46 protein-coding genes and 1 riboswitch (1 of these 47 running past the window's edge) are annotated in these 57,671 nt (G+C 70.6%); of the genes, 9 read left to right on the top strand and 37 right to left on the bottom strand.

The genetic code is table 11. The annotated features are described in order from the left end of the window. A protein-coding gene (locus ACIQNU_RS25580) for a putative bifunctional diguanylate cyclase/phosphodiesterase (RefSeq protein ID WP_401370653.1) crosses the window boundary here: on the bottom strand, positions 1-2,146 show its 5' portion. 1,019 nt of this gene lie to the left of the window's left edge; 2,146 of the gene's 3,165 nt are visible here — the first part of the coding sequence; it begins with the start codon at positions 2,144-2,146; its stop codon lies off the left edge, out of view. A 305-nt stretch (positions 2,147-2,451) separates the two neighbouring features. Beyond that, positions 2,452-3,405 carry a 2-hydroxyacid dehydrogenase gene (locus ACIQNU_RS25575; RefSeq protein ID WP_401370651.1) on the bottom strand — a complete coding sequence of 318 codons (954 nt, stop codon included), beginning with the start codon at positions 3,403-3,405 and terminating at the stop codon, positions 2,452-2,454. A gap of 183 nt (positions 3,406-3,588) precedes the next feature. On the opposite strand from ACIQNU_RS25575, the gene ACIQNU_RS25570 reads away from it, so the two are divergent. Further along, positions 3,589-4,764 carry a PQQ-dependent sugar dehydrogenase gene (locus tag ACIQNU_RS25570; protein WP_401371125.1) on the top strand — a complete coding sequence of 392 codons (1,176 nt, stop codon included), beginning with the start codon at positions 3,589-3,591 and terminating at the stop codon, positions 4,762-4,764. Positions 4,765-5,009: 245 nt separating this feature from the next. On the opposite strand, the gene ACIQNU_RS25565 is transcribed toward ACIQNU_RS25570, so the two are convergent. The 16 genes from ACIQNU_RS25565 to ACIQNU_RS25490 all read right to left on the bottom strand — a co-directional run bounded on the left by ACIQNU_RS25565 (position 5,010) and on the right by ACIQNU_RS25490 (position 25,462). Continuing rightward, complete coding sequence (locus tag ACIQNU_RS25565; RefSeq protein WP_401371122.1) at positions 5,010-5,219, bottom strand: DUF6191 domain-containing protein; 210 nt, start codon at positions 5,217-5,219, stop codon at positions 5,010-5,012. Positions 5,220-5,304: 85 nt separating this feature from the next. After that, on the bottom strand, positions 5,305-8,394 hold the full coding sequence (locus ACIQNU_RS25560) for an AAA family ATPase (protein WP_401370648.1): 3,090 nt from the start codon (positions 8,392-8,394) through the stop codon (positions 5,305-5,307). A gap of 148 nt (positions 8,395-8,542) precedes the next feature. Then, positions 8,543-8,794 (bottom strand): hypothetical protein, encoded by a 252-nt coding sequence (locus ACIQNU_RS25555; protein WP_401370645.1) that lies wholly within the window; start codon positions 8,792-8,794, stop codon positions 8,543-8,545. Positions 8,795-8,943: 149 nt separating this feature from the next. Then, on the bottom strand, positions 8,944-9,621 hold the full coding sequence (locus ACIQNU_RS25550) for a hypothetical protein (RefSeq protein WP_401370642.1): 678 nt from the start codon (positions 9,619-9,621) through the stop codon (positions 8,944-8,946). A 73-nt stretch (positions 9,622-9,694) separates the two neighbouring features. Continuing rightward, entirely contained in the window at positions 9,695-10,249 is a 555-nt protein-coding gene (locus ACIQNU_RS25545) for a GNAT family N-acetyltransferase (RefSeq protein WP_401370640.1), read from the bottom strand. Positions 10,250-10,342: 93 nt separating this feature from the next. Further along, positions 10,343-12,454 (bottom strand): phosphocholine-specific phospholipase C, encoded by a 2,112-nt coding sequence (locus ACIQNU_RS25540; RefSeq protein WP_401371119.1) that lies wholly within the window; start codon positions 12,452-12,454, stop codon positions 10,343-10,345. 277 nt (positions 12,455-12,731) lie between these two features. After that, the gene (locus ACIQNU_RS25535; protein ID WP_401371116.1) at positions 12,732-13,982 is read right to left on the bottom strand and encodes an SLC13 family permease; all 1,251 of its coding nucleotides are present in this window, start codon (positions 13,980-13,982) and stop codon (positions 12,732-12,734) included. A gap of 147 nt (positions 13,983-14,129) precedes the next feature. Then, the gene (gatB, locus tag ACIQNU_RS25530) at positions 14,130-15,641 is read right to left on the bottom strand and encodes an Asp-tRNA(Asn)/Glu-tRNA(Gln) amidotransferase subunit GatB (protein ID WP_401370638.1); all 1,512 of its coding nucleotides are present in this window, start codon (positions 15,639-15,641) and stop codon (positions 14,130-14,132) included. A 16-nt stretch (positions 15,642-15,657) separates the two neighbouring features. Further along, positions 15,658-15,897, bottom strand: coding sequence for a hypothetical protein (locus ACIQNU_RS25525; RefSeq protein ID WP_389894070.1), 240 nt, complete (start codon positions 15,895-15,897; stop codon positions 15,658-15,660). Then, positions 15,894-17,399 carry an Asp-tRNA(Asn)/Glu-tRNA(Gln) amidotransferase subunit GatA gene (gene gatA, locus ACIQNU_RS25520; protein ID WP_401370634.1) on the bottom strand — a complete coding sequence of 502 codons (1,506 nt, stop codon included), beginning with the start codon at positions 17,397-17,399 and terminating at the stop codon, positions 15,894-15,896. Before gatA ends, ACIQNU_RS25525 begins: the two co-directional genes overlap by 4 nt. 7 nt (positions 17,400-17,406) lie before the next feature. Then, a complete protein-coding gene (gene gatC / locus ACIQNU_RS25515) occupies positions 17,407-17,703 on the bottom strand; it encodes an Asp-tRNA(Asn)/Glu-tRNA(Gln) amidotransferase subunit GatC (RefSeq protein WP_401370631.1) in 297 nt (98 codons plus the stop codon). 569 nt (positions 17,704-18,272) lie between these two features. Beyond that, positions 18,273-20,654: a putative bifunctional diguanylate cyclase/phosphodiesterase gene (locus ACIQNU_RS25510; protein WP_401370628.1), complete on the bottom strand. Its 2,382-nt coding sequence runs from the start codon at positions 20,652-20,654 to the stop codon at positions 18,273-18,275. 246 nt (positions 20,655-20,900) lie between these two features. Next, positions 20,901-23,138, bottom strand: coding sequence for an NAD-dependent DNA ligase LigA (gene ligA / locus ACIQNU_RS25505; protein WP_401370626.1), 2,238 nt, complete (start codon positions 23,136-23,138; stop codon positions 20,901-20,903). 20 nt (positions 23,139-23,158) lie between these two features. Continuing rightward, positions 23,159-24,181, bottom strand: coding sequence for a methionine synthase (locus ACIQNU_RS25500; protein WP_401370625.1), 1,023 nt, complete (start codon positions 24,179-24,181; stop codon positions 23,159-23,161). Further along, entirely contained in the window at positions 24,181-24,879 is a 699-nt protein-coding gene (locus ACIQNU_RS25495) for an SDR family oxidoreductase (RefSeq protein WP_401370623.1), read from the bottom strand. The genes ACIQNU_RS25500 and ACIQNU_RS25495 overlap by 1 nt, the downstream gene beginning before the upstream one ends. A 43-nt stretch (positions 24,880-24,922) precedes the next feature. After that, entirely contained in the window at positions 24,923-25,462 is a 540-nt protein-coding gene (locus ACIQNU_RS25490) for a TIGR00730 family Rossman fold protein (protein WP_401370620.1), read from the bottom strand. A gap of 52 nt (positions 25,463-25,514) precedes the next feature. On the opposite strand from ACIQNU_RS25490, the gene ACIQNU_RS25485 reads away from it, so the two are divergent. Continuing rightward, positions 25,515-25,844 (top strand): DUF427 domain-containing protein, encoded by a 330-nt coding sequence (locus ACIQNU_RS25485; protein ID WP_401370617.1) that lies wholly within the window; start codon positions 25,515-25,517, stop codon positions 25,842-25,844. 86 nt (positions 25,845-25,930) lie between these two features. Here the strand turns inward: ACIQNU_RS25485 and mnmA are convergent, their stop codons facing one another. Next, positions 25,931-27,052 (bottom strand): tRNA 2-thiouridine(34) synthase MnmA, encoded by a 1,122-nt coding sequence (mnmA, locus tag ACIQNU_RS25480; protein ID WP_401370614.1) that lies wholly within the window; start codon positions 27,050-27,052, stop codon positions 25,931-25,933. A 60-nt stretch (positions 27,053-27,112) separates the two neighbouring features. Here mnmA and ACIQNU_RS25475 point away from each other — a divergent pair, with 60 nt between their 5' ends. Then, positions 27,113-27,865, top strand: coding sequence for an N-acetylmuramoyl-L-alanine amidase (locus ACIQNU_RS25475; protein ID WP_401370612.1), 753 nt, complete (start codon positions 27,113-27,115; stop codon positions 27,863-27,865). A gap of 193 nt (positions 27,866-28,058) precedes the next feature. Here ACIQNU_RS25475 and ACIQNU_RS25470 read toward each other — a convergent pair whose 3' ends face one another. From ACIQNU_RS25470 to ACIQNU_RS25460, 3 genes are all read right to left on the bottom strand, one after another. Continuing rightward, positions 28,059-29,222 (bottom strand): cysteine desulfurase family protein, encoded by a 1,164-nt coding sequence (locus tag ACIQNU_RS25470; RefSeq protein WP_401370610.1) that lies wholly within the window; start codon positions 29,220-29,222, stop codon positions 28,059-28,061. Between the two features lie 110 nt (positions 29,223-29,332). Further along, positions 29,333-29,629 (bottom strand): DUF4190 domain-containing protein, encoded by a 297-nt coding sequence (locus ACIQNU_RS25465; RefSeq protein ID WP_401370607.1) that lies wholly within the window; start codon positions 29,627-29,629, stop codon positions 29,333-29,335. A gap of 14 nt (positions 29,630-29,643) precedes the next feature. Next, positions 29,644-29,820: a hypothetical protein gene (locus tag ACIQNU_RS25460; RefSeq protein ID WP_401370604.1), complete on the bottom strand. Its 177-nt coding sequence runs from the start codon at positions 29,818-29,820 to the stop codon at positions 29,644-29,646. 95 nt (positions 29,821-29,915) lie between these two features. Between ACIQNU_RS25460 and ACIQNU_RS25455 the strand changes: the two genes are divergently transcribed. After that, complete coding sequence (locus ACIQNU_RS25455; protein WP_401370601.1) at positions 29,916-30,575, top strand: TetR family transcriptional regulator; 660 nt, start codon at positions 29,916-29,918, stop codon at positions 30,573-30,575. Between the two features lie 53 nt (positions 30,576-30,628). Here ACIQNU_RS25455 and ACIQNU_RS25450 read toward each other — a convergent pair whose 3' ends face one another. The 11 genes from ACIQNU_RS25450 to ACIQNU_RS25400 all read right to left on the bottom strand — a co-directional run bounded on the left by ACIQNU_RS25450 (position 30,629) and on the right by ACIQNU_RS25400 (position 42,607). Continuing rightward, a complete protein-coding gene (locus ACIQNU_RS25450) occupies positions 30,629-31,594 on the bottom strand; it encodes a helix-turn-helix transcriptional regulator (RefSeq protein WP_401370598.1) in 966 nt (321 codons plus the stop codon). 55 nt (positions 31,595-31,649) lie between these two features. Beyond that, complete coding sequence (locus ACIQNU_RS25445) at positions 31,650-32,507, bottom strand: thioesterase family protein (protein WP_401370596.1); 858 nt, start codon at positions 32,505-32,507, stop codon at positions 31,650-31,652. A 39-nt stretch (positions 32,508-32,546) separates the two neighbouring features. Further along, positions 32,547-33,239, bottom strand: a complete 693-nt coding sequence (locus ACIQNU_RS25440) for a trimeric intracellular cation channel family protein (protein ID WP_401370594.1) — start codon at positions 33,237-33,239, stop codon at positions 32,547-32,549. Between the two features lie 147 nt (positions 33,240-33,386). Continuing rightward, the gene (locus ACIQNU_RS25435) at positions 33,387-34,418 is read right to left on the bottom strand and encodes an ABC transporter ATP-binding protein (RefSeq protein ID WP_401371113.1); all 1,032 of its coding nucleotides are present in this window, start codon (positions 34,416-34,418) and stop codon (positions 33,387-33,389) included. Between the two features lie 185 nt (positions 34,419-34,603). Next, positions 34,604-35,701 carry an ABC transporter ATP-binding protein gene (locus ACIQNU_RS25430; RefSeq protein ID WP_401370591.1) on the bottom strand — a complete coding sequence of 366 codons (1,098 nt, stop codon included), beginning with the start codon at positions 35,699-35,701 and terminating at the stop codon, positions 34,604-34,606. After that, on the bottom strand, positions 35,698-36,696 hold the full coding sequence (locus tag ACIQNU_RS25425) for an ABC transporter permease (RefSeq protein ID WP_401370588.1): 999 nt from the start codon (positions 36,694-36,696) through the stop codon (positions 35,698-35,700). The genes ACIQNU_RS25430 and ACIQNU_RS25425 overlap by 4 nt, the downstream gene beginning before the upstream one ends. A gap of 114 nt (positions 36,697-36,810) precedes the next feature. Further along, positions 36,811-38,601 carry an ABC transporter substrate-binding protein gene (locus ACIQNU_RS25420; protein WP_401370585.1) on the bottom strand — a complete coding sequence of 597 codons (1,791 nt, stop codon included), beginning with the start codon at positions 38,599-38,601 and terminating at the stop codon, positions 36,811-36,813. Positions 38,602-38,664: 63 nt separating this feature from the next. Beyond that, entirely contained in the window at positions 38,665-39,666 is a 1,002-nt protein-coding gene (locus ACIQNU_RS25415; protein ID WP_401370583.1) for an ABC transporter permease, read from the bottom strand. A 420-nt stretch (positions 39,667-40,086) separates the two neighbouring features. Beyond that, a complete protein-coding gene (locus ACIQNU_RS25410; protein ID WP_401370580.1) occupies positions 40,087-40,887 on the bottom strand; it encodes an enhanced serine sensitivity protein SseB C-terminal domain-containing protein in 801 nt (266 codons plus the stop codon). A gap of 184 nt (positions 40,888-41,071) precedes the next feature. Next, a complete protein-coding gene (locus ACIQNU_RS25405) occupies positions 41,072-41,851 on the bottom strand; it encodes an enhanced serine sensitivity protein SseB (protein ID WP_401370578.1) in 780 nt (259 codons plus the stop codon). 87 nt (positions 41,852-41,938) lie between these two features. After that, positions 41,939-42,607, bottom strand: a complete 669-nt coding sequence (locus ACIQNU_RS25400; protein WP_401370575.1) for an AAA family ATPase — start codon at positions 42,605-42,607, stop codon at positions 41,939-41,941. Between the two features lie 283 nt (positions 42,608-42,890). Beyond that, positions 42,891-42,985: riboswitch (glycine riboswitch) on the top strand. 170 nt (positions 42,986-43,155) lie between these two features. Here ACIQNU_RS25400 and gcvT point away from each other — a divergent pair. The 4 genes from gcvT (at position 43,156) to ACIQNU_RS25380 (ending at position 47,638) form a co-directional block, all read left to right on the top strand. Further along, positions 43,156-44,292 carry a glycine cleavage system aminomethyltransferase GcvT gene (gcvT, locus tag ACIQNU_RS25395; RefSeq protein ID WP_401370572.1) on the top strand — a complete coding sequence of 379 codons (1,137 nt, stop codon included), beginning with the start codon at positions 43,156-43,158 and terminating at the stop codon, positions 44,290-44,292. A gap of 166 nt (positions 44,293-44,458) precedes the next feature. Beyond that, positions 44,459-44,833 (top strand): glycine cleavage system protein GcvH, encoded by a 375-nt coding sequence (gene gcvH / locus ACIQNU_RS25390; protein ID WP_401370570.1) that lies wholly within the window; start codon positions 44,459-44,461, stop codon positions 44,831-44,833. A 23-nt stretch (positions 44,834-44,856) separates the two neighbouring features. Next, on the top strand, positions 44,857-46,116 hold the full coding sequence (gene glyA / locus ACIQNU_RS25385; protein WP_401370567.1) for a serine hydroxymethyltransferase: 1,260 nt from the start codon (positions 44,857-44,859) through the stop codon (positions 46,114-46,116). Positions 46,117-46,258: 142 nt separating this feature from the next. Then, entirely contained in the window at positions 46,259-47,638 is a 1,380-nt protein-coding gene (locus ACIQNU_RS25380) for an L-serine ammonia-lyase (RefSeq protein ID WP_401370565.1), read from the top strand. Between the two features lie 487 nt (positions 47,639-48,125). Here the strand turns inward: ACIQNU_RS25380 and ACIQNU_RS25375 are convergent, their stop codons facing one another. Together ACIQNU_RS25375 and ACIQNU_RS25370 are read right to left on the bottom strand one after the other, a co-directional pair. Further along, entirely contained in the window at positions 48,126-48,539 is a 414-nt protein-coding gene (locus tag ACIQNU_RS25375) for a hypothetical protein (RefSeq protein ID WP_401370563.1), read from the bottom strand. A 1,079-nt stretch (positions 48,540-49,618) separates the two neighbouring features. Continuing rightward, positions 49,619-52,837, bottom strand: coding sequence for an AfsR/SARP family transcriptional regulator (locus ACIQNU_RS25370; protein WP_401370561.1), 3,219 nt, complete (start codon positions 52,835-52,837; stop codon positions 49,619-49,621). Between the two features lie 284 nt (positions 52,838-53,121). Here ACIQNU_RS25370 and ACIQNU_RS25365 point away from each other — a divergent pair, with 284 nt between their 5' ends. Beyond that, positions 53,122-54,375 (top strand): hypothetical protein, encoded by a 1,254-nt coding sequence (locus tag ACIQNU_RS25365; RefSeq protein ID WP_401370558.1) that lies wholly within the window; start codon positions 53,122-53,124, stop codon positions 54,373-54,375. 74 nt (positions 54,376-54,449) lie between these two features. Here ACIQNU_RS25365 and ACIQNU_RS25360 read toward each other — a convergent pair whose 3' ends face one another. Next, positions 54,450-54,698 carry a hypothetical protein gene (locus ACIQNU_RS25360; RefSeq protein WP_401370556.1) on the bottom strand — a complete coding sequence of 83 codons (249 nt, stop codon included), beginning with the start codon at positions 54,696-54,698 and terminating at the stop codon, positions 54,450-54,452. 173 nt (positions 54,699-54,871) lie between these two features. Then, positions 54,872-57,106, bottom strand: coding sequence for an ATP-binding protein (locus ACIQNU_RS25355; protein WP_401370554.1), 2,235 nt, complete (start codon positions 57,104-57,106; stop codon positions 54,872-54,874). Positions 57,107-57,671 lie beyond the last annotated feature (565 nt).

The following is a 57,671-nucleotide window of genomic DNA, read 5'->3' as shown; positions in this document are numbered from 1 at the left end:
TGGACGCGGCGACGCGGACATCGTTGCCCTCGATGAGGTAGGGCTGCGAGAGGGTGAGGCGGAGCCGGTCGGCGAGTTCCATGATGTGCTGCTCGCGCGCGGTGCGGTCGCGGCTGCCGTCGCCGACGATGAGCGCGGCGAACTCGTCACCGCCGAGCCGGGCCGCCGTGTCGCCCTGGCGTACGGCGTCCTGGAGGCGGCGGGCGGCCTGGATGAGCAGTTCGTCGCCCGCCTGGTGGCCGATGGTGTCGTTGACGCCTTTGAAGCCGTCGAGGTCGATGAAGAGGACGGCGGTGCCCCGGTCGCCGGCTCTGCGTCCACCGAGCGCCTGGCCCACGCGGCGCGTGAACAGGGCGCGGTTGGGCAGGTCGGTGAGGGGATCGTGTTCGGCGTTGTGCTGCAACTGGGCCTGGAGGCGGACGCGTTCGGTGACGTCACGGCTGTTGAGGATGACGCCGCCGTGGTGCCGGTTGACCGTCGACTCGACGTTCAGCCACTGGCCGTGGCCCGAGCGGAAGCGGCACTCGATGCGCATGGTGGGCTCCTCGACCTGGCTGGCGGCGAGGAATCTGCGCACTTCGTGGAGTACCCGTTTGAGGTCTTCGGGGTGGATGAGCGAGGCGAGTTCGGAGCCGACGAGATCGTCCGCGTCCCGGCCGTAGACACCGGCGGCGGCGGGGCTGACGTACCGCAGGACGCCGCTCGGGGCGGCGATCATGATGACGTCGCTGGAGCCCTGGACCAGGGAGCGGAAGTGGTTCTCCTTCTGGGCCAGTTCCTGGGTGAGCGTGATGTTGTCGATGAGCATGATGCCCTGGCGCACCACGAGGGCGAGTACGACGGTGCACGCGGTGAACAGGACGACGCGGTCGACGCTGCGGCCGTTGAGGACGTTGTAGATGATCCCGAGGGTGCAGACGGCGGCGGCGAGGTACGGGGTCAGCGCGGCGAGGGAACCGGCGATGGGCCGGGACACATAGCGGTTCTGGGCGTGGGGGTGCGCGGAGCCCGGAAGCCGGGGTGACGCGGAGTCGGTGGAGGCGGCCGGGTCGGCGGAGGGGTCGGCGAGGTCGGGTGCCGGGGGTGGTTGCGGGTGCGGGGGGCGGTCGGGCGCCAGGTGGAGTGCCTGGGGGTGCCCGGGGCCGTGGGTGTCGTGGGGTGTGGGGTGCCCGGAGCGGGTCGCCGAGCGGGGCTGTACGGGGATGAGTGCCCAGCGCGCGTAGCTGTCGCCGCGTGTCTGGTCGTCCCCGCGCGCGGGGCAGTCGTCGCGCGCGGGGCTGTCGTCGCCCCGGCCCCGGGGGCTCGCCCAGGGCGCGTACGCGAGGAGCAGCGATCCGGCGAACCAGCCCGCGTCGAGGAGCTGTCCCGAGCGGTAACTGGTGTGCAGCAGTGGCGAGGTGAACAGGGCGTCGCACATGACCGTGAGGGCGAGGGCGCCGATCGCGGTGTTGACGGCTGAGCGGTTCATCGAGGTGCGTTTGAAGTGGAGCGCCAGCACCATGCTCACCAGGGCGATGTCGAGCAGCGGATACGCGAGCGACAGCGCGGCGTGGGCGACGGTCTGGCCCTGGAAGCGGGCCGTGTGCGCGAGGGCGAGGCTCCAGGAGAGCGTCACCAGGGAGCCGCCGATCAACCAGGCGTCCAGCGCGAGGCAGATCCATCCGGCCTTGGTCACGGGCCGTTTGGCGAGGACGAGCAGGCCGACGACGGCGGGCGGCGCGAAGCAGAGGAAGAACAGATCGGCCGGGCTGGGGCTGGGCACGGGGCGCTGGAGCACCACCTCGTACCATCCCCAGATGCCGTTGCCCAGGGCCGCCATCGCGGAGGACAGGGCGAACAGCAGCCAGGCGGGCCGGAAGCGGCTGCGCCGGGTGCGGGCGTAGAGCAGACAGGAGACGGCGGCGGTCGCGGCGGCGGCGCTGAGGCCGAAGTCGCCCATGATGAGCGCGACCCGGCTGTTTCCCCAGCCGAGGGTGGCCCCCGTGGCATATCCGGCGCACACCAGGGCGACCAGGACCTGCGAGAGCAGGCCCGTCCCTCCGTCGGCCGGCGGCCGGCGGGTGAGGACGGCCCCGTGGGCACTCACCGGTCCGTCCCGGTCCGTACGCCACCCGGGTCCCGGCGTCCGCCCGGTCCGCCGTGGCATGGATGGGCGTGCCTTCTGCGGTTCCCGTGGGCCGGGTGCCGGCGTCTGCGTGCGGGGGTGCGGGAGGGTCGCCGTCGGCGAACCTGCCGCGTCGGATCGTTCGTCCATAGGCCGTGCATCGCCCGTCGCCCCCCTCGCTGTCCGGTGTCTCGTCCCCGGCGCCGAACGACGCACGGCGCAGCCCCTGTTGGGGACGATACACCAGTCTCGTCACTCAGGGACATAGTCGCTCTACTCTCCGTGACGATCAACGGCGCTGCCGACACACGGCGCATTCGGGCGAACACGCCGCGCGGTCGGCCGGTTCAGGGGCCGCTCGTGGCGACCACGTTCTTCAGCGGCTCCCCGGCCGTGTACCGGGTGAGCTGTGCCACGAGCAGGCGTTCGGCGCGCGGGGCGAACGCCGAGGAGGCGCCGCCGACATGGGGGCTGATGAGTACTCCGGGAGCGTGCCACAGCGGGTGGGTCTCGGGCAGGGGTTCCGGGTCGGTGACGTCCAGGGCTGCGGTGAGGCGCCCGTTCTCCAGTTCGGTGAGCAGCGCCTTGGTGTCGACGACGGCACCGCGCGCGATGTTCACGAGCAGCGCCCCGTCCTTCATCCGGGACAGGAAGTCGCCGTTCACCAGGCCTCGGGTGGCGTCCGTGAGCGGGGTCGCGATGATCACGACGTCCGCGTCGGGCAGCAGGGTGGGGAGATCCGTGAGGGGGTGCACGGGGCCGCGCTCGGTGGTGCGCGCGGAGCGCGCGACACGGCTCACGCGCCCGACCTCGAAGGGCAGCAGTCGGTCCTCGATGGCGGCGCCGATGGACCCGTAGCCCACGATCAGGACGGAGCGGTCGGCGAGCGCGGGGTGCAGCCCGAACCGCCAACTGCCCTGTTCCTGGCCCCGGACGAAGTCGGGTACGCCGCGCAGGGAGGCGAGGATCAGGGTCAGCGCCAGCTCGGCGGTGCTGGTCTCGTGCACCCCGCGCGCGTTGCAGAGGCGTACGCCCGGCCGGAGGGACGGCAGCGCGGGCAGTATGTCGTCGACGCCCGCGGTGAGGGTCTGGATGACGTCGAGACCGGTCATCAGGGGCAGCGGCCGGGTCCGCAGTTCGTACGGCTTCATGTACGGCACGACGTAGACGGCGCAGTCCGCGGGGTCGGCCGGATACTCCTGGCCGCCGTCGTCGTCGCCGTTCCAGAACAGGTAGCGCGGACCGTCGGGGAGGCCGTCGATCTCTTCCGGGGGGTAGGGGAGCCACACGTCAGCAGTCATGGTCAGGAGGCTATGCGAAGGCTCCGCGAGGGGAGAGGCGGGAAGTCGCGGGGCCGGGGGCGCGGCTGGGTGGGTGACCGGTCCGGGGCATCGGCGGATTCCTTCGCGACCGGGTGGCCGTGATCGGGAACCTGAGAGGCGGCAGCGGTGTATGACAAGTAGAACCCGCCGCGTCGAAGGGACCTGATCGTGCAACGTCGAGCTGTGACGGCCGTACTGACCGCCGCCGCCCTCCTGTTCGTGGCCGGATGCTCGTCGGGCGGTGACGGACCGGGCGGCGGCAGTTCCGCCCCGGGCACCTCGAAGCCGGGGTCGGCCGACCCGACCGGTTCGGCGTCCGCCTCCGCGACACCGCCTCCGGCGAAGGGCTCGGTGGACGTCGTGCGGACGGTCGGCGAGGGCCTCAACTCCCCCTGGGGCCTGGCCCCGCTGCCCGGCGGCGACCTCCTGGTCTCCTCGCGCGACACCGGGACGATCACGCGGATCGACGCGAAGAACGGCAAGAAGACCGAGGCGGGCAAGGTGCCCGGCGTCGCGGCGGCCGGCGAGGGCGGCCTCCTGGGCCTGGCACTCTCCCCGTCCTTCGCCTCGGACCACATGGTCTACGCGTACTTCACGACGGAGTCGGACAACCGCATCGCCCGCATGCTGTACGACGAGAAGAAGCCCACCGGCCAGCAACTGGGCGCGCCGAACACCGTGTTGAGGGGCATCCCGAAGGGCGCCATCCACAACGGCGGCAGGATCGCTTTCGGCCCGGACAAGATGCTGTACGCGGGGACGGGCGAGACGGGCGACACCGGCCTGGCGCAGGACAAGGAGTCCCTCGGCGGCAAGATCCTCCGGATGACCCCGGACGGCGAGCCGGCCCCGGGCAACCCCTTCGGCGCGACGTCGTACGTGTACTCGTACGGCCACCGGAATGTGGAGGGCCTCGCCTGGGACGAGGACAAGCGGCTGTGGGCCTCGGAGTTCGGCCAGGACAAGTGGGACGAGCTGAACCAGATCGTGCCCGGCGACAACTACGGCTGGCCGACGTATGAGGGCACGGCCAACAAGCCGGGCTATCACGACCCGGTGGTCGAGTGGCATCCGTCCGAGGCGTCACCGGCGGGCATCGCCTATGCCGAGGGCTCGATCTGGATGGCGGCGCTCCGCGGCCAGCGCCTCTGGCGCATCCCGGTCCGCGGCGTCGAGGGCAAGCCCAAGCCGGAAGCGTTCCTGGACGCCAAGTACGGCCGCCTCCGCACAGTCGTCTCGGAGGGCGGCGACAAGCTGTGGCTGACGACCAGCAATACGGACGGCAGAGGGACGCCGAAGGCGGGGGACGACCGGGTGTTGGAGGTGCGCGTTTCGTAGGGGGGCGGATTGGGGTGCGGGGGCGCGCGGGGGAGGGTGAGGGGGCGGGGATGGCCGCGCGGGGGCGCGGGGCGAGGGGGTGGTGCAGCGGGGGCGGCCGGAGACAGGGCCTGGCGGGTCGTCGGTCGGCGGGTCGTCGGGGTCAGGCGCCGTGCGGGTCCCGTGTCGCCCCGGTCAAAGTGGGGTCGGCGCGTGCGGGGGCGGTGCCCCGTGCGGTGGCGTGGTCGCGGACCGTGGGCGCGCGGTCACTCGTCTCGCTGCTGCTGCTCGGCTGCCGGATCCGGTGGGGTGTGGGGAGGCTCCTGGGAGCGGGGGCGGACGACTACCTTTCCCGAGGACAGGTCTATCGGGCCGCGGCCCGGGTCGCCGTCGTTGAGGTCGACTCGGGTGAGTTCGAGGCGTTTGTTCTCGTCGTCCGTGTGCCTGCGGCCCGGCGCGAAGAGCTGCTCGATCATGTTGAACACGGTGCCTCCCTGGGCCGGTTCTCTTCCCCAGCGTAAGCGTCCGGCGCCAGGAGTCGAGGAGTTCGGCGGAGGGTGATCAACCGGCCACCGTGCGCGACCGGTCCGGCGGGAAGAGGCCGAGGCGGTGGGCCAGGGCCGCCGCCTCGCCCCGGCCGGAGACGCTGAGTTTGCCCAGGATGTGCGAGACATGGACGCTCGCGGTCTTGGGCGAGATGAACAGTTCCTCGGCGATCTGGCGGTTGCTGCGTCCGGCGGCGACCAGGCGCAGGACGTCCCGCTCACGGCTGGTGAGCCCCAGCGCCTCGGCCGGGTCGGCAGGGCCGCTCGGCCGGGCGCCGGTGAGGGAGAGGCGGGCGCGCTGGGCGAGCAGGGCGACCGCGTCGGCGAGCGGCCGGGCGCCGAGATGTTCGGCCACGGCGCTTGCCTGCCGCAGCAGTTCGGCGACCTGGTCCCGGTCGACCTCACCGCCCGAGCCGCCCGTACCACCCGAAGCGCCCGTACTGGCCGCGCTGCCCGGAGCGCCCGAGGTGAGCAGGGACTCGGCGAGGCGGTGGCGTACGCGGGCGAGGTCGTAGGGCCGTTCCAGGGGGCCGAAGGCGGTGACGACCTCAAGCCAGTCGCCGGGGGTGTCCCCGCTCTCGGCGCGCAGGAGTTCGGCGCGGACCCACCGCTCGTACGCATGCCAGATCGGCACCCCGGTGGCGAGGGACTTGGCAGCGGTGCGGATGCGGTGCACGGCATCCGCGCGGCCGGGCCCGGCGGCGGGCAGCGCGCGGGCGTCGGCCTCGGCGGTGGCGGCGGCCCGCAGCAGCGGCCAGCCGTACCGCTGGGTGCCCGGGGGGAAGCCGGACGACATGGCGGCGTCCAGCTCGACGCGGGCGTCGAGGATGCGGCCCTCGGCGGCGGCGAGTCCCACGGCGATCCGGGCGAGCGGGATGGACTGCTGGGGCATCGGGTCGTACGTGCCGTAGTGCCGGCGGGCCTCGGCGAGGCGGCGGGCGGCCTCGGCGGTCTCCCCCCGCTCCAGTGCGAGCCGCGCGAAGCTGGTGGCGGACATCGCCCAGGGCTTGGCGCTCTGCCCGGCGCGCCCGGTCCGGTCCGCCGATTCGACGGCCTCGTCCCAGCGGCCCAGGGAGTAGAGGGATTCGGCGCGGTTGCCCCAGATCCATGCCTCGGTGTCCAGCAGGCCGAAGTGCTGGGAGAGTTCGATGCCTTCGTCCAGGAGGGCGACGGCTTCGCGGGAGCGGCCGATCCCTTCCAGGACGGACGGCACGTTCACATGGGTGCGGCTCACCCCGGTGGGCAGGCTGATTTCGGCGATGCGGTCCTTCACCGCGTACATCTCGGCGAGGCCCGCTTCGACGTCGCCCGCATCGACCATGAGGCCGCCGAGGGTGAGTCGGGCGTGCATCTCGATGTCGCGGGCGCCGACCATCCGCGCGTACTCCACGGCGCGTTCGGCGGCGGCGAAGCTGTCGGGGCCCGGTGCGCGGAGCATCGACCAGCCGGCGACGGCGGAAAGGACCTCCGCGTGCACCTCGGACGGCGGGAGTCCACGGACGAGTTCCTGCGCGGTGGCCAGCTCCTGCCAGCCGTCGCCCCGCGCGAGGGCCTGCACCAGGCGGGACCGCTGCACCCAGAACCAGGCGGCGCGCAGCGGGTCGGGGTCCTCGTCGAGCAGCCGCAGCGCCCGCTTGATGATCTTCAGTGCGCGGTCGCGCTCGCCGCAGAGACGGCCCGCGACGGCGGCTTCGGCGAGCAGGTCGAGATGGCGCAGCGGGGTCGTCGCGGGGTCGCAGCCGCAGGGCGGGAACTCCTCCGCGTAGTCCACGGGCCGCAGGGCGGCGCGGACTTCGGCGGGCGCGGCGTCCCACAGCTCCATCGCGCGCTCCAGCAGGCGCAGTTGTTCGGAGTAGGCGTGCCGGCGGCGGGCCACCACGGAGGCGTCGAGCACGGCGGGCAGGGCCTTGGCCGCGTCATGCGCCCGATACCAGTAGCTGGCGAGGCGGGTGGCGCGCTGGTCGGCCGCGACCTGGGACGGGTCGGCCTCCAGGGCCTCGGCATAGCGGCGGTTGAGCCGGGACCGCTCGCCGGGCAGCAGGTCGTCGCTGACGGCCTCGCGGACGAGGGAGTGCCGGAAGCGGTAGCCGTCGGCCTCGGGCGTCGCGAGCAGGATGTTGGCGCCGACGGCGGAGCGCAACGCCTCGATGAGGTCGTCCTCGGTGAGCCGGGCCACGGCGGCGAGCAGACCGTACTCGACGGTCGAGCCGCCCTCGGCCGCGATCCGTACGACGCGCTGGGCGTGTTCGGGAAGCCGCTCCACGCGCACGAGGAGCAGGTCGCGCAGCGAGTCGGACAGGATCGGGCAGCAGCCTTCCTCGCTGGCGACGGCCAACTCCTCGACGAAGAAGGCATTGCCGTCGGAGCGTGCGAAGACCTCGTCGACCAGGCTCGGCACCGGCTCGGTGGCGAGAATGCCCGCCATCTGGCGGCCCACTTCGGCGCGGCAGAAGCGGCTCAACTCGATCCGCCGCACCGTGCGCAGCCGGTCCAGCTCGGCGAGGAGGGGGCGCAGGGGGTGGCGGCGGTGGATGTCGTCCGCGCGGTAGGTGGCGACGACGACGAGCCGACCGCTGCGCAGGGTGCGGAACAGATACGAGAGGAGGTGGCGGGTTGAGGCGTCCGCCCAGTGCAGGTCTTCGAGTGCGACGACCACCGTGCGGTCGGCGGCGATGCGCTCCAGGAGGCGGGCGGTCAGCTCGAAGAGGCGGGCCATGTCCGACTCGTCGTGGCGCCCGCGCGGGGCCTCGCCCAGCTCGGGCAACAGGCGGGCCAGCTCCTCCTCCTGCCCGGCGGCGGCTGCGGCGACCTCGTCGGGCAGTTGGCGGCGCAGGGCGCGCAGGGCGGTCGAGAAGGGGGCGAACGGCAGTCCTTCGGCGCCGATCTCGACGCAGCCGCCGACGGCGACGACACTGCCCTGACGCCAGGCGGCGGTCGCGAACTCCTCGATGAGCCGGGTCTTGCCGACCCCGGCCTCGCCGCCGAGGAGCAATGCCTGCGGCTCGCCCGCGGCGGCGCGGGCGAGCGCGTCTTTCAGTACGCCCAGTTCGTCGGCGCGGCCGACGAACACCGGGCTCACGGACCTGGTCTCCACACCGCCGAGCATCGCACAGGGGTCCGACAGTCCGGCATCGGTTATCGGGGCGACCGCTCCGGCCAGGTGCGGCGCACCCGCGCCCGCCCCGTTCGTACCCGCGCCCCTCGCACCCGGGCGCTCCGCACCCACCCCGTTCGCGCCCGCCCCGCTCACGGTGTCACGCCGCGCGCGTGAAGTGGTCGGTGGGTGACGTCCCCGTGCCCGGCGTGGTCTCCCACCCCGTGTCGCTCCCCGTACTCACCCGCCCCCCGGATGCGTCGCGTACCGGGTGGCGGGCGGCGGCGCGACGGGCCGCGCGGGCCTCGCGGACGAGGCGGCGGTGGGCGGCCTCACTGTGCAGCTCGGCGGCGCGCATCTCGTGCATCTCGTACTCGAACATCTCGATCCCCCTGATCGACGGTTCCGGCATCGCTCTTTGCGATGCCCCTACTTTCGTCTCCCAGGGGGTGCCGCCACATCGGGCGGCTGCCGCATCTTCCGCGCGCGGGGGGCCTTACCCGCGCGCGTGGGGGTGCCTTACAGACTTACCCGAGGCGTACAGGGGGCCTCAGGGACCGTCTAAGAGGTGGACGGCAGCCCGAGCAGGATGTCGGTGTACTTGGCCACGGCGAGCAGCAGCCCGATGGTGCCGAGGGCGACGCCCGCCCAGGCGACGGACTTGATCCAGGGCGCCTGCGCGGGGCCGGGGGTACCGAAGAGGGGCCTGACCAGGACGGCCGCGCCGACGATGAGGGCGATCACCGCGAAGATGCCGCCGACGAGTGCCGTGGTGGCCCAGGAGTCGCCGTACACCTGCTGCACCTGCGTGGCGACGCTCGCGTCCTGCGCGGTGTTGAGCTGGCCGATGATCGACTCGCGCGCGGAGGCCACGGTGCCGATCCAGCCGCCGCTCAGCGAGACGACGCCGATCGCGGCCGAGACGACGGCGGCGGCACCCTGGCCGACACCGAAGCCGGGCTTGGACGCGGGGGCGATGTCGTCGCCGTCCGCGTCGTCCTCGGCGTCGTCGTCCGCGTCGTCGGAGCCCAGGATGTCCTCGGCGCCCTCGTACCCGTCGTCACCGTCAGTGCCGTCGGCGGCCTTGGGCGCGTCGGCCGACTCCACGGCCCCCACCGCCCCGGATGCCTTGCCGGCCTTCTCGGCCTTGTCGGCCTTCTCAGCCGCGGCGTCCGCCGCCTGGCCGTCGCCCTTGGCCGCGGCGGTCGCGCCGGCCGTCTCGTCTGTTGTGGTTGCCATGCCCCGCACCGTACGGACGGAGTCTGAGAACTTTCTGAGAGATCCCCGGCACCCCGGCACCCCTCGTCACCCTTCAGCCCCGCGCCGCACGCCACTCCGGTGCGAGGACCGACCAGATCTCCATGTCATGGCGCACCCCGCGATGGGGATAGCTCTCGCGCAGGACGCCGTCACGGGTCATGCCGAGGCGCTGGGCGACCTTGATGCTGGGCATGTTCGCGGACGACACGACCCACTCCACCCGGTGCATCCCGCGCGCGTCGACGGCCCAGTCGATGAGCACGCGCGCGCCGCGCGTGACCAGGCCCCGCCCGGCGGCGGCGGGCTCCAGCCAGCAGCCGACCTCGCAGTTGCCGCTGTCCGCCTCGAAGATCCGGAAGAGGAGTCCGCCGACGAGTCTCCCGTCCAGCCACAGGCCGTGCAGGCTGCCGCCGTCAGCGGCGCGCTTGTCGGCGTACGCCTGGAGCAGGTCGCGCGCGGACGCGGTGTCCGTGACGTTCGCCCCGAAGGCGACGTGTCGCCCGATGTACTCCCGCCCCCGGTCGAGGTGGGCGAGGAACTCCTCGGCGTGCCACGGCTCCAGGGGCCGCAGTTCGGCGCCGTCGTCACCCAGAGATATCGCGTACATCCCACTCCTTCGCGGTCGTCCACAGCAACGGCACGCGGGAGTCCGCGAAGGCTCGGCGCCTCGCGGGCTCCCGCGTGGGGAAACGGTTCCGGGTCAGCCGGAGACGCTCGGGCGGCCGTCCTCGATGTGGCCCATGAGCCGACGGCGGAACGTTCCGCCGCCACCCTCGCCACCGCCGCCACCCTCACCGTCACGGCCACCGTCACCGTCACCGTCACCGTCCACAGTCACCTCGATGTCATACCAGCCGTGCTCCCGGCCGGTCATCCAGGCGATGGTCCGCTCGTCGCCGGGCCGCACGCGGACGGTGCGGGTGCGCGGGCGTACGGCGCTGTCCTCGACGTACGCGAGCGGGGCGACGGTGAAGACGAGGTCGCGGCGGCCCCGGTTGGCGAGTGTGACGCGCAGGTCGCGGTGGGCGATGCGGGAGGTCACGGCGGCGGTGGAGCCGGTGCGGCCGGTGAACTCGCGCAGGAACCCGTTCGGCCCGGTCACCGTGAAGTCGTACGCGCCGTCGCGCACGGGCACGTCCCACTGGCCGGTGCGGCGGACGTCCTGGTGGAGCGGGGCCGGGTACTCGCCCGCGTACGGGTAGAGCGCGAAGTGCGCGCTGGAGCGTCCGGTGTTCACCAGGCGCACGGAGACCGTGTCGGCGTCCACGCGCGCGTAGGCGTCGGGCTGGTACGGCAGGGCGCGGGCGGGGCGGGTGCCGGGCTCCTGCTCGGGGCGGGTCTGCCGGGCGGGCGGGCGAGGGTTCCAGCGGCCGGTGAAGGGCGGGACGGCGCCGGGGCTGTCGACCTCGGGCTGCCGCTGGGCGCGGTGGAAGTCGAAGGCGCCGGTGAGGTCGCCGGTGACCTGGCGACGCCAGGCGCCGATGTTGGGTTCGTGGACACCGGTCCACTTCTCCAGGAGGCGGATCACGGAGGTGTGGTCGAAGACCTCGGAGCAGACATGGCCGCCGACGGTCCACGGCGAGACGACGAGCATGGGGACGCGGACGCCGAGGCCGGTGGGCAGGCCCTGCCAGCGCTCCTCGGTGACCTCGGGTGCGGGGACGGGCGGCGGTACGTGGTCGAAGAAGCCGTCGTTCTCGTCGTAGTTGATGAGGACGACGGTGTGCCGCCACACCTCGGGGTGCGAGGCGAGCGCGTCGAGGATCTTGTACACGATGGTCGCGCTGTGGACCGGCGATGACACGGACGGGTGTTCGGAGTCGATCGCGGACGGCACCAGGTAGGTGACGTCGGCGAGCTTCCCGGCGGCGACATCGCGCGCGAAGGTGTCGGCGAGCTGACCGGTCGGCACGCGCCGCAGCCCCCGCTCGAACAGGGACCGCTCGGCGCGGCTCAGCGTACGGACCCCGTCCTCCAGGGCGGCGAGCAGCCGGGTGCGCTCCGCTTCGTCCGTGGTGTCGCGCACGCGCGCGTAGAAGGCCTCCATGTACGTGTACGGGGTCTTCGCGAGCACCTTGCGGGCGATCGTCTTGAAGGTGGTGAAGAACTCGATCTGGTTGTCGGTGAAGTTCTCCCACTCGGTGTACGTGCGCCAACTGACGCCCGCCTTCTCCAGGCGCTCGGCGTAGGTGCTCCAGCCGTAGCCGGGGTGGCTGCCCTCGTCGTACGCGTCGTTACCGACGGCCCGGTTCCCGTTCGCCTCGTCGCCCGTCTTCCCGCTCCACAGGTGGTTGCGGTTGGGGCTGGTGGAGGTGTGGATCGAGGAGTGGTAGGCGTCGCAGACGGTGAAGGTGTCGGCGAGTTCGTAGTGCAGCGGCAGGTCCTCGCGCGTGTAGTACGCCATCGTCGCCGCGGTCTTGGCGGTGATCCAGCCGTCGTTCCAGCCGTCCCGCCAGGCGGCGGCGCCGCCGCGCCAGGAGTGGTCGAGGGCGCCGATGTACTGGAGGTCCTTCTGCTGGGCCTCGGCGGCCTGCCGCACCGGGAAGGGCAGCACGGTTCCGGTGCCCGACGGCTGTGAGAAGACGGAGGTGCCGCCGGGGAGGCGCACGGCGCCCCGGTCGGAGAAGCCGCGCACTCCCCGCAGCGAGCCGAAGTAGTGGTCGAAGGATCGGTTCTCCTGCATGAGGACCACGACATGCCGTACGGCGTCGAGACCGCCGCGCGGCGGCTCCTGCGCCAGTGCCTCCTGGAGCGAGGGCGGCAAGAAGGACCCCACGGCGGCGGCCCCGACGGCACCCCCGCCGAGCGCCATCAGCCTCCGGCGCGAAACGTTTCCCCCGGACGCCTCTCGCTCGGACGCCTCTCCCCCGGATATGTCCTGTTCCCTCGCTGCGTGCGGCGCGTCTGCCACGTCCGGCCTCCAGTCGTGTTCCCCAAAAGCCCAAAGGTCTCCTGACGGTCCATTGGGCGGTCAGGGCCGGACGCTAATGGCCGAAGGTGGCGGAGGGAAGTACGGCGACGAGCGCGGAGCGGAACGAAAACCGCTCCCCCTCCTCGTACAACCTCCCCCTCCTCGTACGACCTCCGGCTCAAAGCACCCGCAGCCCCGCCCACAACGCCACCGTCGACACCGCGAGGGTCGCCGGCACCGTCAGCAGCCCGAGCCGTGTGAACCGCCCCAGCTCCGCGTCGGTGCCGTGCTCATGGAGGATGCGGCGCCACAGCAGGGTCGCGAGGGAGCCGACGTACGTCAGGTTCGGGCCGATGTTGACGCCGATCAGCGCCGCGAGGACCGGTCCCGGGCCCGCGGGCGCCACGGCGGGCAGCAGGGCGAGTACCGCGGGCAGGTTGTTGATGACATTGGCGAGGACGGCCGCGATACCCGCGATGGCGAGGAGTTCCCCGAGGGACGACCCGACCGGCAGGATCCGCTCGATACCGGCGCCGAGCCCGTTGTCGACGACCGCCTTGACGACCACGCCGAGCGCGAGGACGAAGAGGCAGAACAGCGGGTTCGCGGAGACCACCAGGGACTTGACCGTGGTACGGCGCTGCCCGAGCGCCCGTACCGCGAGGACGAGCGTCCCGGCGAGCGCCGCCCACACCGGCTCGGCGCCCGCGAAGGAGGTCACGCCGAATCCGGCGAGCGTCAGCGCGAGCACGACCAGCGTGAACACCGGCACACTCGGCCGCTCCCGCACCTCCGGCGGATGCGTGGGGGCGGTCAGGTCGGCGGCGAAGAAGCGGCGGAAGACGGCGTACTCGACAGCGATGGCGGCGAGCCACGGCAGCAGCATCAGCGCCGCGAACCGCGTGAACGTCAGCCCGCTCGCCGTGAACGCCAGCAGGTTCGTCAGATTCGACACCGGAAGCAGCAGCGAGGCGGTGTTCGCCAGATGGGCGCTCGCGTAGACGTGCGGCCGGGGCCGGGCGCCGACGCGGGCGGCCGTCGCGAAGACCACCGGGGTCAGCAGGACGACGGTGGCGTCCAGGCTGAGGACGGCCGTGATCACGGCGGCCACCGCGAAGACCCCGCCGAGCAGCCGTCCGGGGCGCGCCCCGCAGACCCGGGCCACCAGGTCGCCCGCCGCCGTGAACAGCCCTTCGTCGGCGCAGAGCTGCGCGAGGACGAGGACGACCGCGAGGAACGCGACGACCGGCAGCAGCGTGTGGACCTGCGCCCATGCGGCGGCCGGTGACACCGCGCCGAGCCCGACGACGAGCAGCGCGGCGGGCACGGCAGCCGCGGCCTCGGGCCACTGCCGGGGGCGTACGACGGCGAACGCGAGTACGACGAGCAGCAGCGCGAGGGAGAGGATCTCTGCGGGGACGGTGTTCAGAGCGGTCACTCCCGTACGAGGGCGGTCACTACCGTACGTCTCTCACTCCCGGGTCGGCGGTGGCGCGCGAAGGGCGGTGCACCCTGACCAGGTGCACCGCCCCCTCGCACGCCGAGTGCGTCAGCCCTCGACGTGCCGCCGAGTGTGTCAGCCCTCGACGCCGAGCTGTTTCAGGATCAGCTCCTTGACGCGCGCCGCGTCCGCCTGGCCGCGGGTCGCCTTCATGACCGCGCCGACCAGCGCGCCGACCGCCTGGACCTTGCCGCCGCGGATCTTGTCGGCGATCCCCGGGTTCCCGGCGATGGCCTCGTCCACGGCGACGGTCAGGGCGCCGTCGTCGGAGACGACCTTGAGGCCGCGCTTGTCGACGACCTCGTCGGGCGTGCCCTCACCGGCGAGTACGCCCTCGATCACCTGGCGGGCGAGCTTGTCGTTGAGGTCGCCGGAGGCCACCAGGGCGGCGACCCGGGCGACCTGCTCCGGCGTGATCGGCAGCTCGTCCACGGTGCGGCCCGACTCGTTCGCGTGCCGGGCCAGTTCACCCATCCACCACTTGCGCGCCGACGCGGAGTCCGCGCCCGCCTCGATGGTGGCGGTGATCAGGTCGACCGCGCCCGCGTTGAGCATGGACTGCATGTCGTGCTCGGAGACGCCCCACTCCTCGCGCAGCCGGTTACGGCGTACGCGCGGCAGTTCGGGCAGCGTGGACCGCAGCTCCTCGACCCACGCGCGCGGCGGGGCCACCGGGACGAGGTCGGGCTCGGGGAAGTAGCGGTAGTCCTCCGCCTCCTCCTTGACCCGGCCCGAGGTCGTGGACCCGGTGTCCTCGTGGAAGTGCCGGGTCTCCTGCACGATGGTGCCGCCGCTGTTCAGGACGGCGGCGTGCCGCTGGATCTCGAAGCGGGCGGCGCGCTCGACGGACCGCAGCGAGTTGACGTTCTTCGTCTCGCTGCGGGTGCCGAACTTCTCCCGGCCGTACGGACGCAGCGACAGGTTCACGTCGCAGCGCATCTGGCCCATCTCCATGCGGGCGTCGGAGACACCGAGCGCCCGGATGAGGGCGCGCAGCTCGGCGACGTACGCCTTGGCGACTTCGGGGGCGCGCTCCCCCGCGCCGGTGATCGGCTTGGTGACGATCTCGATGAGGGGGATGCCCGCGCGGTTGTAGTCGAGGAGGGAGTACGTCGCGCCGTGGATACGGCCCGTGGCGCCGCCGACGTGTGTCGACTTGCCGGTGTCCTCCTCCATGTGGGCGCGCTCGATGTCCACGCGGAAGATCTCGCCGTCCTCCAGCTGGACGTCCAGATAGCCGTTGAAGGCGATCGGCTCGTCGTACTGGGAGGTCTGGAAGTTCTTCGGCATGTCCGGATAGAAGTAGTTCTTCCGGGCGAAGCGGCACCACTCGGCGATCTCGCAGTTGAGCGCGAGGCCGATCTTGACGGCGGATTCGACGCCGATCGCGTTGACGACGGGGAGCGAGCCGGGCATGCCGAGGCAGGTCGGGCAGGTCTGCGCGTTGGGCTCGGCGCCCAACTCGGTCGAACAGCCGCAGAACATCTTGGTCCTGGTGCCGAGTTCGACGTGGACCTCAAGGCCCATGACGGGGTCGTACGACGCCAGCGCGTCCTCGTACGGCACCAAGTCGGTCGTGGTGGTCACGGTGAAAACTTCCCTCTCAGCCCAGCAGGACGTCGTCGTCGCCCAGGCGCCTCAGCTCGCGGTAGAGGATCGCGAGGCCGGTGACGATGGCGGCGGCGGACACCGCCGCGTCGAGCAGCCGGAGCGTGTCGTGCTCGGAGCGGGCCTTCTTGGCCTGCTTGGCGACGCTGACGGCGCCGAACGCGGTCGTGGCGATGGACAGGTACGTGCCGGACTTGGACTTCTTGAAGCCCTTGGCCTTGGACAGTGCGCTCACAGCGACGGTGCCTCCTCAAGGAGCGGGTGACCCCAGCGTTCCACGAACGCCGCCTCGACGGCGGCACCGACCTTGTACAGCCGGTCGTCCTGCATCGCGGGGGCGACGATCTGGAGGCCGACCGGCAGGTTGTCCTCCGGCGCGAGGCCGCAGGGCAGCGACATGGCGGCGTTGCCCGCCAGGTTGGCCGGGATGGTGCACAGGTCCGCGAGGTACATCGCCATCGGGTCGTCGGCGCGCTCGCCGATCGGGAAGGCGGTGGTGGGCGTGGTCGGCGAGACGATCACGTCGACCTGTTCGAAGGCCCGCTCGAAGTCCCGGGTGATCAGGGTCCGCACCTTCTGCGCGGAGCCGTAGTACGCGTCGTAGTACCCGGAGCTGAGGGCGTACGTGCCGAGCATGATGCGGCGCTTGACCTCGTCGCCGAATCCGGCCTCGCGGGTGAGCGCGGTGACGTCTTCGGCGGACCGTGTCCCGTCGTCGCCGACGCGCAGGCCGTAGCGCATGGCGTCGAAGCGGGCGAGGTTGCTCGAACACTCGGACGGCGCGATCAGGTAGTACGCGGACAGGGCCAGGTCGAAGGACGGGCAGTCCAGCTCGACGATCTCGGCGCCCAGCTCCTTGAGGAGCGTGACGGACTCGTCGAACCGCTGCACGACTCCGGCCTGGTAGCCCTCGCCCCGGAACTGCTTGACGAAGCCGACCCGCATGCCGTCCACGGAGCCGTTGCGCGCGGCCTCCACGACCGGCGGTACGGGGGCGTCGATCGACGTCGAGTCGAGCGGGTCGTGTCCGGCGATGACCTCGTGCAGCAGCGCGGCGTCGAGGACCGTGCGGGCGCAGGGGCCGCCCTGGTCGAGGGAGCTGGAGAAGGCGACCATGCCGTAGCGCGAGACCCCGCCGTAGGTCGGCTTGACGCCGACAGTGCCGGTGACGGCGGCGGGCTGGCGGATGGAGCCGCCAGTGTCGGTGCCGATGGCCAGCGGCGCCTGGTACGAGGCGAGCGCGGCGGACGAGCCACCGCCGGAGCCGCCCGGGATGCGGGTCAGGTCCCAGGGGTTGCCCGTGGGTCCGTAGGCGCTGTTCTCGGTGCTGGACCCCATGGCGAACTCGTCCATGTTGGTCTTGCCGAGCACCACGACGTCGGCGGCCTTGAGCCGCTTGGTGACGGTGGCGTCATAGGGCGGAATCCACCCTTCGAGGATCTTCGACCCGACGGTGGTGGGGATCCCCTCGGTGGTGAAGATGTCCTTGAGCGCGAGCGGCACACCGGCGAGCGGCCCCAGCCGCTCCCCCCGCTCCCGCTTCTGATCCACGGCACGGGCCTGGGCGAGCGCGCCCTCCCGGTCGACGTGGAGGAAGGCATGGACCTTCTCGTCGACGGCCTCGATCCGCGCGAGGTGCGCCTCGGTGACCTGGACGGCGGTGAGTTCGCCGGATGCGATCTTCGCGGCGATCTCGGCGGCGCCGAGCCGGATGATGCTGTTGCTGCTGTCGGTCATGGCGTGATCAGTCCTCCCCCAGGATCTGCGGCACCTTGAAACGCTGCTGCTCCTGGGCCGGGGCGCCGGACAGCGCCTGCGCGGGGGTGAGCGAGGGTCGGACCTCGTCCGCGCGCATGACGTTCGTCAGCGGGAGCGGGTGGGAGGTCGGCGGTACGTCTTGGTCGGCGACCTCGGCTACGCGGGCGACCGCGCCGATGATGTCGTCGAGCTGGCCGGCGAAGTGGTCTAGCTCTTCGTCCTTCAGCTCCAGACGCGCCAGCCGGGCGAGGTGGGCGACCTCCTCGCGCGTGATGCCAGGCATGCGGCGATCCTCAGGGTGAGTGTACGGATTTTGGCCCAATCCTATGGGCCATCGCCAACCGGGTCGAAACACATTCCCTCCGGGGGCAAACCAGAACCCACACACCGGCACTCCCCACCCACCCACCCTTGAGAGACACCGCCCCCGCGGACGGCTCCGAATGGCAGGCACCTGCCACGGAACAGCGGAATACGGGAGGGCCCACGCGGCACGCGGCACGCGGCACGCGGCACGCGGGTAGAGCAAACCACCCACGGCGGGTGAGCCGCCGACGGCGGGAACGGGCCACGGGAAGACCCGCACCTGCCCACGGACCGAAACGGGTGGCTGCGGGTGGGGACAACAAACCACCCACGGCGGGCCAGCCGCCGACGGCGAAGGCGGGGCACAGGAGGACCCGCACCTGCCCACGAACCCGCACGGGTGGCCGCGGGTGGGCAAAACAAACCACCCACGGCGGGCCACCCGCCGACGGCGGAGCACCGGTCACAGGAGGACCCGCACCTGCCCACCCACCCGCACGGGTGGCTGCGGGTGGGAAAAAACCCGCGACCCGGCCGCAGGCCGGACTAGGGCTCCAGGTCAGCCGCAGCAGCGGGAAGCGCCGCCGGCGCCCCCCGCCGCCCACCCCCTCGCGCCATCAACCACGCCGTAGCCTCCGGCACAGGCATCGCCGCCGCCACCAACCACCCCTGCACCGCATCACACCCGAGATCCCGCAACCGCTCCCACGTCTCGTCGTCCTCGACCCCCTCCGCGACGACGAGCAGCCCGAGCGAATGCGCCAGATCGACGGTGCACCGCACAATCTCCGCGTCCTCGTTGTCCACGGCGAGCCGCGCCACGAAGGACCGGTCGATCTTCAGCTCACTGACGGGCAGCCGCCGCAGATGCACGAGCGAGGAGTAACCCGTACCGAAATCGTCGAGCGACATCTTCACGCCGTGCCCGGTCAGCCCCGCGAGGGTGTCCGCCGCACGCTGCGGGTCCTCAAGGAGCACGTGCTCCGTTATCTCCAGCTGAAGCGCCCCCGCAGGGACCCCGTGCCGCGCCAGCCGCGCCGCGACGGACCCCGCGAACCCGGGCGTGTGCACATCCCGCGGCGACACATTCACGGCGACCGGCACGAACAGCCCCTGCGCCCGCCACCGCGCGACCTGCCCGAGCGCGGACTCCAGTACGTACTCCGTGAGGTGCGGCATCAGCCCGGACGACTCGGCGATGGCGATGAACTCGTCCGGCGGCACGTTTCCCCGCTCGGGGTGCACCCACCGCACCAGCGCTTCGAGCCCGGCGACCTCCCCGTCGAAGCGGACCTTGGGCTGGTAGTGCAGATGGACGTCCCCGGCGTCGAGCGCGCGCCGCAGATCGCCGAGCAGACCGAGCCGGTCGGGGGTGTTGGAGTCCCGCTTCGACTCGTACACCTCGACCCCCGTACGGTCCCGCTTCGCCTGGTACATCGCGACATCCGCGCGCCGCAGCAGCCCTTCCGCGTCGAGCGCGTGGTCGGGGAAGACGGAGACACCGGCGCTGGCCTCCAGGACGAGGGTGAGCCCGTCGAGGTCGAGCGGGGAGCCGAGCGCGGCGACGACGGCGCGGGCGACCCGGCTCGCCGACGTGGTGGAGTCGGCGACGGGCAGCAGCACGGCGAACTCGTCGCCCCCGAGCCGCGCGGCCTCCGCCCCGCGCGGGAGGGCGACCCGGAGCCGGTCGGCGATCTGGAGCAGCAGCCGGTCACCGGCGAGATGCCCGAGGGTGTCGTTCACCGAGCGGAAGCGGTCCAGGTCGATGAGCATCAGCGCGGAGCGGGCGCCGATGCGTTCGGCGTCGTCGAGCGCCGCCCAGGTGCGTTCGAGCAGCCACTGCCGGTTGGGCAGTCCGGTGAGCGGGTCGCGGAGCTGTTCCTCGGCGCGGGCGCGGGCCATCCACAGGGTGTAGTCGAGGGCGATCAGCGGCACCGCGAACAGCGGCAGCAGTATGGGCATTGCCACGCCGACGACGCAGATCAGCGGGGCGATGGCGAGCAGGGCGACGGCGGCGAGACTCTGCCGATAGAGCGCGGTCCGTGCGGCGGTGGGCAGTCCGGCGGTGCGGGGCACCTGGAGGTACCAGAGGATCAGCCGGGTGACCGCGAGGTAGGTGGCCGCGACGAGGACGACCTCGGGTACGGCGTACAGGTCCCAGGTCTCGGGGTTCCAGGGGTCCTCGACGGTGGGGACCTTTCCGCAGACCGCGAGGACGAGGGCGCCCGCGCCGATGCCGAGGATGTCGACGGCGCCGTGCAGCAGGCCCTGGCGCCAGCGCTGCCGGCGGGCGGCTGCGACGAGGACGACGACGGTGAGGCTGACCATGCCGGCGGGCATCCAGCCGTACAGCAGCAGCACGGCGAGGGTGAGGGCGGCGCCGGAGCCCGTACCGCCCCACCAGCGGTTGCGGCCGAGTGCCACCAGGTGGCCGACGACCAGGCCGGCGAGGCCCGCCAGGGACCAGCCGACGCTGCCGGACGGGAACAGCGCGCGGTGCTCGCTGACGGCGCGGTAGGCACCGGCGCCGAGGACGAACCCGGCCAGGGCGACGACGACCACGGCGAGCGTCGGCCAGATCGCGCGGGCGCCGTGCGGCAGGCCGTCGTCCGGGTGTCCGGGCCCGTAGGAGCCGGTCGGGGCCGCCGCATGACCCCCGGCGTAGACCCCCGCCGCATAGGCCCCGGCGGCATACGCGCCGGACGGGTGACCGCCGGAGGGGTACGCCCCCGACGAGTAGGCGCCGGTCGGGTGACCGCCTTCGCGGTGCGCATCGGCCCGGCGGCCGTCCGGTCCCGAGCCGTCCCCGCGGCCGGGCGGAGCGGTCTGGTCCGGGCGGGTGGCCGCCCGGCGTGCGGTGAGCCAGGCGACGGGCGTACGGCGCCTGCGCAGCCGTGCGTCCGGGGCGGCGCTCTCGCTCGAATCCATTCCCGTCCCTCTCACAGCCGGCGGTGCCCGCGCGACGCGGTCCGACGGTCATTCGATCGGTCGATGTCCGTCGGGCACGCGTCTGAAAACCCGCCACGCGGCGGGGCACGGCAGGCGCACCTCTCAACAGTAGGCCGCGGAAGGCTTCCAGGGGCAGCGGTCTGCGACGGTTGCCCGAATGCAACCCGGCCTCCCGTACCCATCTGATATGCGCCGAACGGGTGATGCCGTACCGCTATTCGGGCGTCACTTCTCCTCTTCGGCCGTCACTTCTCCCTCGTCCGCCGCCTGTTCCCCGGTCGGAAGGGCCACGGCGGCGGCCTGTTCGGGTCCTTGTTCGAGGAGGACGGCGAAACCGTCCTCGTTCAGAACCGGCACCTTGAGCTGCATCGCCTTGTCGTACTTGGACCCGGGGTTGTCACCGACGACCACGAAGGCCGTTTTCTTCGAGACCGATCCGGTCACTTTGGCGCCACGGCTCTGGAGGGCTTCCTTGGCGCCGTCGCGGGTGTGGTGCTCCAGGGTGCCGGTGACGACGACGGTGAGCCCTTCGAGGGGGCGGGGGCCGCGGTCCTCTCCGGCGCCCTCGTCCTCCATGCGGACGCCCGCGGCCTTCCACTTGCGCAGGATCTCCTGGTGCCAGTCCTCGGTGAACCACTGCTTGAGGGAGGCGGCGATGATCGGTCCGACGCCGTCGGTGGCGGCCAGCTCCTCCTCGCTCGCCTGCTCGATACGGTCGATGGAGCCGAACTCGCGGGCCAGTGCCTCGGCGGCGACCGGTCCGACATGGCGGATGGAGAGACCGGTGAGCACGCGCGCGAGGGGGCGCTGCCGGGCGGCGGCGATGCTCTCCAGCATCGCGACGGCGTTCTTCTTCGGCTCGCCCTCCTGGTTGGCGAAGACCGTGGCGACCTTCTCCTCGCCGGTCTCGGGGTCGCGCTTGGGCAGTCCGCTGTCCATGTCGAGCACATACGCCTTGATGGGCAGCAGTTGCTCCATGGTCAGGTCGAACAGGTCGCCCTCGTCCTTCAGCGGCGGCTCGGCGGGCTCCAGCGGCTTGGTGAGCGCGGCGGCCGACACATAGCCGAAGTGGTCGATGTCGAGGCACTTGCGGCCCGCGAGGTAGAACAGGCGCTCGCGCAACTGGGCCGGGCAGGAGCGGGCGTTGGGGCACCGCAGGTCGATGTCACCCTCCTTCGACGGCCCCAGCAGAGTGCCGCACTCGGGGCATTCGGCGGGCATCACGAACTCCCGCTCGCTGCCGTCCCGCAGATCGACCACGGGCCCCAGGATCTCGGGGATCACCTCGCCGGCCTTGCGGATGACGACCGTGTCCCCGATCAGCACGCCCTTGGCCTTGACCACGTCCTGGTTGTGCAGGGTCGCGAACTCGACCTCGGACCCGGCGACGACGACGGGCTCCACCTGTGCGTACGGCGTGACGCGGCCGGTGCGGCCGACGCCGACGCGGATGTTCACCAGCTTGGTGTTGACCTCCTCCGGCGCGTACTTCCAGGCGATGGCCCAGCGCGGCGCGCGCGAGGTGGAGCCGAGGCGGCCCTGGAGGGGGATCTCGTCGAGTTTGACGACGACGCCGTCGATCTCGTGTTCCACGGAGTGGCGGTTGTCGCCTCCGTAGTACGCGATGAACTCCCGCACTTCCTCGATGGAGTTCACGACCTTGTTGTGCCGGGCGGTCGGCAGGCCCCACTCGTGCAGCAGCTCGTACGCCTGCGAGAGGCGGTCGATGGCGAAGCCCTCGCGCGCGCCGATGCCGTGCACGACCATGTGCAGCGGGAGGGTGGCGGTGACCCTGGGGTCCTTCTGGCGCAGGGAGCCCGACGCGGAGTTGCGCGGGTTGGCGTAGGGCTTCTCGCCCGCCGCGACGCGCCGGGCGTTCAGCTCCTGGAACGCCTCCATCGGGAAGTAGACCTCGCCGCGGATCTCCACGAGGCGCGGGACACGGTCGCCCTGGAGGCGGTGCGGGATCTCGGCGATGGTGCGGACGTTGGGCGTGATGTCCTCGCCGGTGCGGCCGTCGCCGCGGGTGGCGGCGCGGGTGAGCCGGCCGTCCTCATAGGTGAGGTTCACCGCGAGGCCGTCGACCTTCAGCTCACACAGGAAGTGGTAATCGGTCGTGCCGACGTCCTTGGCGATGCGGTCGGCCCAGGTGGTGAGGCCCGCGTCGTCGAAGGCGTTGTCGAGGGAGAGCATCCGCTCGCGGTGCTCCACCGACGCGAGGTCGGTCTCATAGGCCCCGGAGACCTTCTGGGTCGGCGAGTCCGGTGTACGCAGGTCCGGATACTCCTCCTCCAGGGCCTCCAGGGTGCGCATGAGCTGGTCGAACTCGGCGTCGCTGACGACCGGTTGGTCCTTCACGTAGTACCGGAAGCGGTGCTCCTCGATCTGCTCGGCGAGCTGCGCGTGCTTCTCCCGTGCCTGCGCGGGCACCGATGCGGGCTGTGCGTCCTGGTCGCCGGCCACTTCTTGTCCTCCCGTTTACGTTACTCAGGGTTATCCGCGAGGGATCTCGCCGCCCGGACGCAGTGGGCGAGCGCCCGCCGCGCGTACTCCGGCGACGCGCCCGCGAGACCGCAGGCCGGAGTGAGCACGACGGAGTCGCCGAGCAGCCCCGGTGGCAGCCCCAGCCTGCGCCACAGCGTTCTGACTCCACTGACGCTACCTGCCGGGTCTGACAATGGGCCGTCCGTGCCGGGCACGACACCGGCGAACAGCTTCGTGCCGCTCTCCACGGCCTCCCCGATCGCCTCGTCGTCACGCTCGGTGAGCAGCGAGAAGTCGAAGGAGATCGCGGCGGCCCCGGCCCGGCGCAGCAGGGCGAACGGCACGTCGGGGGCGCAGGAGTGGACGACGACGGGCCCGTCGTGGGCGCCTGCGACGTCCCGCAGGGTGCCTTCGACGAGCTGCCGGTCGACGGCGCGGTGGGTGCGGTAGCCGCTCGCGGTCCGTACCTGTCCGCGCAGGACGGCGACGAGCGAGGGCTCGTCCAGTTGGAGCGCGAGCCGGGCGCCGGGCACCCTGCGGCGCACCTCGGCGAGGTGGGTGCGCAGGCCCTCGGTGAGGGAGCCGGCGAGGTCGCGGCAGGCCCCGGGGTCGGACAGGACCGATTCGCCGTTGCGCAGCTCCAGGGCCGCGGCGAGGGTCCACGGTCCGACGGCCTGCACCTTGAGGGGGCCGGTCCAGCCCTGGGTGAACTCCTCCAGGGCGTCGAGGTCTTCGCCGAGCCAGGAGACGGCGCGCCGGGTGTCGCGGCCCGGCCGGTCGCCGAGCCGCCAGCCGCTGGGCTCCACGCGCGCGTACATCTCGACGAGCATCCCGGCGGTGCGTCCGATCATGTCGGCGCCCGGCCCGCGCGCGGGCAGCTCCGGGAGGTACGGAACGCCCTGTCCGGAGTCGAGGCTTCCGACGACGGTCCTCGCCGCCTCGCGGGCGTCGCCGCCGGGCATGGACCCGATGCCGGTGGCGGGCCCCCAGGGAAAGGCCGCGTCGGCCGTGGTCCCGGTCATCAGCGGCCCGGCCGTACGGTCAGATCGGTGACCTCCGCGTCGCGGGGCAGGTCGAGCGCGGTCAGCACGGTCGTGGCGACCGACTCGGGGTCGATCCAGCGGTCCGGGTCGTAGGACTTGCCCTCCTGGTGGTGGACCTTGGCCTGCATGGCGCTCGCGGTGCGCCCCGGGTAGACGGAGGTGACCCGGACACCGTTGCCGTGCTCCTCGTCGCGCAGCGCGTCGGCGAGGGCCTTCAGACCGTGCTTGGACGCGGCGTACGCGGACCAGTCGGCGTGCGCCCGCAGGCCCGCCCCGGAGTTCACGAAGACCACATGGCCCTGGGCGACCCGGAGTTGGGGCAGGAAGTGCCGGGTCAGCTCGGCGGGCGCGAGGAGGTTGACGTTGAGCTGGTGGCGCCAGGTCTTGGGGGTGAGGTCGCCGACGGCACCCAGGTCGACCACCCCGGCGATGTGCAGGAGGGAGTCGATCCGGTCGGGCAGGGTCTGGTGCGAGAACGCCCAGGAGAGCCGGTCCGGATCGGCCAGGTCACCGACGAGGGTGCGGGCCCCGGGCAGGGCGGCGGCCAGTTCCTTGGCGCGGCCCGCGTCGCGCGCGAGGAGCACGAGGTCGTCCCCGCGCGCGTGCAGACGGCGGGCGACGGCCGCGCCGATGCCGGAGCCGGCCCCGGAGATCACATGTGTTGCCATGAGCGCCATGCTCGCATCACCGTGACCGGCACCGGCAACCGGTGGGTGCGGCTCAGGCCGTGCCGAAGGACTCCTCCAGGTACGCGAGCGCGCCGACGGGCTCCTCGGCGAAGAACACCAGGTCGGTGAGGGGCAACGGCAGGAACCCCTCGTCGTCCATCCGCCGGAACTGTTCCTTCAGCCCGTCGTAGAACCCGGCCGAGTTGAGCAGCACCACGGGCTTGGTGTGCTTGCCGTGCTTGCGCAGCTCCAGGATCTCGGTGGCCTCGTCCAGGGTGCCGGTCCCACCCACCATGATCACGATGCCGTCGGCCTTCTCCAGGAGCAGCGCCTTGCGCTCGGCGAGGTCCCGGGCGACGACCATCTCGTCCGCTCCCGCGCGTGCCGTGTCCTGGAGGAAGTCCACGGAGACCCCGACGAGCCGGCCGCCCGCCTTCTGCACTCCGTCCGCGAGGACCTTCATCAGGCCCACGTCGGAGCCGCCCCACACCAGGGTGTGCCCGCCCTTGCCGAGGAGTTCGGCGAACTCGCGCGTGGGCCGGGTGTAGCGCTCGGGGAGGTCGGCGGCGGAGAGGAAGACGCAGATATTCATGCCGACCACCGTACGGGGGAAGAACCGGGGCCCGGCAGGCGCTGTTCCAGGTATGGCCGAAGGACACACGATCACGATCGAACAGGGCACGGATCTCGTACGCGTGGTGCACGACGGACAGGTCGTCGCCGAGAGCCGCCGCCCGCTGCTGCTGCGCGAGACGGGCTGTCCCGTCCGCTACTACCTCCCGCCGGAGGACGTCCGTACGGACCTTCTGTCGGCGTCGGAGACCCACACCTACTGCCCCTTCAAGGGGACCGCCTCCTACTGGTCCCTGCCGGACGCCCCCGACCTGGTGTGGGCGTATCCGGAGCCCAAGGCCGGGGTGGCCGAGATCAAGGACCACCTGTGCTTCTACGAGCCGCAGGTCGTCAAGGGCTGAGCCGGCCTCGCACCCCCGCACCCCCGCACCCCCGCCGGCACCCAAACCGGTGCCGGCGGAGGTCTTCGCGGGCGGTTCCCGGACCGTCAGGCCATCGCCTTCGCGCGCGTGGTCGTCGCGATCGTCGCGGAGCCGACCACGCGGGTGCCGTCGTACAGCACGATCGCCTGGCCGGGCGCCACACCGCGCACCGGCTCGGTGAAGCGGACGTGAAGCCCGCCGTCGACCAGCTCGGCCGTCACCTCGGTCTCGCCGCCGTGCGCCCTGAGCTGCGCGGTGTACGTGCCGGGCGCGGCCGGTGCCGTGCCGCACCAGCGCGGGCGGACGGCGGTGAGGGCGCTGACGTCGAGCGAGGTGACGGGGCCGACCGTGACGGTGTTGTCGACGGGCGAGATGTCCAGCACGTACCGCGGCTTGCCGTCGGGCGCCGGGGTGCCGATACGCAGGCCCTTGCGCTGCCCGATCGTGTAGCCGTACGCCCCCTCGTGGGTGCCGAGCCTGGTGCCGGACTCGTCCACGATGTCGCCCTCGTGCGTACCGAGGCGCTTGGCCAGGAAGCCCTGGGTGTCGCCGTCGGCGATGAAGCAGATGTCGTGGCTGTCGGGCTTCTTGGCGACGGCGAGGCCACGGCGCTCGGCCTCCGCGCGGATCTCGTCCTTGGTGGTGACGGTGTCGCCGAGCGGGAACAGGGCGTGTGCGAGCTGGCGCTCGTCGAGGACCCCGAGGACGTACGACTGGTCCTTGGCCATGTCCGAGGCGCGGTGCAGTTCGCGTGAACCGTCCTCGTGGGTCACCACGCGCGCGTAGTGCCCGGTGCAGACCGCGTCGAAGCCGAGGGCGAGCGCCTTGTCGAGAAGCGCGGCGAACTTGATCTTCTCGTTGCACCGCAGACACGGGTTGGGGGTGCGCCCCGCCTCGTACTCGGCGACGAAGTCCTCGACCACGTCCTCGCGGAACCGCTCGGCGAGGTCCCACACATAGAACGGGATGCCGATGACGTCCGCCGCGCGGCGGGCGTCGTGGGAGTCCTCGATGGTGCAGCAGCCGCGGGCACCGGTGCGGAAGGACTGCGGATTCGCGGACAGGGCGAGATGGACCCCGGTCACGTCGTGCCCGGCCTCGGCGGCGCGGGCGGCGGCGACGGCGGAGTCCACGCCGCCCGACATGGCGGCGAGTACGCGGAGGGGACGCTGCGGTGTGTCAGTCATAACCCCTCCAGAGTACGGGTCGCCGGGAACCGAAGCCCCCGAGTATCCGTTGAAGATCACATGCGGGAACAACGGAAGGGCCGGCAGGCGAAGGACGCGAGCCGGATCATGGGGCGGCGGGCGCTGCTCATCGGGGGCGCGGTGACCACCGCGGGCGTCGGTTTCGCGGCGCGCGACGAGCTGGGGCGTCTGTGGTGGCGGACACCGGGCGTCGACAAGCCGCGCGACGACGGGGTGGTGGACTTCCGGGGCGCGGAGTGGGTGGCGGCGTCGGGGGCGAACTGGCGGCGGGCGGACCGCCCGTCGGACTACCGGATAGACCGGGTGATCATCCATGTCACCCAGGGCAGTTTCAGCAGCGCGGTGCGGGTGTTCCAGGACCCGGGGCACGGCGCCGCCTCGCACTATGTGGTCCGCAAGGACGGACATGTGACGCAGATGATCCGCGAGCTGGACGTGGCGTTCCACGCGGGCAACCGCGCGTACAACGAGCGCAGTGTCGGCATAGAGCACGAGGGTTTCGTGGACCGGCCGTCGTCGTTCACGACGGCGATGTACCGCGCGTCGGCCCGGCTGACGGCGGGGATATGCAAGCGGTACGGGATTCCGGTGGACCGGAAGCACATCATCGGCCATGTGGAGGTCCCGGGCACGGACCACACGGACCCGGGGCCGCACTGGGACTGGGACCGGTATCTGCCGATGGTCCGCGAGGAGCGCGAGGCGGCCGACAGGACACCGGCCCCCAAGGGCACGGAGTCGGGCGAGGCGACTCCCGACACGACGGCGTCCGCCGCGAAGAGGTCGGCCTAGGGTCTTTCGTTTGGATCAGGCCGGATCAGGGAGCGGGGTCTGGTGCCGTGCATCGCAAGGCGGAGGAGGGAGTCAGGGCGGCGCCCTGGCGACCGACGACAACGCGGCGAGGTGCGGTGCCAGGGCCCGCGAGCCCGGCCTGATCCAAACGAGAGGCCCTAGCCCGACACTCCCCGTCACCGGGGTCACGGATTCAGCTGAGACCCGCCGTCCGCGCCCGCTCCACCGCCGGGCCGATCGCCTTGGCGACCGCCTCGATGTCGGCGCGGGTCGTGGTGTGGCCGAGGGAGAAGCGGAGGGTGCCGCGGGCCAGGTCGGGGTCGGTGCCGGTGGCGAGCAGGACATGGCTGGGCTGGGCGACCCCGGCGGTGCAGGCGGAGCCGGTGGAGCACTCGATGCCCTGGGCGTCGAGCAGCAGCAGCAGGGAGTCGCCCTCGCAGCCGGGGAAGGCGAAGTGCGCGTTGGCGGGCAGCCGGTCGACGGGGTCGCCGCCGAGGACCGCCTCGGGCACGGCGGCCCGGACGGCGTCGACGAGTTCGTCGCGCAGCGCACCGATCTCGCGGGCGAACTTCTCGCGCTGCTCGGCGGCGATCCGTCCGGCGACGGCGAAGGAGGCGATGGCCGGCACGTCCAGGGTCCCGGAGCGCACATGGCGCTCCTGCCCGCCGCCGTGCAGCACGGGTACGGGGCTGTACTCGCGACCGAGCAGCAGGGCGCCGATGCCGTAGGGACCGCCGATCTTGTGCCCGGACACCGTCATCGCGGCGAGCCCGGACTCCTCGAAGCCGACGGGGAGCTGACCGAACGCCTGGACGGCGTCGGCGTGCAGCGGGACGCCGAACTCGGCGGCGACGGCGGCCAGTTCGCGGACCGGCATGACGGTGCCGATCTCGTTGTTGGCCCACATCACGGTGGCCAGGGCGACATCGTCGGGGTCGCGCGCGATGGCCTCGCGGAGGGTGTCGGGGTGTACGCGTCCGTGGGCGTCGACGGGCAGGTACTCGACGGTGGCGCCCTCGTGTTCGCCGAGCCAGTGGACGGCGTCGAGGACGGCGTGGTGCTCGACGGGGCTGGTGAGGACGCGCGTACGGGAGGGTTCGGCGTCGCGGCGGGCCCAGTACAGGCCCTTGACGGCGAGGTTGTCGGCCTCGGTGCCGCCGGAGGTGAGGACGACCTCGCTGGGGCGGGCGCCGAGGGCCGCCGCGAGGGTCTCGCGGGCTTCCTCGACGGTGCGCCGGGCCCGCCGTCCCGCGGCGTGCAGTGAGGACGCGTTGCCGGTGACGGTCAGATGGGCTGTCATCGCCTCGATCGCCTCCGGAAGCATCGGAGTGGTCGCGGCGTGGTCGAGGTAAGCCATGGTGGCCACGATTCTACGAGGCCGGTCCCGGGGGAATCTCCGGGGCGGGTGTGTTCACGCCAGACCGCATGCCGGAGCACACCCGGGCGGCCCCCGGGGAGCCCGCCGACTCAGCCCGCGAGGCCCCACGACACGGTGCCGTTGGCCGACATCAGCACCGCCAGGACGACCAGGTCGGCGACCCCGAGGCCGAGCCCGAGGAGGGCGCGGCCCCGGCGCGACGTACCGCGCCACAGGGCGATGCCCGCGAGCACGATCGCGACGGGCCCGAGGAGGACGTTGAGGACGAGCAGGCCGAGCAGTCCGAGGACGAAGGACGCGACAGCCATCCCGTCGGCGTCCCGCTCCCGCTCCCGGCCCCCGCCCCCGCTCCGGCTCCTGCGAGGGACTTCAGCGCTGAGTTGCATACGTGGGACTCCGTTCAGGACGAGCGCGGGTGGCGCCGGCGGCCGTGGCGGCCGTACCGCTCGCGTACGGCGAAGACCGTCAGCCAGACGCCGATGAGGGCGGCCCCGGCGAAGGTGACCGGAAGCGGTGCGTGGGCGACGGTGCCCAGGACGGTGCCGAGCAGCAGCAGGGCCGCGACGAGGAAGAGCATCGGTGAACCTTTCGTGTGCACAAGTGTTCACTGACTGAGGAGTCTACCTCTCGGACGGTTTCCAAAACTGGGAGAACAGTTGTTAACTGCATGGCATGAGTCACACCCCCGGCACCGCCCCGGTCGACACCCCCGGTACCGCCCCCGGTACCCGGCAGGCGCAAAAACGCAGGACCCGACAGGCGCTGCTGGACGCGGCGTTGGACCTGCTCGCCGAGCAGAGCCTGAGCAGCCTCGGCCTCCGCGAGGTCACCCGCGCCGTGGGCATCACCCCGACCGCGTTCTACCGGCACTTCCGCTCCACCGCCGACCTCGGTGTGGCCCTGGTCGAGGAGGCGCTGGGCAGTCTGCACACCGCGATCACCGGCGCGCTGGCCACCACCGGGGACGGCGACAGCGAGGAACGCATCGCCCGTACCGTCGACCTGATCGCCCGCCATGTGCGCACGCACCCCGCGCACGTCCGCTTCCTCGCGCGGGAGCGGCACGGCGGCGTCCAGCAGGTGCGGGACGCGATCAGCGGTCAACTCGCCCTGTTCGCACAGGAGGTGAGCGGGGAACTCGCGCGGCACCAAGAGTCCGACGGCTGGAGCGAAGAGGACCTGCTGATGCTGGCGGGGCTCTACGTCGACCTCATGGTGATGACGGCGTCCGCGTTCCTGGACGCGGAGCCCGGCACCGAGGAGACCGTGGCCCACATCGCCCGCCGCCGGATGCGCCTGGTCACCCTGGGCCGCCACCACTGGCTGGACTGACCAGCACCCGCGCCCGACCCCTCAGCCGCGCACCCACCACCCCCCTGCGCCCTCTACGACCCCCCGTAAACCGCCGTCACCGCCGCCGCACACCGCGCCAACTCCTCCCGCACCTCCACCGGCGACACCACCTCCACGTTCTCGGCGAACGCCAGCAGGGACCGCGCCTCGGGCACCACGCCGTACGCGAGCCGGACGGTCACCCACTCCCCCGTACCACCGTCCCCGTCGGGCAGTTCGCGGACCGCGGCGCCCGTGAACCGCAGGAACAGGTCGAGCCGGCTCCGGTGCACGCGGACCGTGACGTCGATGTCGCGCGGCTGCTCCTCGACCCGGCGCTTCAGCACCTCCCACACGTCCGCGAGCGCGACCCCGGGGCGCCGCACGACGGGCGCGTCGGTCAGCGTGGCGGTCCGGATCCGGTCGACCCGGAACAGGCGGGGCGCCCCGGCGAGATCGGCGACCAGGTACCAGACCCCGGCCTTGGACACGAGCCCGTACGGGTCGGCGGTGTGGGTCCTGGCCTCGCGGGCGCCGCTGCTGCGGTAGCGCAGCCGCAGCCGCCGGTCCGCGAAGACGGCGTCCTGGAGGACGTCGAGGTCGAAGGGCCGCCGCGGTCCGGTGAGCCAGCGGGACTCGTCGACGAGGATGCGGCTGCCGGTCAACTCGGCGGCGGGGCGGTGCGGTGCGGGCAGGGCCGCCATGACCTTGCGCAGGGCCGAGGCGAGCGCCGCGTCGAGCCCGAGCGCGGCGTGGGCGCCCTGCGCGGCGAGCACGAACAGCGCGCGCGACTCGTCGGCGGTCAGCCCGGTGACGTCGGTACGGAACCCTTGGAGCAGCTCGATGCCGCCGTGCCGCCCGCGCTCGGCGTAGACGGGGACGCCGGCGGCGGACAGGGCCTCGATGTCGCGGTAGATGGTGCGTACGGAGACATCGAGCCGCTGGGCGAGGTCCCGGGCGGGGACCCGGCCCCGGGTCTGCAACAGCAGCAGGATCGAAAGCAGCCGGTCGGACTTCACGCCCTCAGTGTGACCGTCACACCTCCGCCGTGGCCGTCACACCCGAGTGTGGCCGTCACGCCCCCAGTTTGACGCGGGCGAGCTGCCGGGACTGGGCGACCAGCCGGTCGGCGCTGTCCCAGACCTCGGCGTCCTCCTCCAGGAAGCCGCCCGCGAGATTGCGGGTGGTGACGGAGACGCGGAGCGGTCCGGGGGCGGGCCGGCAGCGGATGTGCACCGTCAGTTCGACGGTCGGCACCCAGCCCATGAGGCCCATCTCGAAGGCGGTCGGGGGCAGCGCGTCCACGGCGAGCAGCAGCGACAGCGGGTCGGCGTCCCGCCCGTCGGCGAGCCCGAACCAGGACCGCATCTCGCCCTTCCCGGACGGCGCGCCGAGCGCCCAGCCGAGCGTGGCCGGGTCCAGCTTGAGCGTCAGCCGCTCGGTGAGCGAGGAGTCGCCCGGCATCGCGGGGACCTCCGGCGCGTCCTGCGGCCCGAAGCACTGGTCGTACGGCGGTATCGCGGGCGGTGCGGCGGAGGTGCGGACGTCGTCGGGAAGGGTGTCGAGGTCGCCGTAGGAGGCGAGGACGCGCAGGCGCTCGACCTCGCGGCCCTCGTCGTCGCGCTGGACGAGGGACGCCTGGCCGGTGGAGAGCGTACGGCCGGTGCGCACGACCTCGGTACGGATCTCGGCGGGGCCGGGGCGGGACGCCGTCAGATAGTGCGCGGAGATCGTGAACGGGTCGGGGTGCGGCAGCGCGTGGGCGAGGGCGCGGCCGACGACCGCGAGCAGATAGCCGCCGTTGACGGCGCTGATGATCGTCCAGCCGGCGGACAGTTCGGTCTCGTAGACCCCGGGAAGCCGGGGGGTGACCACGGTGTCCCGGTCGAACTCGCTGTCGCCGATCGTCGCCTGCGCGGGTGCTTCTGCCATGCCGGTACGCTACAACACAATAGTACTAAGCGGTAGCTTTTACCTTTCGTCCGCCTCTACGGCCGAAGAACGACGGTTCCAGGCGCGCGGCGCCCGCCAGTGGTAACGCATCGCGAGCAGGCGCAGCACAAAAGCGATCACGACACACGCGCTGCTGGTGTACGCGTTCAGCGCGTCCTGGCTGATGCACAGCACGACCAGCGCGGCGCCGACCATCGCGGGCACCGCGTAGAGGTCACGGTCCCAGCGGACCAGGGACGGCACCTCGTTGGCGATGATGTCGCGCAGCACACCGCCGCCGACGGCCGTGGCGAGTCCTAGCGCCGCCGAGTAGGTCAGGCCGAGCCCGTAGTCGTACGCCTTGATCGTGCCGGTGACGCAGAACAGGCCGAGGCCCGCCGCGTCGAAGACGTTCACACCGGACTGGATGCGCTCCACCTGCGGATGCAGGAAGAAGACGAGCAGCGCGGCGAGCAGCGGGGTGAGGAAGTACCCGAGGTCGCTGAAGGCGGCGGGCGGCACGGCGCCGATGATCAGGTCCCGCAGCACACCGCCGCCGAGCGCGGTGACCTCGGCGAGTACGGCGATGCCGAAGACGTCGAAGTTCTTCCGCACGGCGAGCAGGGCACCGGAGATGGCGAAGACGAAGATCCCGACGAGATCCAGCCCGTGCTGGACGGAAGGGGTGAAGAGTTCATGCTGCACGGAGCAATTTACGCACGGCGCGCGCATGTCCCCGGCGACCCGTCATCCGGCGATATTCACTCCCGCCGCCGCGGCGAGCCACCACAACGGCGAGGGTCCGGCGGAATCGGCGACGGCGTCAGCCACCCCACAATCCCACCGGACCCCAAAACTGCCCACGGCCCGCAGACCGACCTACGCCTCCGACGCCCCGGAAGTTCCGCTACCCGATACCGGGTCAGCCGCCGCGGGCGCCACGTTCTCGGGGTGATGACAAGCCACCCGCTGCCCCGGCTTCAGCTCGATCAGCGGCGGTTCCTGCGTCGTGCAGATCTCCGTCGCCTTCCAGCACCGCGTGTGGAAGCGGCAGCCGGCCGGCGGCGAGATCGGCGAGGGCACATCGCCCTTGAGCAGAATCCGCTCGCTCTTCGCGGTACGCCGCTTCGGGTCCGGGATCGGCACGGCCGACATCAGCGCCTTGGTGTACGGGTGCATCGGCGCCGCGTACAGCGACTTGCGGTCGGCCAGCTCCACGATCTTGCCGAGGTACATCACGGCGATCCGGTCCGACACATGCCGGACGACGGACAGGTCGTGCGCGATGATCACGTACGTCAGACCCAGCTCGCTCTGGAGGTCGTCCAAGAGGTTGACGACCTGCGCCTGGATGGAGACGTCCAGGGCCGACACCGGCTCGTCCGCGACGACCAGCTTCGGGTTGAGCGCGAGCGCGCGGGCGATGCCGATGCGCTGGCGCTGGCCGCCGGAGAACTCGTGCGGATAGCGGTTGTAGTGCTCGGGGTTGAGGCCGACGACCTCAAGGAGCCGCTGGACCTCCTTCTTCACGCCGCCCTCGGGCGAGACGCCCTGGAGCTTGAAAGGTGCCCCGACGATCGTGCCGATCGTGTGCCGCGGGTTCAGCGACGAGTACGGGTCCTGGAAGATCATCTGCACATCGCGGCGCATCGGGCGCATCGCGCCGACGCCGAGGTGCGTGATGTCCCGGCCCTCGAACTCCACGGTGCCCGCAGTCGGTTCGAGCAGCCGGGTGATCAGCCGGCCCATGGTCGACTTGCCGCAGCCGGACTCGCCGACGACGCCCAGGGTCTCCCCCGACCGCACCTCGAAGTCGATCCCGTCGACCGCCTTGACCGCGCCGACCTGGCGCTGGAGGAGGCCCTTGCGGATCGGGAAGTGCTTCTGCAGCCCGGTCACCCTGAGCAGGATCTCGCCGGACGCCGTCCCCCCGGCCGAACCGGCCGCACCACTCCCGGCCTTCCTGGTCCCGGCGCCCTCGGTCCCGGCGCCCTTGGACCCGGCGTCCTCGGTCAGCGTGGCCGCGCCGCTGTCGGCGGACCGCGGCGCGGGGACGTCCGCGCCTTTGTCGTCGCTCGTCACGGGTTTGTCCTCGCTCACAGCTTGGGCGCAATCTCTTCGGTCCAGATACGCTCCCGCTGCTCCCGGTCCATGTGGCAGGCGGCCCAGTGAGCGCTGCCGACCTCGGCCAGTTCGGGGCGGACGGTGCGGGTGACGTTGTCCTTGGGTACGTCCGCGTACGGGCAGCGGGGGTTGAAGGCGCAGCCGGACGGGATGTTGATCAGCGAGGGCGGCGAGCCCTTGACCGGGATGAGACGCTCGGTCTCCTCGCGGTCGAGGCGCGGCATCGAGCCGAGCAGTCCCCAGGTGTAGGGGTGCCGGGGCTCGTAGAACACCTTCTCGGCGGGGCCGCGTTCGACGCACCGGCCGCCGTACATCACGAGGATGTCGTCGGCCAGCTCGGCGACGACGCCCAGGTCGTGCGTGATGACGATGACCGCGGAGCCGAACTCCTTCTGGAGGTCGCGGATCAGGTCGAGGATCTGCGCCTGGACGGTGACGTCGAGCGCGGTCGTCGGCTCGTCCGCGATGAGGAGTTCGGGGTTGTTGACGAGCGCCATCGCGATCATCGCGCGCTGGCGCATACCGCCGGAGAACTCATGGGCGTAGCTGTCGACCCGCTTGTCCGGCTGGGGGATCCCCACCCGGTCGAGCATCTCGATCGCCCGCCGGCGCGCGGTCTTCTTGTCGACGTCGTGATGGACCCGGTACGCCTCGATGATCTGCTTGCCGATCGAGTAGTACGGGTGCAGCGCGGACAGCGGGTCCTGGAAGATCATCGCCATGTCGCGGCCACGGAGCTTGCGTACGTGGTCGGGGTCGGCGGACAGGAGTTCCTTGCCGTCGAGCCAGATCTCGCCGGAGAGCTGGGCCTTGCGCTTGCCGTACTGCCCCGCCGTGTGCAGGCCCATGATGCCGAGCGAGGTGACGGACTTCCCCGAGCCGGACTCGCCGACGATGCCGAGGGTCTTGCCCTTCTCCAGTTGGAAGCTGACGCCGTCGACGGACTTGACCAGGCCGTCGTCGGTGGGGAAGTGCACCCGCAGGTCGCGTACTTCGAGGAAGGCGGTGGGAGCGGGCGAGTCCGTCACGGGCTCGCCGACGGCCGCCCCGCTCTTGCTGAGGTCGGTCATGCGAGCCTCACTCGGGGGTCGATCACGGCGTACAGGATGTCCACGACGAGGTTCGCGATGATCACGGCCAGTGAGGTGATCAGGGTGACGCCGAGGATCACCGGCAGGTCGCGTTCGTCGATCGCCTTGAGCACGGCCTGTCCGAGGCCCGGCAGGCTGAACGCGGTCTCGGTGAGGATCGCGCCGCCGATCAGGGCGCCGAGGTCCATGCCGAGCATCGTGAGGATCGGCGTCATCGTCGAGCGCATGGCGTGCTTGCCGATGACGGTCGGCTCACTGAGGCCCTTGGCACGGGCGGTGCGGATGTAGTCCTCGCCCATGACTTCGAGCATGGTGGCCCGGGTGATACGGGCGTACATCGCGGCATACAGGAACGACAGGGTCACCCACGGCAGCAACAGGCCCTGGAACCAGCCGCCGAGGCCGTCCTCCAGGGGTGTGTACTGGGCGTTGATCCAGCCGAGGCCGTAGTCGAAGATCGCGAGCGAGAGCAGCGCGGTGAAGTAGATGGGCAGCGAGACACCGGAGAGGGCGACGACCATCGCCGAGCGGTCCCACAGGGTGCCGCGCTTGAGTGCGGAGAGCACACCCGCGGCGACACCGAACAGCAGCCACAGCACGGCCGCGCCGATCGCGAGCGACAGGGTGACCGGCAGCCGGTCGGTGATGACGGGCCAGATGGCCTGCTCGCTGCGGAAGGAGTAGCCGAAGCACGGCGCCGAGCAGTGCGTGACGTCGCCGCCCGCGGAGTACGTGCGGCCCGCGAAGATGCCCTTGAAGAACTCGAAGACCTGCGCGTAGATCGGGTCGCCGAGCTGGAGCTTCTGCCGGACGGCCTCGACGGCCGCGGCGTCGGACTGCTTGCCCACGTACATCGTGGCCGGGTCGACACCCGCCCACTTGGGGATGAGGAAGAAGATGCAGAAGACCACCACGATGATGACCACCAGCATCACTGCGACGGCCATGAGCCGCCTGATGAGGTATGCGAGCACTGCTCTCGGCCCGGCGGGGCCCGCGGGCCACTGGAGGTCGTCCAGTGGCCCGCGGTCACACCACCCCGGCCTTCACCTGCCTTTCGTACCGTTCGGCGGGTGCGCCGGTGGTGATTACTTCGTGACGCCCAGGCTGGTGAAGTCGTACTGGCCGCTGTAGGCGTCGGTGGTGTAGACGTTCGTCAGCCGGTTGGAGCGCCAGTTGATGAACTTCTCGAAGACGAAGGGCAGGTAGTACGCGCCCTCCATGACCTGGTGGTTCAGCTCCGTGGCGATCGCGACCTTCTTGGCCGGGTCCAGCTCCGTCGCGAACTTGTCGAAGTTCGCGTCGATCGCCTTGTCCTTGATCATCGCGAAGTTGTTGTTACCGCTGTCGAGGATGTACTTGCTGTCCCACAGCGGCTGGCCGTAGCCCTGGGCCGACGGGAAGTCGGGGCCCCAGCCCATGATGATGATGCCGTAGTTCTTCTTCTTGACGACCGTCGGGTTGCCGATGATGCCCGAGGTCTGCGAGCCGTCGTACTTGTCGATGTCGGCGATGATGCCGATCTTCTTCAGCGACGCCTGCAGCGACTCGGCGGTGGCGACCTCGACCGGCTTGTTGTTGCGGACCGCGATGGTCGTCTTGAAGCCGTCGGCCTGACCGCACGCCTTCAGGGCGTCCTTGGCCTTGGCCTCGTCCGGGGCACCGTCGTTCTGCGTGAAGCCGTACGGGTCGTACTTCTGACCCTCGGAGCCGGGGACGGCCGGGGGCAGCATGTTGGTACCGATGTCACCGCCGGCCAGCGGGCCGCCGCGCGCCGTCTGGAGCGACTTGTGGTCGGCCCCGTAGAGGACGGCCTTGCGGCACTCGATGTTGTCGAACGGCTTCACTATCTGCGGGAAGACCGCGTACCGGATGAAGCCGGAGACCGGGTTGTCGAGGTTGGCCTTGTGCTCCTTCAGGGCCTTGATACGGCCCTGCGGGGACAGACCGGTCTGGTTGATGTCCAGGTCGTAGTCGCCGGCGAGGAGACGGTTGTCCATGTCGTCGGCGTTGCTGAACAGGTTCAGCGTGATCTTGTCCGGCAGGGCCTTGCGGACCGGGTCCGACTCCTGCTTCCACTCGGTGTTGCGGACCAGCACGAGTGACTTGTTCGGCGTGTACGACTCGAACTTGTACGGGCCGGAGGAGAAGGGCTTCAGGCCGTACTTCGACTTGGTGTCCTTGTCCTGGCGGACCGGGGACGCCGAGGTCAGCGCGAGCATGTCCTCGAAGTCGCTGTTCGCGACCGGCAGCTTGAAGACGATGGTCTTCTCGTCCGGGGTCTCGATCGCCTTGAGACCGAGCTTGTCCTTGGACTTGTCCTTGTACGGACCCGGGTACTCGCCCTTGGGGTCGAGGACGTCCTTCAGGTAGACCGGACCGCCGGAGAGCACGTCCTGCGCCCACACGCGCTCGATGCCGTACTTGACGTCCTGGGACGTGATCGGCTTGCCGTCCTCCCACGTCACCCCGTCACGCAGGGTGTACGTGTAGGTCTTGCCGTCGTCCGAGATCTTCGCCTTGCTGGTGGCGAGGTCCGGGGTCAGCTCGGTGCCCTTGCTGCCCGGCTCGGTCTGGCCGGTGACGAGCTGACGGCTGTAGTAGCGCATGAAGTTCCACGCGAAGCCGTAGTAGCCGCGGGTGGTGTCCCACGAGTCGGCGTCCTGGGCGCCCGCGAACTTCAGCGTGCCGCCCTTCTTCGTGGAGGCGTTGGCGACCTTGTTGTTCGCCGCGTCGAAGCCGGCGGCCTTGCTGTCGCCGCCCTTCTTGTCGTCGCCACTGTCACCGCCGCCGCACGCTGCCGTGGACAGCAGCGCCGCGACCACGGCAGCAGCCGCCATGGCCTGCTTGCGCCGTCCTCTGACGCTTTGGGTGGTCATGATCTCGGATCCTCCGGGTGATGTGCGGCCCGCCGTCGCGGCGGGCCGTGGGATACGGCAGTTTCAGCGCGAGCCCTTCGGGTCGAGCGCGTCACGCACGCCGTCGCCGAAGAGGTTGAAGGAGAGCACGGTGATGAAGATGGCCACGCCGGGGATCACCATGTAGGTGGGGTCCGCGTCGTAGTAGCTCACCGCCGAGGAGAGCATGTCTCCCCAGGACGAGGTGGGGGGCTTGACTCCGACGCCGAGGAAACTGAGCGCGGCTTCGGTGAGGATGTTCGTGGGGATCATCATCGTGGTGTAGACGATGATCGGCGCGACGAGGTTGGGCAGCAGCTCCTTGAACAGGATGTAGAACCGCCCGGCCCCGAGACTGCGGGCCGCCTCCACGTATTCGCGCTCACGCAGCGAGAGTGTCTGGCCGCGGACGACACGTCCGACATAGGGCCAGCCGAAGAACCCGATCACCAGGATCATCACGAAGATACGGACGCCGGTGCCGGTGAGGCCCAGCATCTCGTTGGGCATGACGGACACCAGGGCGATGATGAACAGGAGCTGCGGGAAGGACAGCAGCAGGTCCATGAGGCGGCTGATGGTGGCGTCGAGCCAGCCGCCGAAGTAGCCCGCGAGGATGCCGAGGACGACGCCGATGACGACGGCGACGAGGGCCGACGCGAAGCCGACCAGGAGCGAGACCCGGGCGCCGTAGACGATGCGGGCGAACACATCGCGGCCGTTGACCGGTTCGACGCCGAAGAGGTGGTCGCCGCTGATGCCGCCGAACGAGCCGATGGGCGTGGAGAACAGCGGGTCGATCAGGTCCTCGTGGTACTCGTCGGGCGACTGGCCGACCAGGCTCGTGATCAGGGGCGCGAACACCGCCACGAGCACGAGGAGGAGGACGACGACGCCGCCGGTCAGGGCGAGCTTGTCCCGCTTCAGCCGGTCCCAGGCGATCCGGCCGAGGGAGCGGCCCTGCACCGACTTGCCCTCGACTGCGGCGACCTCCTCGGCGGCGGTCGGGGCCGCTTCCGTGGTGGGCTCGTGCAATGGTGCCGTCATCGTGGCAGGGACCCCTCTTCTTCAACCGGCGGTGGCCGGCCCGCACTTGCCGCTGTGGCGGCGGATCAGTCCGTCGTACACAGGGGCGACTCCCACCCCCTGGAGCGGGAGTCTTCATCGCGGCCGTGATCTGTTACCAGACTTGACGGTGAATGGATGCGCAAACGTGATGCTGTCTGGGGGGTTCCGTTATCCAGACGCCGGGTAACAGATACCGGACGCGGGTCAGTTGGGGCGGAAGAGGTCACGCGCGTAGATCTACGCCGCTTTCACCATCAGATGTCACCAGAACGGACATTGCGGCCATGCCCGTTGTCCACCAGGTGGCACACCCCCGATCACCACCCGGTGGCCGATTTCCGACCCCCGGGCCACGTCCGGAAGGCACCCATCCGGTCCCGGAAGTGCACTGTTCCCGTTCTAGAAAGCGCCCTGCTGCGGGGGATATCCGTAGCCCGCCGTGGGTGCCGGGGGGAGCGCGCCGCCGTGCGACTCACGGTCATAGAAGGGCCGCGCGGTGGCCCGCAGCCACATCGCCACCGGGTCGTACTCGTCGGACAGCGCCACCGTGGACACGGGCAGACCGTCGGGAACGGCCCCGATCGACTGCTGCATCATCGCCCGCACGGCGTCCACGGCGGGCGGGCTGGTGTCGTACACGTCGAGCCCGATGGCGAGGTACGGGGCGCCGAGCGCCGGCTGCACCCACGCGCGCCGCAGGGCCCGCACGGCGGGCGTGCGGTGGGCGTTCTGCGTGAGCAGGGCGTAGAACTGCGGGATCTCGATGGCGGGCTCGGACAGCCGCAGCGGCCCGGCGGGTTGGCGGTCCAGGCCGGTGGCGATGCGCCGCAGGTCGAGCCAGGGGATGCCGACCCCGCCGCCGGGCGCGTGCGGGTTGAGCCACAGGCCGTAGTGGTCGGGGTAGAGGGTGCGCGCGAGGTCGACACCGGAGATGACTTCGTACGAACGGTTCCAGCCGCTCGCCGAGAGTTCCTGCGCGGAGGTCACACAGGGCGCGTAACCGAGGCCCTCGACCTCCATGTTGCCGTACTGCGCGTCCGGTGATCCGGCCTGGCCGTGCCAGAGGAGCATCCACACCTGACCCGACGTGGGGTCCGAGAGGGCACGCAGCAACGCCTCGTACGCGTCGTAGCGCCCGGGGGTCACCTGGCGCAGCATGTGCTCGACCTGCCCGGCCGCAGCCGTGCCCGACGCACTCACCCTTGACCGCCCCTTCGTGACGCTTTCGACGAAACCGACCGAAATCCCCCGGGTCACGCACCGCTGCCGCTCCGCCCGGTCCAGGCCATGAAACCAGCTTATGCGGCGATCCCGGCACCGGCTTGACGCACCGGCCGCCGGGTCGTATCGCGGTCGCGGGACCCGGGAGTGTGCGGCGCCCGGCTCAGTGCTGCCCGTGGACGTAGAACGGCCGGACCTTCTCGCGCATCCAGTCGACCACCGGGTCCTGCGCCGCGTCGAGCAGCACCAGGTTCACCGGCCAGCTCACGGGCGCCCGGCCGAGCGCCCGGCCGAGGGCGTCCAGGGGCAGTTCGCGTACGGACTCGTCCCAGCGGCTCAGTTCGACGCCGACGAACAGCACCGGGTCGCCGCCCTCGACACTGGCCAGGCAGCGGCGGGCGCTCGCCACGACGCCGGTCGCCGCGAACTCGGCGGTGGCGGCGGCCAGGAAGTCCACCGGGTCGTGCTGCCAGTCCGGTTCGAACAGGCGCACCCGGCCACCGCTCGCGGCGCCGTCGAGCGGAGTGCGTCCGAAGCGGCACAGTTCGGCGACGGCGGCCGGCGGGAGCGGGACCCCGACGGCGCCGTCGGGGTTGATCACGATGCCGAGCTGCGGCGGGAGTCCGCGCGCGAACTCGACGGCGGGCGCGACGGTACGGCCCATCCGGTCGCCGACGACCTGGAGGAACTGCTGCTCGGAGCTGAACACCGGGACATAGCCCTGGCCGTCGATCTCCAGCATGGGCAGGTCGAGGGTGGGGCTGGTGGGGCCGCCGCCGGCCGGAAGCGGTACCCAGAGGTGGCTGCGGCCGAGTACTTCGATGATCCGGCCGCCCGCCGAGGGTGCCGCCGCGCCGACCGAGGCGGCGAGCACCTCCTCCAGCTCGTTGCCGGGCCATCCGCCGTACGCCATGGCGTGGGCCGTCTGTGCCGGTATCTCCATCGTCAACCACCTGCTCGGGACCGCTGTTTCTGCGGCTCGCACCCTAACGCGTACCGCCCTCGCGCCACGCGGTCGCCCGGCTGGCGGTCAGCGGTCGAAGCGGATCGCGCGCAGCACGTCCGCCGCCGTCCGGTCCAGGAGCAGCGCGGAGCGGCACCCCGGCGGCAGGTCACCGCGCTCGGCGTCCCGCACCAGCCGCCCGACGGTCCTGCGGTGCCGCCCGAACGCGTACCGCGACACTCCCCTGCCGCGCTCCCGCTGGCCGTCGAGCGCGGTGTCCGGCGGGACGTCGAGCAGCAGCAGATGCAGCGTGGTCCCGCGCCTGCGGGCCTCGCGGGCGAGCCAGCGGCGGACCCATCGCTGCGTACCGCAGTCGTGGACGACGACGCTCTCGCCGGTGCGCAGCGCGCGGCGCAGGCCCGCGAAGTGGGCGAGGCGGACCAGCGGCCGGTAGACGCCGTACGGCACGAAGCCCGGTACGCGGGCCGCCCAGCGGTCGCGGGTGTCCTGCGAGTCGATACGGGGGCCGGTGACCGTGCGCCGCATCAGCGTGGACTTGCCGCTGCCGGGCAGGCCCGAGACGACGGCCAGGTCACCGGCGGCGAAGCGGAGCCGGTGCGGGCTGCGGCCCGCGCGGGCCCGCAGATCACGGACGACGGCCGTGTGCCCCTCGGCGAAGGTCTCCACCCTCGGGGCACCGGGCTGCTTGGGCAGCGCGACACCGGTCGCCGTCGCGTACACCCTGGTCCTGTTCACCGTGAGCGTCCTCCCCCTGGGGTCCACGTGAGCCTTCCCCGTCGAGTGTAAAGAGAAGGTAATGCGGGGTGAACCGCGATTCCGTCCTGGTCCTGCCACAAGGCGGTTACAGGCCACTACCCGAACGCCGTCCGGTCGTCGCGCTCCGACCGTCCGCGCCTGCCCTCGACCCGCCCTTGACCCGCCCTCGACCCGCCCTCGACCCGAACACCGTCCGAACACCGCCCTGCCGTGTCGCCCGGATGCGTGCAATGATGAGCCCGCCAACTGCATACAGGCCGCTTGAATCCACGCGGGAGAGCCCTCGGTCACCACCGGGGCGCCGAAGGAGCAAGTCCCTCCCTTGAATCTCTCAGGCCCAGATACCGCGTGGGCGAGGCACATCTGAAAAGCGAGCCGCCGTCTCCGACCGCCGTGTCCGACGACCGCGGCTCCACCCAAGGTGCAAGCCGGATCCGCCCAGCGGTGGACTCCCGGCGAACCTCTCAGGTTCCGATGACAGATGGGGAGGATCGACCTCGCCCGTCATGCCCTGGGAGCACCCCCTCATGAGCAATGCCCCGAGCACTGCACCCCGTCATACCGCGCTCGACGCCCTGCACCGGTCGCTCGGCGCGACCATGACCGACTTCGCGGGCTGGGACATGCCGCTGCGGTACGGCAGCGAGCGCGACGAGCACGTGGCCGTACGGACCCGCGCCGGACTCTTCGACCTGTCCCACATGGGTGAGATCACCGTCACAGGCCCGGGGGCCGTGGATGTCCTGAACTACGCCCTGGTCGGCAACATCGGCACGGTCGGCGTCGGCCGCGCCCGCTACACCATGATCTGCCAGGAGGACGGCGGCATCCTCGACGACCTGATCGTGTACCGCCTCGCCGACGCCCCCTCCCCCACGTACCTCGTCGTCGCGAACGCGGGCAACGCGCAGATCGTCCTCGACGCGCTCACCGAGCGGGCCGCCGGGTTCGACGCCGAGGTCCGCGACGACCGGGACGCGTACGCGCTGCTCGCGATCCAGGGCCCCGAGTCCCCCGGCATCCTGAAGTCTGTCACCGACGCCGACCTCGACGGCCTGAAGTACTACGCCGGGCTGCCCGGCACGGTCGCCGGCGTACCGGCCCTGATCGCGCGCACCGGATACACGGGCGAGGACGGCTTCGAGCTGTTCGTGGCGCCCGCCGACGCCGAGAAGCTGTGGCGGGCGCTGACCGACGCCGGGCAGGGAGCCGGTCTGGTGCCGTGCGGGCTGTCCTGCCGGGACACGCTCCGCCTGGAGGCGGGCATGCCGCTGTACGGGCATGAGCTGACGACCGCGCTGACGCCGTTCGACGCCGGGCTCGGCCGGGTCGTGAAGTTCGAGAAGGACGGCGACTTCGTGGGGCGCGCGGCCCTGGCCGCCGCGGCCGAGCGGGCCGCCACGAATCCGCCGCGCAAGCTGGTCGGGCTGATCGCCGACGGCCGCCGGGTGCCGCGCGCCGGGTTCTCGGTGGTCGCGGCCGGTGAGACGGTCGGCGAGGTCACGTCGGGCGCGCCGTCGCCGACGCTCGGCCGGCCGATCGCCATGGCGTACGTGGACGCCGCGCACGCCGCTCCGGGCACGTCCGGTGTGGGGGTCGACATCCGCGGTACGCACGAGCCGTACGAGGTCGTGGCGCTGCCGTTCTACAAGCGCGAGAAGTGACGCTACAAGCGCGAGAAGTGACCTCGTGCGGGAAGTGACCTCCCGCACACCGTCCGTACCGCCCCTTTCCTTCCCCTCGCTTCCCACCTCCGCCGCGGGGCCGCCGGGTCTCCCGGCACCGCCCCGCGTCCACCAGCACTCCCCCGCGTACAGGAGAATTCAGGACATGAGCAACCCCGAGCAGCTGCGCTACAGCAAGGAGCACGAGTGGCTGTCGGCCGCCGATGACGGCGTGTCGACGGTCGGGATCACGGAGCACGCGGCCAACGCGCTCGGTGACGTCGTGTACGTACAGCTTCCGGAGGTCGGTGCCACGGTGACCGCGGGTGAGACCTGCGGTGAGCTGGAGTCGACCAAGTCGGTGAGCGATCTGTACTCCCCCGTGACCGGTGAGGTCGTCGCCGCCAACCAGGACGTCGTGGAGGACCCGTCGCTGGTGAACTCCGCCCCGTTCGAGGGTGGTTGGCTGTTCAAGGTGCGCGTCTCCGATGAGCCGGGCGACCTGCTCTCGGCGGACGAGTACACCGCTTTCGCCGGCTGACCCCGACCCGTAGGGATCTTCTGATGTCACTTCTGAACCAGTCTCTCCACGAACTCGACCCGGACGTCGCCGCGGCCGTCGACGCCGAGCTGCACCGTCAGCAGTCGACGCTCGAAATGATCGCGTCGGAGAACTTCGCCCCGGTCGCCGTGATGGAGGCCCAGGGCTCGGTCCTCACCAACAAGTACGCCGAGGGCTACCCGGGCCGCCGCTACTACGGCGGCTGCGAGCACGTCGACGTGGTCGAGCAGATCGCGATCGACCGGGTCAAGGCGCTGTTCGGCGCCGAGCACGCCAATGTGCAGCCCCACTCGGGCGCCCAGGCCAACGCGGCGGCGATGTTCGCGCTGCTCAAGCCCGGCGACACGATCATGGGTCTGAACCTCGCGCACGGCGGGCACCTGACCCACGGCATGAAGATCAACTTCTCGGGCAAGCTGTACAACGTGGTCGCGTACCACGTGGACGACGCCACCGGCCAGGTCGACATGGCCGAGGTCGAGAAGCTCGCCAAGGAGGCCCGGCCGAAGCTGATCGTCGCCGGCTGGTCCGCGTACCCCCGGCAGCTCGACTTCGCGGCGTTCCGCCGGATCGCGGACGAGGTCGGCGCGTATCTGATGGTCGACATGGCGCACTTCGCCGGTCTGGTGGCCGCCGGGCTGCACCCCAACCCGGTGCCGCACGCCCATGTCGTGACCACCACCACGCACAAGACCCTCGGCGGTCCGCGCGGTGGCGTGATCCTGTCCACGCAGGAGCTGGCCAAGAAGATCAACTCGGCGGTGTTCCCCGGCCAGCAGGGCGGTCCGCTGGAACACGTCATCGCGGCGAAGGCGGTCTCCTTCAAGGTCGCGGCGTCCGAGGACTTCAAGGAGCGCCAGCGGCGCACCCTGGAGGGCGCGCACATCCTCGCCGAGCGGCTCGTCCAGGACGACGCCCGCGCGGCCGGGGTGAACGTGCTGTCCGGCGGCACCGATGTGCACCTGGTCCTGGTGGACCTGCGCGAGTCGGAGCTGGACGGCCAGCAGGCCGAGGACCGGCTCCACGAGGTCGGCATCACGGTCAACCGCAACGCCGTCCCGAACGACCCCCGGCCCCCGATGGTCACCTCGGGCCTGCGGATCGGCACCCCGGCGCTCGCCACCCGCGGTTTCACCACCGAGGACTTCCGTGAGGTCGCGGACGTCATCGCCGAGGCGCTGAAGCCGTCGTACGACGCGGACGCCCTCCGGGCGCGGGTGACCGCGCTGGCCGCGAAGCACCCGCTGTACCCGGGGCTGTAGGCCCCGGTCCCGCCGCAGGACACACGCGGGGCACCACGTACCCGGAAGGTGGACGTGGTGCCCCGACCCGGCACCCGCACCCGCACCCGCTCGGCACGACCCGGCAGACAACGGCGTCTACCAACCCAGCTAGGAGTTCCCCGTGGCCATCTCGGTCTTCGACCTGTTCTCGATCGGTATCGGCCCGTCCAGCTCCCATACGGTCGGCCCGATGCGTGCGGCCCGGATGTTCGCGCGGCGCCTGAAGAACGACGGGCTGCTCGCCCACACCACGGCGATACGCGCCGAGCTGTACGGCTCCCTCGGCGCGACCGGCCACGGACACGGCACCCCCAAGGCGGTGCTGCTCGGCCTGGAGGGCGAGTCGCCGCGCACGGTCGACGTGGAGAACGCCGACGAGCGGGTGGAGACGATCCGGACGACCGGCCGCCTCAGCCTCCTGGGGGCGCACGAGATCGCGTTCGCCTACGCCGACGACCTGGTCCTGCACCGCCGCAAGACCCTCCCGTACCACGCCAACGGCATGACGATCTTCGCGTACGACGAGGCCGGCGGCCTGGTCCTGGAGAAGACGTACTACTCCGTGGGCGGCGGCTTCGTCGTGGACGAGGACGCGGTCGGCGCGGACCGGATCAAGCTGGACGACACGGTGCTGAAGTACCCGTTCCGCACGGGTGACGAGCTGCTGCGGCTGTCGAAGGACACCGGTCTGTCGATCTCCTCGCTGATGCTGGAGAACGAGAAGGCGTGGCGCACCGAGGAGGAGATCCACGACGGCCTGCTGGAGATCTGGCAGGTCATGCAGCGCTGCGTGGCGCGCGGGATGGCCCGCGAGGGCATCCTGCCGGGCGGCCTGAAGGTGCGGCGCCGCGCGGCCACGTCCGCCCGGCAACTGCGCGCCGAGGGCGACCCGGCGGCGCACGCGATGGAGTGGATCACGCTGTACGCGATGGCGGTGAACGAGGAGAACGCGGCGGGCGGCCGGGTGGTGACCGCGCCGACGAACGGCGCCGCCGGCATCATCCCCGCCGTCCTGCACTACTTCATCAACTTCGTGGCCGGCGGCTCCGCCCGCGACAAGGACGAGGACGTGGTCCGCTTCCTGCTCGCGGCGGGCGCGATCGGCATGCTGTTCAAGGAGAACGCGTCGATCTCCGGTGCCGAGGTGGGCTGCCAGGGCGAGGTGGGCTCCGCCTGCTCGATGGCGGCGGGCGCCCTCGCGGAGGTCCTGGGCGGCAGCCCCGAACAGGTCGAGAACGCCGCCGAGATCGGCATGGAACACAACCTCGGCCTGACCTGCGACCCGGTCGGCGGTCTCGTCCAGATCCCATGCATCGAGCGGAACGGCATGGCGGCGGTGAAGGCCGTCACGGCCGCGAAGATGGCGATGCGAGGCGACGGCAGCCACAAGGTGTCCCTCGACAAGGTCATCAAGACGATGAAGGAGACGGGCGCGGACATGAGCGTGAAGTACAAGGAAACGGCGCGGGGCGGGCTTGCGGTGAACATCATCGAGTGCTGAGAAGATGTGACTTGACCAGGTGTTTCTCACCTTTCAGCTCTGTCATGGACTTTCCCGCTTGCACAGCGGATCGTCCCTGAAAAGTCCCTCTGACAGAGCTGAAAGTCCCTGAAAAGTCCCTGGGAGAACGATCATCAGCAGGGGCCTCGTCAGCCAGGGCCGGGGCCCCTGCGCCACCTCCGTCCCTCTCGGAACCACGCGTGTACGACGTCGCGATTCGTTCCTCTGGGAGTGGACTGTCATGACGGATGACCGCCCTGCGAAGAGTCGCGCATGGTCTAACCGCTGAAGCTCGCCACTTGACATTGTTGCTCCTCGCAGAGGAGATGAGGACAAGCTCCTGGTGGCTCCTTCTTCATGGTGCACTCGGGCCGTGCATAGCCGGCGAGTTACTGCTTGAGGAGAGGCAGCCGTGCACTGGCCTTCGCCGGAACTTGAGGTCACTGACGGTGCTGGTACTCACCAAGGCGCATGCTGACCGACCGCGTCAGCCCAGATGCACACCACCGTGAATGCTTCCCGTCTGGATGACCGCCTGACGGAACTCACCGCCGCTGATGGTGTTGCGGACTGTGCCCGAACCGGTACTTGCCTCCGCGATCAGTTCCCGGAGCACTGCTGATGCGGAGGGGTCCTCGCCAAGCAACTGCCGCAACCGGATCCGCCAGGCCGCCTCAAGGTCGGCGATCACGGCAGCGTCGTCTCCGTCCCGGGCAGCCGCCAACTCGCGGCGGTCCAGCTCCAGTTCACCCTCGACTCGATCCACGTCCTCTTGCGCCCGGCTGCCTCGCTGCAGCAGCGCAACAACGCGCGACCTCACCGCGTTCCAACCATCGCTCGCCATCAGTGCGACGACCGTACTAGCACCTGACGTCGCCAATGCCACCAACTCGGCTTCCATCTAAGCTCCTTGGGGCTATCTCCAGTCGCCCAACAACAGCCACGGTAGACGTGTCACGGCTTTCGCACAGGAGCGCCGCACGCCATACCGTCGCTGCGCGAGTTGCCTGGAGCAGGCTGGCGTGCCGCGGCGGTTTGCTGACTTCGACATACGCGAAGCGGTGCCCCTGCCCTGCCCTGCCCTGCCAGCGACAGTCTTTCTAACTTCACCCTCCAGCCATCGCAACGGGACGCGTAGTGGAAGCGGGTGCGGACACCATGTCCAGAGTTGTCGGGCTGGGCACCGGTCTCGGCCAGCAGTCGGAGAATCTGCCCCACCTCAATGATCCGCTACGGGCTTGGCCGAGAGGGGCCCGCCAGTATGCGCCTTCCGACTACCGAACAGACCTCAGTTCGCTACGTCGGACGTCAGGGTTGCACTGGTGGCTCAGCGGTCTCACGGGCCCCGGTCGCATCAACCCCTGTCCAGGAGATCCGCATCCCGCCACGACACCCTTCCTCCCCGAGCCGAGCCCGCTGCGCGGCCTTGCCCTCCGTCCCATGCCGACCGGAGTACGCGGAGCGCTCTTCTACAGCGTCTCCCTCCTCCTCGACGGTCCACTCGACATCACCCGGCTCCCGCGGAGGCCCCGAAACTCCTTCCTGGGTCGCACCCGCTTGGTTGGAGAACTGGCCTCCCTCGTAGGCTGGAACGTGACCGCCTACCCCCGCGAGCGACCCTCGCGGCGATCCCGCCAGTGGCGGTTATAAGGTCATCGACGTCGTCCACCGCAGGGCCCGCCCTGGCATGGATGGGTGCCGTCCGACTTGGATTGCTCCTGCGCACAGCCTGCCATCTAGCTCCTTGATCGACTTCATACAATCGTGTCCTCACATGCAGCCTGAATCGTATAGATTCTGCGAGCAAGAACTCGGTTCAACCAGATGGAGAGCTGTGAGCATTTGCAAACACCCTGCCGCCACCGCCGCGAGCACATTCCCGTTCGAGTGGATGTGGTGATGTAGGTCTATGGGGGCCGTCGCGCAAGCGTCTGCCCCCTCGGGCAGCATGCCTGCTCCCTGCGAAGTGCTTGAAGACACTCAGGAGCCGGTCACGTCTTGCTCGCGTAGCAGATGCCGCAGACTCTGGATTTCAGCTTCGGCTCCAAGGTTCTGGAAGATGGTGACCGCCTGTTCGCCGTAGCGGCGCGCCATTCCAATGCTCTGCGAGGACAGCGCGGTCCGTGAGAGCCCCGCCAGGGCATTCGCAGAACCAAGAGGAAATCCGATTCCCTCAGCTATATCCAGCGCTTGTTCATAAACCTTCAGCGCGGTGCCGAGTCGCCCCGAATCAAGGTGGTTCTTGGCTATGCCGATCAACGCTCGCTGGCGCTCGTGGGGGCTGCCAATGCCACGGGTGGCCTCCTCCGCCCTGGTGAAGTGCAACAGGGCCTCGCCTCTGCGTCCCATCTCCGCGTAAACCGTTCCCAGGCTGATAAGTACGCTCGCCTCCCCCGAAGTGTCCCCGCTCGCTCGACGGCTGCGCAGGGCTCTGTGGAAGTACGCAAGCGCGACGGCCGTCTGCCCGGTCGCCTGGTGGACGGAACCAAGGTTGGCGTCAAGAATTGCGAACTCCTGCCGACCGCCGCACTGTTGCACCAGGGCCAAGGACTGCTCGTAGTAGCCACGGGCATCCTCGTAACGCCCCTGGATATAACACAGCTCACCCAGATTATTCATCGCTCTGGCCTGTCCCAGGAAATCGCCGAGATTCTCGTGGATGTCGAGCATCGTCTGGACCCTCTGGCGCGCCTCGTCGTACCGCCCAGCGTAATACAACGCCATACCTTGGACGTTGAGGCACTCGGCTTCTCCGTGCCTGTCGTCGACATTCCTGTACAGCATCAGCGCCTGGTCCAGAATGCGAAGGGTAACTTCACCCTGGCCTGCCGCGAGGTGAGCCCGACCCGACTGGAAGAGTGCATCGGCACAACCGCGGGGGTCGTGAAGATCCTTAGAGAGAGCCAGAGACTCGGCCGCACAACGTAGTGCGTTGTCGTGATCTTTCCGGGCCAGCACATCCGCGTGCTCCACCAGGGTCCTAGCGAGGGCCTCCCGGTCGCCACTGGCGCGCAGGGCCGAAACCGCCGCGCCGTACAACTCGGCCGCGATCTCCCACGTACCCCAGAGTTTGAGCGAGGTGGCCAATACGTGCGGGAACAGCGCGGCGTACGCCGGGGACTCGGCGGCGGCGCGGCGAGCAACGGCGAGGAGGTTCGCGCGTTCCACGGCCAGCCACACCGATGCCTGGTCCGAGTCAGCCAATCGGGACGCATACGGGGATTCCCGTTCCGGTCCCAGGGGGAGCGTACGACGGTGCGGGTAGACAAAGCGATCAGCGCGGTGCGCGGTCGTGAGGTAGTACGCAAAGAGCCGGTCGACCGCCTCGCGGCGCGTGGTCTCCGGTTCCGTCCGAGCGCCGACTTGAAGGCCGAATGCGCGGGCGAGATCATGGAGCCGATAACGGTCGCGGAGGGGCTCTTCGAGCAAGTGACAGTCGAGTAGTTCCTCCACGCTCCTGCGGATTTGCGTGATGTCCGAGCCGACGAGCGCGGCCGTCGCACGGAGGGTGATGTCAGGGCCTGTGTGCAGTGCCAGACGGTGGAACAATTCTTGCGCTCGGGAGCTAAGCTCGGCATACGAGAACCGAAAGACCGACGCCACAGCGCCATCGAATTCATCGAGAGGGTCGGCGGCTTGAGTCAACCGGTCAAGCAGATGGTACAAATCCCAGGAATGCCGGTGTCGAAAGCGGCTCGCGAGAAGTTGCAGCGCGAGTGGATGCCGGTCGCACGCGTCAACGAGACGTTGCAGGGCCGTGGCATCGCCAGACCGGGCGGCACCCACGATGCGGGAGAAAAGCGAGCCCGCCTCCGCCTCGGACATGACGTCTACGAAGAGCAATGTGGCGCCGTCGAGCCCCGCAAGACGGTTTCGGCTTGTCACGATCACACGGCAAGTCGCAGCGCCAGGCAGCAAAGGGCTGACCTGGGCAGCGTCCCTGGCATTGTCGATGACCACCAGTGCGCGGTGACGGGCCGTCCACTCCCGCCATCTGGCAGCGCGCTCATCGAGCGAGTCGGGCAGTTTCTCGGGCGCCCCGGAGGCGTGGAGCAGCACGCCTAGCGCCTCGGCAGGTTCACAAGGCTGTTGTCCGCTATGCGCACGCAAATCAACGTAGAACTGGCCATCGGGATAAAACATACTCAGCCGGTGTGCTGCGTGGATAGCCAGAGCGGTCTTCCCGATGCCCGGCATTCCGTGCACGACGGTCAGCGGCAGGGCAGTCGTCGAGGGGCCTTCGGAGGTAAGACCGGGTGCGGAGCCGGATACGGAGTGGGGCGGGAAATCCTGCAGCAGTATCCGCAGTTCGCTCGTACGACCGGTGAAGTCTTGAGTGTCACGCGGAAGGTTGTTACGGGGCTCCGCCGGGACGGCCGTCTCGGATGCCGGTACAGTCGGTTCTGCGGGTGAGGTAGCGGCGCCCGGTTCGAAGCCGGTCTCCATCAACGTACGGTCTTGTTCGAGGATCCGCAGCTGAAGTTCCTGAAGCTCCGCCCCCGGCTCGATCCCCTGCCCTTGTTGCAGGCGCCGGCGAGTGGACCGGTAGAGGGCCAGGGCTTCATGAGGCCGACCCGAGCGGTACAGGGCCAGCATCAGCGAGGCGATCACTCTCTGCGCGAGGGGATTCTGCGCGGCAAGCTCATGCAGTTCACCGATGAGATCGGCGTGCTGCCCCAACTCCAGTTCCAGCCGGATCCGTTCTTCCCGTATGCTCCGGTAGTCCTCAATCAGCCGAGCGCGTGCCGAGACCGCCCAGGCGCTGCTGAATTCCGCCAACGGCTCGCCCCGCCAAGTCGATTCCGCAGTGCGCAGAAGGCCGAGGGCCAGCTCGCGTTCGCCTCGCCCGGCCGCCGCCCCCGCGTCCTTGCGCAGCCGCTGGAAGCGCAGTAGGTCGACGTCTGCCGGATCGACGCGGAGCCGGTACTGCCGCCCGGAGGCCCGCTCCACATTCGCCAGGTCGCCGACCGCCAGGTGCAGCCGTCGCCGTAATCGCGACAGATACGTGTGGAGGGTGTCGACGCCTGTGGGGGGCGGATCGTTGTCCCAGACTCGGTCCATCAGCGCGTCGACCGTAACCGGTTCTCCCCGGGCGTGGATGAGTACAGCCAGCACGCACCGCTCTTTCACCGTGCCGATCCTGAACTGCTGTCCCTGATGCCACAGTTCAAGGGGTCCCAGAGCAAGAAGTTCCACCATCGCCCCCGATGGGTGTGCTTCTTCCTGCCGCCTCCGGCAGAGCCCGCACGTCTGCGCGTAACACAATCAACTCTTGCTGGAGCAAGGGGGAGCGGACAGACGCGCACGGAAGCGCGGCGGGCGCACGGCCCCGTCCCTGTCTCATGGCCGCTGCACGCGGAGTGCAGGATTCCCGTAAGTCGGCCATCCACACCACGGGGGATATCTGTCCCAGCGGCCGCGAATCGTCGCGGCTGTCACGACTGGCTCGGCCGGAGGATCGGCCGGAGCGGGGGACTGAATCCATGATGGTGACAAGTCCGGAAGCGCATTGGCCGCCTGTGCCGGTGCGTCTGGATGTCGAACGCTGGGCTACGCGCCAGATCCGCAAGAAGGTCTTGGCCGTAGTGCACACGGTGGCCTCTGGGCAGCGGCTGCTCGACGCGATCCGACTGCTGGAGGGCGACTCACGGGTCCAGGTGTTCTTCACCTCGGCACCCGATGTGTTCAGCAATGGCGTAGCCGCTTTTCTGGAGGAACTGAAAGGGTTGGTGCTGTCTTGGGGCCAGGCGATACAGACCCCATTCGACCTCGCACTGGCTGCCGCCCATGGCAGCCTTCACGAACTGCATTCGCCAGTGATTGTGTTGCCACACGGCGCCGGACACAACAAGATCACTCCCGGCGGGCGGCGTGGACGCGCGGTGACGGAGCGCGGGGTGTACGGACTGAGTAGGCAGCGGCTGATCAAGGACGGCACGGTAGTGCCCGAAGCGATCGTCCTGGCACACCATGAGGAGCTGACCCGCCTCGGCCGCGAGTGCCCCGAGGCACTGCCCGCCGCAGTAGTGGTCGGTGACCCCTGCTTCGACCGGATGGTCGCGAGCCTGCCCTTGCGGGCGTTGTACCGGGAGGCCCTGCGCGTCAGGGCGCGGCAGCAGCTCGTGCTCGTCTGCTCCACCTGGGGCCCCCACTCGCTGCTGGGACAGGGGATGGAGCTGCTGGAACAGCTGGTCGGAGAGCTGCCCCGGGACGAGTTCCGTATCGCGGTGCTGCTTCACCCACACGTATGGAATACCCATAGTGAGTGGCAGATCCGCAGCTGGCTGGCCAACCTCGCCCGCGCGGGGCTCACCGTAGTCAACCAGTACGGCGACTGGATCGGGGCGGTCGCAGCAGCGGACTACGTCGTGGGTGACCACGGCTCCGTCTCGCTGTACGGCGCGATGACAGGCGCTCCCGTTCTCATGGCTGGCTTTCCGGACTCGGATGTGGATCCGGGATCGCCGCTGGCGGAGCTGAGTTCCTTCGCGCCTCGGCTGCGCAGGGACCGTCCGATGCGGAAGCAGCTCGACCGCAGCTCGACCACGTACCGCTCACCGGATTACGAACGGGTCGCGGGCCGGATCACCTCGGAGCCTGGGCAGTTCGCCCACAAGATGCGCGCGCTCATCTACCGAAAGCTACGGCTGCGGGCGCCGGGCGTGCGACCAACGACGGAGCCCGCGCGGCTTCCGGTCGCAGTGCGGTACGACGAGCCGGGTAGCGTGGCATCGTGACGGCGCCGACGATCGTGCTGTCCGAGTCAACTTCGTTCGAGGTGCCTGGAATCGAGGCCGCTGTGTTCGAGTCGTCAGCGTATGAGATCGCCCAGGCATCCGAAACGTCCGAGGTGCACGGAGCAGTGCGGCATACCCGTATCGAGTTGGTGCACCCGGACTCCGGTATAGCGGTTCTGGACGAACATCTGCGAGTCGGTCTTCCAGCGCCGAGTCCGTGGCCCCTGCTCGCAGATGTACTGCTCGGTGAAGGCAAAGGGGCACGAGGCGCTGCGGAGTTGGCCCAGCGTCATCCGGGCGCGCTGGTGGTGGCGGTGCACCACGGTCCCGAATGCTGGCTGCGACTCGGTCCCGGTGGCCTCGAACTGAGGCTGAGGGCGTCACAGTCGGGAACGGGGTTACCCTGGGGAATCTGGGCCTCGCTGGCCCACACTTGGATGGTGGCCGAGCTGCCTGTGGCGGCGCTGCAATCGGTGTCCTTACGACTCTCGCCGACTCACTCCGCGGCAGGTTCCTCCGGCCAACCCGCCGGTCGGTCGCCCGACTGTAGGTCCAGCCGACCGAGCCTGGTTCGTACCGCTCGCGCACCGGCCGATTCCGAGCGTCCCGCCGAGGTGTACAGATCCAGTGCCTCCCGGTAGCGGTCCCTAGCGAGCTCTGGCTGTCCGCGCCGCTCTGCGAGACCAGCCAGGCTATCCAGCACACGGGCCGTCTCGTAATCGGCAGCCATGGCGCGCAGCGTGCTGAGCGCCATGGAGAGCCGGTCCTCCGCCTGGTCGAGCCGGCCCACGCCGAGATAGGCGCGGCCGAGCAGCGCAGCCGCGCGTGCGACGTTGTAGGTGTCACCCTCGTCCCGCAATGTGCGGTACGCGATGTCGGCGTCGGCGGTCGCCTCCTCGTGGAGCCCTCTGACGAGGGCGACATCGGCGAGGTTGAGCCGGGCCAGACCGCCGGCCCGTCGGTCGCCGCACATGGGTAGCGCCACGGCGGCACGCCGAAAGAGCTCGGCCGCCCGGTCCAGGTGGCCGAGTCTCTGGTGAGCGAGCCCCCGATAGTTGAGTGTGCGGGCGGAGCCGAGCTCGTCCCCGGCGCTGCGGAACGCCCGCGCCGCCCGTTCGAACATCTCTAGGGCGCGCTCATGGTTTCCCATGCCCAGCTCGCCCACTCCACCGGAGGTGAGCATGCGGCACTCAGCCACCAAGTTCCCCAACTCCGTTGCTGCGAGGAGCCCTTCCTCGTGGGCGGCGCGCCAATGCTCGTAAAACTTGCGACGCAGGAAGAGGGGCCATACGGCGTCCGCGAGCTGCCAGCCAACGGAAGGGAACCCCGCAGGACGTGCGAGGCGGATCACCGCCATCAGATTGGGCAGTTCACGCTCCAGCCAGTCCAACGCGGATTCGGGATCGGCACCGAAGTCCGCCGTGATGACCGGCCCCTCGCCGTAGTCGCGATCCAGTGTGCGGTGCTGCGGGTCGACGATCTCCTCCGCGCGCGTGGCGCTCGCCAGGTAGTGGTCGGCGATACGGCGGACGGCCGCATCGCGTTCCGCAGGGGGTTCGTCCTCCCGCGCCTTGGCGGCAGCATGCAGCCGTACGAGCGCGTGGAAACGATAGCGGTCCTCACTGGCGTCGCCCACAGCGCCGGCCCCCGCGTCGAAGACCATATTCGCGTCAAGCAGCACATCAAGCAGTTCCGCCGCGTGCCCCGCCAACACCGCGTCCGCCGCCGCGCCGCCGAACTCCGGTCCCGGGTGCAGCCCCAGTAACCGGTAGAGCCGGGCCGCGGCTGGTGGCAGCCCTTGATACGACAAGTCCAGCGTCGCCCGCACGTTGTGGTCGCCTTCGATGGCCAGGGCCTCCAGCCGGTCGTGCTCCTCGGCGAGCGCTCGCACCATGGTGGCGATACCGCGCCCCGGGCGCGCCGCTAGCCGGGCACCTGCGACCCGAACGGCGAGCGGCAACCCTGCACACAGCTCGACCAGGGCGCGCGCTTCGTCTGGCTGCGCCGCCACCCGGCCGTCCGCGAGGATGACGTCCAGCAACTCGACCGCCGCCTCCGGAGCCAGGGGGTCCAAGTGAACTGCGTAACAGCCGTCAACGGTCAGTCCTGGCATCCGCCGGCGGCTGGTCACGGCGGTCACGTTCTGGCCGCCCAACAACAGCGGCCTGACCTGGGCCGCGGTGGCAGCGTCATCGAGCAGCACGACGAGCCGTCTGCCTGCGGTCAACGTCCGGTAGAGCGCGGTCCGCTCCGGGAGCGTCGCAGGCACCCGCTCAGTTGGAACGCCCAGCGCGCGGAGGAACCGGCTCACCACCTCGTCCGGTATCGCGGGGCCGCTCGGGGACTGGGCGCCTAGGTCCGCGTAAAGCTGGCCGCCGGGGAAGTGCCCGCGCAGCGTGTGCAGCCAGGCCAGCGCGGTCGCCGTTTTACCAACCCCGCCCAGACCACTGATCGAAACCAGCGTGGGATGACCCGCGCGAGCGGCGCGGTCGCGATGGCGCTCCAGCGCGTCCAGTTCCGCCGTGCGGTCGGTGAGCGGGCCCGACGGCGGGAGCTGCCAGGGAACGTACTGTGCGCCCTCACCGGACACGGGCCTCGTACTGATGTGGATCCCGCCGTACACCGTGCCCGCCTGGACGGCGGAGCCGTGCACGGTGCCGCTCAGAGTGTTGTGATCGCTTCTCTTCCCAGGTTCCCCCTGGGGCTCCTGCCCAGGCTCACTCCGCCGCACGTGTCCCCCTCCATACGCGTAAGTACCCGTCCTCGGAGAACATCATTTCCGTGCGCCTGATCCATACCCGTGAATCGGCACAAATTCGATCGCCTGCCGGAAGTCACAGGCGACCCTGCGACCATGGAATGCGAAAATCGGTCACAGGCTACGTGACTTGGGATTTCGCGGCACCGCTTCGGGGTTCGAACCCGAGACCTACGCATTACGAGACCGGAAGCGTTCATGTCGAGTGATGCCGCATGGTGCTGTCGGGTGGCGTTTTGCCTGATCAGACTGTGTGCGCTGGGTTTTGCAGTTCCGCCTCGTGCTGGCTCGTCCAAAAGCATCTGTCCACCGGCTGTCCACCGGAGTGCGACTCCGTGCCGCTCGCGGTGACCGCATACTCACACAGCGGGAGCAGCACGTGGTGATGCACTGCGTAGACCGAGGTGCTTGTTGAGGTCCTACAACCCCCGCATATCCGCCGACTAAGGGTTGTCCCGTAACTGCTGGTCACAGTGAGATGATCTTGTGGTGGCTGGTGTGATCACGGCGTCGGAGCCGTCCTGGATAGCCCCGTTCA

Source organism: Streptomyces sp. NPDC091292, assembly GCF_044757265.1.
In the GTDB taxonomy this organism is placed as follows: domain Bacteria; phylum Actinomycetota; class Actinomycetes; order Streptomycetales; family Streptomycetaceae; genus Streptomyces.
This window is presented reverse-complemented; position numbering and strand designations above follow the sequence as displayed.

Coding starts and splice junctions, on each gene's coding strand:
- ACIQNU_RS25575 (WP_401370651.1), bottom strand. CDS start 3,405: ATGACTGCTGACGTGTGGCTCCCCTACCCCCCGGAAGAGATCGACGGC.
- ACIQNU_RS25565 (WP_401371122.1), bottom strand. CDS start 5,219: ATGATCGAGCAGCTCTTCGCGCCGGGCCGCAGGCACACGGACGACGAG.
- ACIQNU_RS25560 (WP_401370648.1), bottom strand. CDS start 8,394: ATGCTCGGCGGTGTGGAGACCAGGTCCGTGAGCCCGGTGTTCGTCGGC.
- ACIQNU_RS25555 (WP_401370645.1), bottom strand. CDS start 8,794: ATGCCGGAACCGTCGATCAGGGGGATCGAGATGTTCGAGTACGAGATG.
- ACIQNU_RS25550 (WP_401370642.1), bottom strand. CDS start 9,621: ATGGCAACCACAACAGACGAGACGGCCGGCGCGACCGCCGCGGCCAAG.
- ACIQNU_RS25545 (WP_401370640.1), bottom strand. CDS start 10,249: ATGTACGCGATATCTCTGGGTGACGACGGCGCCGAACTGCGGCCCCTG.
- ACIQNU_RS25540 (WP_401371119.1), bottom strand. CDS start 12,454: ATGGCGCTCGGCGGGGGTGCCGTCGGGGCCGCCGCCGTGGGGTCCTTC.
- gatA (WP_401370634.1), bottom strand. CDS start 17,399: ATGACCGACAGCAGCAACAGCATCATCCGGCTCGGCGCCGCCGAGATC.
- gatC (WP_401370631.1), bottom strand. CDS start 17,703: ATGCCTGGCATCACGCGCGAGGAGGTCGCCCACCTCGCCCGGCTGGCG.
- ACIQNU_RS25510 (WP_401370628.1), bottom strand. CDS start 20,654: ATGGATTCGAGCGAGAGCGCCGCCCCGGACGCACGGCTGCGCAGGCGC.
- ACIQNU_RS25500 (WP_401370625.1), bottom strand. CDS start 24,181: ATGACCGGGACCACGGCCGACGCGGCCTTTCCCTGGGGGCCCGCCACC.
- ACIQNU_RS25495 (WP_401370623.1), bottom strand. CDS start 24,879: ATGGCGCTCATGGCAACACATGTGATCTCCGGGGCCGGCTCCGGCATC.
- ACIQNU_RS25490 (WP_401370620.1), bottom strand. CDS start 25,462: ATGAATATCTGCGTCTTCCTCTCCGCCGCCGACCTCCCCGAGCGCTAC.
- ACIQNU_RS25485 (WP_401370617.1), top strand. CDS start 25,515: ATGGCCGAAGGACACACGATCACGATCGAACAGGGCACGGATCTCGTA.
- mnmA (WP_401370614.1), bottom strand. CDS start 27,052: ATGACTGACACACCGCAGCGTCCCCTCCGCGTACTCGCCGCCATGTCG.
- ACIQNU_RS25475 (WP_401370612.1), top strand. CDS start 27,113: ATGCGGGAACAACGGAAGGGCCGGCAGGCGAAGGACGCGAGCCGGATC.
- ACIQNU_RS25470 (WP_401370610.1), bottom strand. CDS start 29,222: ATGGCTTACCTCGACCACGCCGCGACCACTCCGATGCTTCCGGAGGCG.
- ACIQNU_RS25465 (WP_401370607.1), bottom strand. CDS start 29,629: ATGCAACTCAGCGCTGAAGTCCCTCGCAGGAGCCGGAGCGGGGGCGGG.
- ACIQNU_RS25460 (WP_401370604.1), bottom strand. CDS start 29,820: ATGCTCTTCCTCGTCGCGGCCCTGCTGCTGCTCGGCACCGTCCTGGGC.
- ACIQNU_RS25455 (WP_401370601.1), top strand. CDS start 29,916: ATGAGTCACACCCCCGGCACCGCCCCGGTCGACACCCCCGGTACCGCC.
- ACIQNU_RS25445 (WP_401370596.1), bottom strand. CDS start 32,507: ATGGCAGAAGCACCCGCGCAGGCGACGATCGGCGACAGCGAGTTCGAC.
- ACIQNU_RS25440 (WP_401370594.1), bottom strand. CDS start 33,239: ATGCGCGCGCCGTGCGTAAATTGCTCCGTGCAGCATGAACTCTTCACC.
- ACIQNU_RS25430 (WP_401370591.1), bottom strand. CDS start 35,701: ATGACCGACCTCAGCAAGAGCGGGGCGGCCGTCGGCGAGCCCGTGACG.
- ACIQNU_RS25420 (WP_401370585.1), bottom strand. CDS start 38,601: ATGACCACCCAAAGCGTCAGAGGACGGCGCAAGCAGGCCATGGCGGCT.
- ACIQNU_RS25415 (WP_401370583.1), bottom strand. CDS start 39,666: ATGACGGCACCATTGCACGAGCCCACCACGGAAGCGGCCCCGACCGCC.
- ACIQNU_RS25405 (WP_401370578.1), bottom strand. CDS start 41,851: ATGGAGATACCGGCACAGACGGCCCACGCCATGGCGTACGGCGGATGG.
- gcvT (WP_401370572.1), top strand. CDS start 43,156: ATGAGCAATGCCCCGAGCACTGCACCCCGTCATACCGCGCTCGACGCC.
- gcvH (WP_401370570.1), top strand. CDS start 44,459: ATGAGCAACCCCGAGCAGCTGCGCTACAGCAAGGAGCACGAGTGGCTG.
- glyA (WP_401370567.1), top strand. CDS start 44,857: ATGTCACTTCTGAACCAGTCTCTCCACGAACTCGACCCGGACGTCGCC.
- ACIQNU_RS25375 (WP_401370563.1), bottom strand. CDS start 48,539: ATGGAAGCCGAGTTGGTGGCATTGGCGACGTCAGGTGCTAGTACGGTC.
- ACIQNU_RS25370 (WP_401370561.1), bottom strand. CDS start 52,837: ATGGTGGAACTTCTTGCTCTGGGACCCCTTGAACTGTGGCATCAGGGA.
- ACIQNU_RS25365 (WP_401370558.1), top strand. CDS start 53,122: ATGATGGTGACAAGTCCGGAAGCGCATTGGCCGCCTGTGCCGGTGCGT.